The organism is Pelomicrobium sp. G1, assembly GCF_051905455.1.
In the GTDB taxonomy this organism is placed as follows: Bacteria; Pseudomonadota; Gammaproteobacteria; order Burkholderiales; family UBA6910; genus Pelomicrobium.
Map to the genome: position 1 here is coordinate 111,113 of NZ_JBQACR010000002.1, position 53,490 is coordinate 164,602.

Annotated in this window: 67 protein-coding genes and 2 pseudogenes (2 of these 69 only partly in view); 58 read left to right on the plus strand and 11 right to left on the minus strand. The window is 63.1% G+C overall.

Annotated elements, in window-relative coordinates; all coding sequences use genetic code 11:
- A protein-coding gene (locus ACTFO6_RS02610; protein ID WP_439932891.1) for an undecaprenyl-diphosphate phosphatase crosses the window boundary here: on the minus strand, positions 1-337 show its 5' portion. 491 nt of this gene lie to the left of the window's left edge; the window shows 337 of its 828 coding nt (coding positions 1-337); it begins with the start codon at positions 335-337; the stop codon falls past the left edge of the window.
- 76 nt (positions 338-413) lie between these two features.
- On the opposite strand from ACTFO6_RS02610, the gene ACTFO6_RS02615 reads away from it, so the two are divergent.
- The 3 genes from ACTFO6_RS02615 to ACTFO6_RS02625 all read left to right on the plus strand — a co-directional run bounded on the left by ACTFO6_RS02615 (position 414) and on the right by ACTFO6_RS02625 (position 2,256).
- On the plus strand, positions 414-743 hold the full coding sequence (locus ACTFO6_RS02615) for an AbrB/MazE/SpoVT family DNA-binding domain-containing protein (protein ID WP_439932892.1): 330 nt from the start codon (positions 414-416) through the stop codon (positions 741-743).
- On the plus strand, positions 743-1,165 hold the full coding sequence (locus tag ACTFO6_RS02620; RefSeq protein WP_439932893.1) for a type II toxin-antitoxin system VapC family toxin: 423 nt from the start codon (positions 743-745) through the stop codon (positions 1,163-1,165). Before ACTFO6_RS02615 ends, ACTFO6_RS02620 begins: the two co-directional genes overlap by 1 nt.
- A gap of 293 nt (positions 1,166-1,458) precedes the next feature.
- Positions 1,459-2,256, plus strand: a complete 798-nt coding sequence (locus ACTFO6_RS02625; RefSeq protein WP_439932894.1) for a hypothetical protein — start codon at positions 1,459-1,461, stop codon at positions 2,254-2,256.
- On the opposite strand, the gene thiC is transcribed toward ACTFO6_RS02625, so the two are convergent.
- Positions 2,186-4,081 carry a phosphomethylpyrimidine synthase ThiC gene (gene thiC, locus ACTFO6_RS02630; RefSeq protein ID WP_439932895.1) on the minus strand — a complete coding sequence of 632 codons (1,896 nt, stop codon included), beginning with the start codon at positions 4,079-4,081 and terminating at the stop codon, positions 2,186-2,188. The two genes, ACTFO6_RS02625 and thiC, sit on opposite strands and share 71 nt — an antisense overlap.
- Before the next feature lie 335 nt (positions 4,082-4,416).
- On the opposite strand from thiC, the gene ACTFO6_RS02635 reads away from it, so the two are divergent.
- The 6 genes from ACTFO6_RS02635 to ACTFO6_RS02660 all read left to right on the plus strand — a co-directional run bounded on the left by ACTFO6_RS02635 (position 4,417) and on the right by ACTFO6_RS02660 (position 10,574).
- Positions 4,417-5,064, plus strand: coding sequence for a TetR/AcrR family transcriptional regulator (locus tag ACTFO6_RS02635; RefSeq protein WP_439932896.1), 648 nt, complete (start codon positions 4,417-4,419; stop codon positions 5,062-5,064).
- Positions 5,061-6,014 (plus strand): HlyD family secretion protein, encoded by a 954-nt coding sequence (locus ACTFO6_RS02640; RefSeq protein WP_439932897.1) that lies wholly within the window; start codon positions 5,061-5,063, stop codon positions 6,012-6,014. Before ACTFO6_RS02635 ends, ACTFO6_RS02640 begins: the two co-directional genes overlap by 4 nt.
- Before the next feature lie 321 nt (positions 6,015-6,335).
- A complete protein-coding gene (locus tag ACTFO6_RS02645; RefSeq protein ID WP_439932898.1) occupies positions 6,336-7,265 on the plus strand; it encodes an ABC transporter ATP-binding protein in 930 nt (309 codons plus the stop codon).
- Positions 7,262-8,401, plus strand: coding sequence for an ABC transporter permease (locus ACTFO6_RS02650; RefSeq protein WP_439932899.1), 1,140 nt, complete (start codon positions 7,262-7,264; stop codon positions 8,399-8,401). Before ACTFO6_RS02645 ends, ACTFO6_RS02650 begins: the two co-directional genes overlap by 4 nt.
- Positions 8,402-8,530: 129 nt before the next feature.
- Positions 8,531-9,184, plus strand: coding sequence for a protein-L-isoaspartate O-methyltransferase family protein (locus ACTFO6_RS02655; RefSeq protein WP_439932900.1), 654 nt, complete (start codon positions 8,531-8,533; stop codon positions 9,182-9,184).
- Positions 9,185-9,266: 82 nt separating this feature from the next.
- Positions 9,267-10,574, plus strand: coding sequence for a TolC family outer membrane protein (locus tag ACTFO6_RS02660; RefSeq protein ID WP_439932901.1), 1,308 nt, complete (start codon positions 9,267-9,269; stop codon positions 10,572-10,574).
- Here ACTFO6_RS02660 and waaA read toward each other — a convergent pair.
- From waaA to waaC, 3 genes are all read right to left on the minus strand, one after another.
- The gene (waaA, locus tag ACTFO6_RS02665) at positions 10,552-11,814 is read right to left on the minus strand and encodes a lipid IV(A) 3-deoxy-D-manno-octulosonic acid transferase (protein WP_439932902.1); all 1,263 of its coding nucleotides are present in this window, start codon (positions 11,812-11,814) and stop codon (positions 10,552-10,554) included. The two genes, ACTFO6_RS02660 and waaA, sit on opposite strands and share 23 nt — an antisense overlap.
- 112 nt (positions 11,815-11,926) lie before the next feature.
- The gene (locus tag ACTFO6_RS02670) at positions 11,927-12,079 is read right to left on the minus strand and encodes a hypothetical protein (protein ID WP_205617066.1); all 153 of its coding nucleotides are present in this window, start codon (positions 12,077-12,079) and stop codon (positions 11,927-11,929) included.
- A 114-nt stretch (positions 12,080-12,193) separates the two neighbouring features.
- Complete coding sequence (waaC, locus tag ACTFO6_RS02675) at positions 12,194-13,147, minus strand: lipopolysaccharide heptosyltransferase I (protein WP_439932903.1); 954 nt, start codon at positions 13,145-13,147, stop codon at positions 12,194-12,196.
- A gap of 100 nt (positions 13,148-13,247) precedes the next feature.
- Here waaC and ACTFO6_RS02680 point away from each other — a divergent pair, with 100 nt between their 5' ends.
- The 4 genes from ACTFO6_RS02680 to rfbB are packed head-to-tail and all read left to right on the plus strand — an operon-like array spanning position 13,248 to position 15,262.
- Positions 13,248-13,631, plus strand: coding sequence for a HEPN domain-containing protein (locus tag ACTFO6_RS02680; RefSeq protein WP_439933091.1), 384 nt, complete (start codon positions 13,248-13,250; stop codon positions 13,629-13,631).
- On the plus strand, positions 13,615-13,959 hold the full coding sequence (locus ACTFO6_RS02685; protein ID WP_439932904.1) for a nucleotidyltransferase domain-containing protein: 345 nt from the start codon (positions 13,615-13,617) through the stop codon (positions 13,957-13,959). Before ACTFO6_RS02680 ends, ACTFO6_RS02685 begins: the two co-directional genes overlap by 17 nt.
- 5 nt (positions 13,960-13,964) lie before the next feature.
- A complete protein-coding gene (locus ACTFO6_RS02690) occupies positions 13,965-14,210 on the plus strand; it encodes a nucleotidyltransferase domain-containing protein (RefSeq protein ID WP_439932905.1) in 246 nt (81 codons plus the stop codon).
- The gene (gene rfbB / locus ACTFO6_RS02695; RefSeq protein WP_439932906.1) at positions 14,207-15,262 is read left to right on the plus strand and encodes a dTDP-glucose 4,6-dehydratase; all 1,056 of its coding nucleotides are present in this window, start codon (positions 14,207-14,209) and stop codon (positions 15,260-15,262) included. The genes ACTFO6_RS02690 and rfbB overlap by 4 nt, the downstream gene beginning before the upstream one ends.
- A 32-nt stretch (positions 15,263-15,294) precedes the next feature.
- Here rfbB and ACTFO6_RS02700 read toward each other — a convergent pair whose 3' ends face one another.
- Positions 15,295-15,969 carry a protein-L-isoaspartate(D-aspartate) O-methyltransferase gene (locus ACTFO6_RS02700; RefSeq protein ID WP_439932907.1) on the minus strand — a complete coding sequence of 225 codons (675 nt, stop codon included), beginning with the start codon at positions 15,967-15,969 and terminating at the stop codon, positions 15,295-15,297.
- A gap of 748 nt (positions 15,970-16,717) precedes the next feature.
- Between ACTFO6_RS02700 and rfbA the strand changes: the two genes are divergently transcribed.
- The 5 genes from rfbA to hepT all read left to right on the plus strand — a co-directional run bounded on the left by rfbA (position 16,718) and on the right by hepT (position 19,750).
- Positions 16,718-17,593: a glucose-1-phosphate thymidylyltransferase RfbA gene (gene rfbA / locus ACTFO6_RS02705; protein WP_439932908.1), complete on the plus strand. Its 876-nt coding sequence runs from the start codon at positions 16,718-16,720 to the stop codon at positions 17,591-17,593.
- Positions 17,594-17,977: 384 nt separating this feature from the next.
- A complete protein-coding gene (locus ACTFO6_RS02710) occupies positions 17,978-18,193 on the plus strand; it encodes a DUF433 domain-containing protein (protein ID WP_439932909.1) in 216 nt (71 codons plus the stop codon).
- On the plus strand, positions 18,194-18,577 hold the full coding sequence (locus tag ACTFO6_RS02715) for a DUF5615 family PIN-like protein (protein WP_439932910.1): 384 nt from the start codon (positions 18,194-18,196) through the stop codon (positions 18,575-18,577).
- 335 nt (positions 18,578-18,912) lie between these two features.
- The gene (gene mntA / locus ACTFO6_RS02720) at positions 18,913-19,323 is read left to right on the plus strand and encodes a type VII toxin-antitoxin system MntA family adenylyltransferase antitoxin (protein ID WP_439932911.1); all 411 of its coding nucleotides are present in this window, start codon (positions 18,913-18,915) and stop codon (positions 19,321-19,323) included.
- Complete coding sequence (gene hepT / locus ACTFO6_RS02725) at positions 19,310-19,750, plus strand: type VII toxin-antitoxin system HepT family RNase toxin (protein ID WP_439932912.1); 441 nt, start codon at positions 19,310-19,312, stop codon at positions 19,748-19,750. Before mntA ends, hepT begins: the two co-directional genes overlap by 14 nt.
- 92 nt (positions 19,751-19,842) lie before the next feature.
- Here hepT and ACTFO6_RS02730 read toward each other — a convergent pair whose 3' ends face one another.
- Positions 19,843-20,130: a hypothetical protein gene (locus ACTFO6_RS02730; RefSeq protein WP_439933104.1), complete on the minus strand. Its 288-nt coding sequence runs from the start codon at positions 20,128-20,130 to the stop codon at positions 19,843-19,845.
- On the opposite strand from ACTFO6_RS02730, the gene ACTFO6_RS02735 reads away from it, so the two are divergent.
- Both ACTFO6_RS02735 and rfbC read left to right on the plus strand, forming a co-directional pair.
- Complete coding sequence (locus ACTFO6_RS02735; protein WP_439932913.1) at positions 20,107-20,250, plus strand: HepT-like ribonuclease domain-containing protein; 144 nt, start codon at positions 20,107-20,109, stop codon at positions 20,248-20,250. The two genes, ACTFO6_RS02730 and ACTFO6_RS02735, sit on opposite strands and share 24 nt — an antisense overlap.
- A gap of 168 nt (positions 20,251-20,418) precedes the next feature.
- On the plus strand, positions 20,419-20,967 hold the full coding sequence (gene rfbC, locus ACTFO6_RS02740) for a dTDP-4-dehydrorhamnose 3,5-epimerase (RefSeq protein WP_439932914.1): 549 nt from the start codon (positions 20,419-20,421) through the stop codon (positions 20,965-20,967).
- Positions 20,968-21,027: 60 nt separating this feature from the next.
- Here the strand turns inward: rfbC and ACTFO6_RS02745 are convergent.
- Positions 21,028-22,208 (minus strand): IS3 family transposase gene (locus tag ACTFO6_RS02745; RefSeq protein ID WP_439932915.1). Its coding sequence is split into 2 segments (ribosomal slippage): positions 21,028-21,956 and positions 21,956-22,208, totalling 1,182 coding nucleotides; the frame shifts between segments, so codons are not numbered across the junction.
- Between the two features lie 72 nt (positions 22,209-22,280).
- On the opposite strand from ACTFO6_RS02745, the gene ACTFO6_RS02750 reads away from it, so the two are divergent.
- The 27 genes and pseudogenes from ACTFO6_RS02750 to ACTFO6_RS02880 all read left to right on the plus strand — a co-directional run bounded on the left by ACTFO6_RS02750 (position 22,281) and on the right by ACTFO6_RS02880 (position 43,083).
- Positions 22,281-22,439 carry a hypothetical protein gene (locus ACTFO6_RS02750; RefSeq protein ID WP_439932916.1) on the plus strand — a complete coding sequence of 53 codons (159 nt, stop codon included), beginning with the start codon at positions 22,281-22,283 and terminating at the stop codon, positions 22,437-22,439.
- A 406-nt stretch (positions 22,440-22,845) separates the two neighbouring features.
- Positions 22,846-23,061: a type II toxin-antitoxin system MqsA family antitoxin gene (locus tag ACTFO6_RS02755; RefSeq protein WP_439932917.1), complete on the plus strand. Its 216-nt coding sequence runs from the start codon at positions 22,846-22,848 to the stop codon at positions 23,059-23,061.
- Positions 23,062-23,245: 184 nt separating this feature from the next.
- Positions 23,246-23,743 (plus strand): nucleotidyltransferase domain-containing protein, encoded by a 498-nt coding sequence (locus ACTFO6_RS02760; protein ID WP_439932918.1) that lies wholly within the window; start codon positions 23,246-23,248, stop codon positions 23,741-23,743.
- The gene (locus ACTFO6_RS02765; RefSeq protein WP_439932919.1) at positions 23,740-24,168 is read left to right on the plus strand and encodes a HEPN domain-containing protein; all 429 of its coding nucleotides are present in this window, start codon (positions 23,740-23,742) and stop codon (positions 24,166-24,168) included. The genes ACTFO6_RS02760 and ACTFO6_RS02765 overlap by 4 nt, the downstream gene beginning before the upstream one ends.
- A 573-nt stretch (positions 24,169-24,741) precedes the next feature.
- The gene (locus ACTFO6_RS02770; protein ID WP_439932920.1) at positions 24,742-25,749 is read left to right on the plus strand and encodes an NAD-dependent epimerase; all 1,008 of its coding nucleotides are present in this window, start codon (positions 24,742-24,744) and stop codon (positions 25,747-25,749) included.
- Between the two features lie 291 nt (positions 25,750-26,040).
- Positions 26,041-26,868: an ABC transporter permease gene (locus ACTFO6_RS02775; protein WP_439932921.1), complete on the plus strand. Its 828-nt coding sequence runs from the start codon at positions 26,041-26,043 to the stop codon at positions 26,866-26,868.
- A 482-nt stretch (positions 26,869-27,350) separates the two neighbouring features.
- The gene (locus tag ACTFO6_RS02780; RefSeq protein WP_439932922.1) at positions 27,351-28,079 is read left to right on the plus strand and encodes an ABC transporter ATP-binding protein; all 729 of its coding nucleotides are present in this window, start codon (positions 27,351-27,353) and stop codon (positions 28,077-28,079) included.
- Positions 28,080-29,492, plus strand: coding sequence for a glycosyltransferase family 61 protein (locus ACTFO6_RS02785; RefSeq protein ID WP_439932923.1), 1,413 nt, complete (start codon positions 28,080-28,082; stop codon positions 29,490-29,492).
- On the plus strand, positions 29,489-30,241 hold the full coding sequence (locus tag ACTFO6_RS02790) for an SAM-dependent methyltransferase (protein ID WP_439932924.1): 753 nt from the start codon (positions 29,489-29,491) through the stop codon (positions 30,239-30,241). The genes ACTFO6_RS02785 and ACTFO6_RS02790 overlap by 4 nt, the downstream gene beginning before the upstream one ends.
- Complete coding sequence (locus tag ACTFO6_RS02795; RefSeq protein ID WP_439932925.1) at positions 30,238-30,921, plus strand: acetyltransferase; 684 nt, start codon at positions 30,238-30,240, stop codon at positions 30,919-30,921. The genes ACTFO6_RS02790 and ACTFO6_RS02795 overlap by 4 nt, the downstream gene beginning before the upstream one ends.
- A 5-nt stretch (positions 30,922-30,926) precedes the next feature.
- Positions 30,927-31,853: a hypothetical protein gene (locus ACTFO6_RS02800; protein WP_439932926.1), complete on the plus strand. Its 927-nt coding sequence runs from the start codon at positions 30,927-30,929 to the stop codon at positions 31,851-31,853.
- Positions 31,850-32,803 carry a GNAT family N-acetyltransferase gene (locus tag ACTFO6_RS02805; RefSeq protein WP_439932927.1) on the plus strand — a complete coding sequence of 318 codons (954 nt, stop codon included), beginning with the start codon at positions 31,850-31,852 and terminating at the stop codon, positions 32,801-32,803. Before ACTFO6_RS02800 ends, ACTFO6_RS02805 begins: the two co-directional genes overlap by 4 nt.
- A 9-nt stretch (positions 32,804-32,812) precedes the next feature.
- On the plus strand, positions 32,813-33,229 hold the full coding sequence (locus ACTFO6_RS02810; protein ID WP_439932928.1) for a sugar 3,4-ketoisomerase: 417 nt from the start codon (positions 32,813-32,815) through the stop codon (positions 33,227-33,229).
- On the plus strand, positions 33,226-34,344 hold the full coding sequence (locus ACTFO6_RS02815; RefSeq protein WP_439932929.1) for a DegT/DnrJ/EryC1/StrS family aminotransferase: 1,119 nt from the start codon (positions 33,226-33,228) through the stop codon (positions 34,342-34,344). Before ACTFO6_RS02810 ends, ACTFO6_RS02815 begins: the two co-directional genes overlap by 4 nt.
- A gap of 46 nt (positions 34,345-34,390) precedes the next feature.
- A complete protein-coding gene (locus tag ACTFO6_RS02820; RefSeq protein WP_439932930.1) occupies positions 34,391-35,857 on the plus strand; it encodes a hypothetical protein in 1,467 nt (488 codons plus the stop codon).
- A gap of 106 nt (positions 35,858-35,963) precedes the next feature.
- Positions 35,964-36,704, plus strand: a complete 741-nt coding sequence (locus ACTFO6_RS02825; RefSeq protein ID WP_439932931.1) for a glycosyltransferase family 2 protein — start codon at positions 35,964-35,966, stop codon at positions 36,702-36,704.
- Positions 36,698-36,901 (plus strand): annotated as a pseudogene (locus ACTFO6_RS02830) (phosphoribosyltransferase family protein); the annotation flags it as partial. The gene ACTFO6_RS02825 and the pseudogene ACTFO6_RS02830, both read left to right, overlap by 7 nt.
- A gap of 189 nt (positions 36,902-37,090) precedes the next feature.
- A complete protein-coding gene (locus tag ACTFO6_RS02835; RefSeq protein ID WP_439932932.1) occupies positions 37,091-37,264 on the plus strand; it encodes a hypothetical protein in 174 nt (57 codons plus the stop codon).
- 230 nt (positions 37,265-37,494) lie between these two features.
- The gene (locus ACTFO6_RS02840; RefSeq protein ID WP_439932933.1) at positions 37,495-37,740 is read left to right on the plus strand and encodes a CopG family transcriptional regulator; all 246 of its coding nucleotides are present in this window, start codon (positions 37,495-37,497) and stop codon (positions 37,738-37,740) included.
- A 21-nt stretch (positions 37,741-37,761) separates the two neighbouring features.
- On the plus strand, positions 37,762-38,181 hold the full coding sequence (locus ACTFO6_RS02845; RefSeq protein WP_439933092.1) for a TA system VapC family ribonuclease toxin: 420 nt from the start codon (positions 37,762-37,764) through the stop codon (positions 38,179-38,181).
- Between the two features lie 435 nt (positions 38,182-38,616).
- Positions 38,617-38,865 (plus strand): type II toxin-antitoxin system Phd/YefM family antitoxin, encoded by a 249-nt coding sequence (locus ACTFO6_RS02850; RefSeq protein WP_439932934.1) that lies wholly within the window; start codon positions 38,617-38,619, stop codon positions 38,863-38,865.
- Positions 38,865-39,285, plus strand: a pseudogene (locus ACTFO6_RS02855) (type II toxin-antitoxin system VapC family toxin). Before ACTFO6_RS02850 ends, ACTFO6_RS02855 begins: the two are co-directional and overlap by 1 nt.
- A 168-nt stretch (positions 39,286-39,453) precedes the next feature.
- Positions 39,454-40,512 carry a UDP-glucose 4-epimerase family protein gene (locus tag ACTFO6_RS02860; RefSeq protein WP_439932935.1) on the plus strand — a complete coding sequence of 353 codons (1,059 nt, stop codon included), beginning with the start codon at positions 39,454-39,456 and terminating at the stop codon, positions 40,510-40,512.
- A gap of 42 nt (positions 40,513-40,554) precedes the next feature.
- Complete coding sequence (locus tag ACTFO6_RS02865) at positions 40,555-41,019, plus strand: hypothetical protein (RefSeq protein WP_439933093.1); 465 nt, start codon at positions 40,555-40,557, stop codon at positions 41,017-41,019.
- Positions 41,020-41,417: 398 nt separating this feature from the next.
- Positions 41,418-41,660 (plus strand): type II toxin-antitoxin system Phd/YefM family antitoxin, encoded by a 243-nt coding sequence (locus ACTFO6_RS02870; RefSeq protein ID WP_439932936.1) that lies wholly within the window; start codon positions 41,418-41,420, stop codon positions 41,658-41,660.
- Positions 41,657-42,106 carry a PIN domain-containing protein gene (locus ACTFO6_RS02875; protein WP_439932937.1) on the plus strand — a complete coding sequence of 150 codons (450 nt, stop codon included), beginning with the start codon at positions 41,657-41,659 and terminating at the stop codon, positions 42,104-42,106. The genes ACTFO6_RS02870 and ACTFO6_RS02875 overlap by 4 nt, the downstream gene beginning before the upstream one ends.
- Positions 42,107-42,114: 8 nt before the next feature.
- Positions 42,115-43,083, plus strand: a complete 969-nt coding sequence (locus tag ACTFO6_RS02880) for an MraY family glycosyltransferase (protein ID WP_439932938.1) — start codon at positions 42,115-42,117, stop codon at positions 43,081-43,083.
- 63 nt (positions 43,084-43,146) lie between these two features.
- Here the strand turns inward: ACTFO6_RS02880 and ACTFO6_RS02885 are convergent, their stop codons facing one another.
- Together ACTFO6_RS02885 and ACTFO6_RS02890 are read right to left on the minus strand one after the other, a co-directional pair.
- On the minus strand, positions 43,147-43,617 hold the full coding sequence (locus ACTFO6_RS02885) for a type II toxin-antitoxin system VapC family toxin (RefSeq protein ID WP_439932939.1): 471 nt from the start codon (positions 43,615-43,617) through the stop codon (positions 43,147-43,149).
- Positions 43,618-43,622: 5 nt separating this feature from the next.
- Positions 43,623-43,853, minus strand: a complete 231-nt coding sequence (locus ACTFO6_RS02890) for a FitA-like ribbon-helix-helix domain-containing protein (RefSeq protein WP_439932940.1) — start codon at positions 43,851-43,853, stop codon at positions 43,623-43,625.
- Positions 43,854-44,217: 364 nt separating this feature from the next.
- On the opposite strand from ACTFO6_RS02890, the gene ACTFO6_RS02895 reads away from it, so the two are divergent.
- The 11 genes from ACTFO6_RS02895 (at position 44,218) to ACTFO6_RS02945 (ending at position 52,552) form a co-directional block, all read left to right on the plus strand.
- Positions 44,218-46,110 carry a polysaccharide biosynthesis protein gene (locus ACTFO6_RS02895; RefSeq protein ID WP_439932941.1) on the plus strand — a complete coding sequence of 631 codons (1,893 nt, stop codon included), beginning with the start codon at positions 44,218-44,220 and terminating at the stop codon, positions 46,108-46,110.
- Positions 46,111-46,225: 115 nt separating this feature from the next.
- Positions 46,226-46,459, plus strand: a complete 234-nt coding sequence (locus tag ACTFO6_RS02900; RefSeq protein ID WP_439932942.1) for a type II toxin-antitoxin system Phd/YefM family antitoxin — start codon at positions 46,226-46,228, stop codon at positions 46,457-46,459.
- Positions 46,456-46,851, plus strand: a complete 396-nt coding sequence (locus ACTFO6_RS02905) for a type II toxin-antitoxin system VapC family toxin (RefSeq protein WP_439932943.1) — start codon at positions 46,456-46,458, stop codon at positions 46,849-46,851. Before ACTFO6_RS02900 ends, ACTFO6_RS02905 begins: the two co-directional genes overlap by 4 nt.
- A 72-nt stretch (positions 46,852-46,923) precedes the next feature.
- Positions 46,924-48,186, plus strand: a complete 1,263-nt coding sequence (locus tag ACTFO6_RS02910; RefSeq protein WP_439932944.1) for an O-antigen ligase family protein — start codon at positions 46,924-46,926, stop codon at positions 48,184-48,186.
- Between the two features lie 88 nt (positions 48,187-48,274).
- Positions 48,275-48,574 (plus strand): type II toxin-antitoxin system Phd/YefM family antitoxin, encoded by a 300-nt coding sequence (locus ACTFO6_RS02915; RefSeq protein WP_439932945.1) that lies wholly within the window; start codon positions 48,275-48,277, stop codon positions 48,572-48,574.
- On the plus strand, positions 48,571-48,993 hold the full coding sequence (locus ACTFO6_RS02920) for a type II toxin-antitoxin system VapC family toxin (protein WP_147798495.1): 423 nt from the start codon (positions 48,571-48,573) through the stop codon (positions 48,991-48,993). The genes ACTFO6_RS02915 and ACTFO6_RS02920 overlap by 4 nt, the downstream gene beginning before the upstream one ends.
- 42 nt (positions 48,994-49,035) lie before the next feature.
- Positions 49,036-49,788, plus strand: a complete 753-nt coding sequence (locus tag ACTFO6_RS02925) for a glycosyltransferase family 2 protein (RefSeq protein WP_439932946.1) — start codon at positions 49,036-49,038, stop codon at positions 49,786-49,788.
- Positions 49,785-50,606 (plus strand): glycosyltransferase family 2 protein, encoded by an 822-nt coding sequence (locus ACTFO6_RS02930; RefSeq protein WP_439932947.1) that lies wholly within the window; start codon positions 49,785-49,787, stop codon positions 50,604-50,606. The genes ACTFO6_RS02925 and ACTFO6_RS02930 overlap by 4 nt, the downstream gene beginning before the upstream one ends.
- 143 nt (positions 50,607-50,749) lie before the next feature.
- Positions 50,750-51,847, plus strand: coding sequence for a glycosyltransferase family 9 protein (locus tag ACTFO6_RS02935; RefSeq protein WP_439932948.1), 1,098 nt, complete (start codon positions 50,750-50,752; stop codon positions 51,845-51,847).
- 32 nt (positions 51,848-51,879) lie between these two features.
- The gene (locus ACTFO6_RS02940) at positions 51,880-52,110 is read left to right on the plus strand and encodes a DUF6364 family protein (RefSeq protein WP_147798491.1); all 231 of its coding nucleotides are present in this window, start codon (positions 51,880-51,882) and stop codon (positions 52,108-52,110) included.
- On the plus strand, positions 52,097-52,552 hold the full coding sequence (locus ACTFO6_RS02945; protein ID WP_439932949.1) for a PIN domain-containing protein: 456 nt from the start codon (positions 52,097-52,099) through the stop codon (positions 52,550-52,552). Before ACTFO6_RS02940 ends, ACTFO6_RS02945 begins: the two co-directional genes overlap by 14 nt.
- A 101-nt stretch (positions 52,553-52,653) precedes the next feature.
- Here the strand turns inward: ACTFO6_RS02945 and msbA are convergent, their stop codons facing one another.
- Positions 52,654-53,490: the 3' end of a lipid A export permease/ATP-binding protein MsbA gene (gene msbA, locus ACTFO6_RS02950; RefSeq protein WP_439932950.1), read on the minus strand. The gene runs 930 nt beyond the window's last position; 837 of the gene's 1,767 nt are visible here — the last part of the coding sequence; its start codon lies beyond the right edge, outside the window; the stop codon is at positions 52,654-52,656.

The following is a 53,490-nucleotide window of genomic DNA, read 5'->3' on the forward strand; positions in this document are numbered from 1 at the left end:
GGGGCGAGAACAAATAGGTTTTGATGATCTTGTAGAACAGCACGCCCAGCACCAGAGCCGGGGCGAAGGCCACCAGCAGGTTCAGCGCGAAGCGCCGCGCGGCGGGATCCGAGCCGAGCCCGGCCGCCACTTTGCGGAAGCGGACCCGGTACTCCCAGCACACGGCGAGAATGGCGCCGAGCTGGATGAAGATGGCGAAGGTCTTGGCCCGCTCCCCGGCGAAGCCGAGCAGATCCTGGGCGACGATCAGATGCCCCGTGCTGGAGACGGGCAGGAACTCGGTCAGACCCTCGACGATGCCGAGGAGGATCGCGTGGATGAGCGGGGAAGTCTCCATGGCCGGGCGCGAAAAACCCGCATGTTAGCACGGCGGCCGGCCTGGCGGGCCGGACGGGCTCAAGGGGCTGGGGCCAATGACAGCTTCCCTTGAGCAGGCTGTGGTCGATGCGGTAAGATTCTTACCAGTATTAAGTCTTACCAAGACGGCTACGGAGGTCAACGTGCGCATTACCAGCAAGGGACAGGTTACGATCCCGCAAGCGATCCGCGAAAAGGCGGGGTTACTTCCCGCTACGGAGGTGGAGTTCGAATACGTACGGGGAAAAGTCATTCTCAAGCCGGCGGGAAAAAGAAAGAGCCGCGGGCAATCGGCCGTGGAGCGGTTGCGGGGGAGCGCGACCAATAGGGCCTGGAAGGGCAAAACCACCGATCAGATCATGGCCTTTCTTCGCGGGGACGAGTGATGCCCGCGGCGGCCTCCGGCAAGGTCTTGGTGGACAGTAACGTGCTGATCGACGTCGTCCAACAGGATCCAACCTGGTTCGACTGGTCGGCAAAGCGCTTGCGGGAGGTCGCGGACGCCGGCCGGGGCGTGATCAATCCCATCATTTATGCCGAGGTGTCTGTCGGCTTCGACACCATCGAGGAGTTCGAAAGCGCCATCGCGCTCTTTAACTTCGAACGCCAGCCTCTACCCTGGCCCGCGGCTTTCCTTGCCGGCAAGGCCTACGTCCTCTACCGGAAGCGGGGCGGCAGAAAAGGCACACCGCTTCCGGACTTTTATGTCGGCGCCCACGCGGCCCTCGGCGGATTGGCCTTGCTCACCCGCGACGCCAGGCGCTACCGCGAATATTTCCCCAGGCTCAAGCTGATCGCACCCCGCTAGCGGTGGGGCGCACTTTCGCGCACCGGAGCGGCGCCCGTCGATGCCTGGTGCGTCTCGGCTATGCGACCCGCGGTCTGCTCGATTTTGAGGCGGCCAGACCTCGCGTCCACCCTGGCCCCCGCCCCCTCAACAAGTGTCGGCGCAACTTACACGGGCCTGCCGAGGGTCTTTCACGACCCACCCTGTCGCTTCGACGCCCTGCCAGACAAAACAAGAACATGCCAGCACCATCGCCAGACTGGAACAATGTTTGCTGTTGACGCGCCGGGCAATCACCAGGAGTTGACATCGTCATGAAAGCGTTCAAAGGTCTTTTCATCCTGTGGGGCTGGGTCATGCTGTTTGCATCCGGCGCCGGTTCCGCCGCGCCTATCGTCTTGCTCGACCTGAACTTCGACGCTGTGCCCGGGCTGGCCAGCCGGACGTCGGTCGTCTCCGGGGAGGCGCTGCTCGCCTGGTTGCCGCCGGGCAGCGCCGCCGGCAGTCCGGAGGAGGGCAGTTGGGTCAACGTCCGCCGCCATGACAACGCCATCGACGGTACGTCCTCCGGCGAAAGCGCCGTTCATTTCGACAATTTTTACACTTCCGGCAACTTCCTGGTGATCGGAGACCAACGTGGCGACTTGCGCGGGAGCGAGGCGGGGACCAGCCAGCTCTTGGTCCCCTTCGGCGTCCCCGCCGGCAGCCGCGCCCTCGCCATTTCCTTCGACTGGGTGTTCGACACCACCGACGACGCCGGCGCCAATGCCGACGACTTCGAGGTGCATCTCCTCGCGGGCGGCGCCGAGCGCGAGCTTCTTTCCATCGGGCGGCCGGAGCACAATGGCGCGACCCGCGGCGTTTTTTCCCTCGTCTTCGGCGAGCTTTATCCGGGAGGGACGGCCAGCCTTCGGCTCCGGCTGACCGAGGGGAGCGGCCACGGCTCCTCCGCAGTGGGTCTGGACAACCTCCGGGTGGTGGCCACCGTCCCGGAAACGGGAACCCTCTCTCTCGTGGCCGCCGGGCTGATGGGCTTGTTCCTCAGGCTTTCCGATAGACCTCGCCGCCGGACTTCACGAACTCCTCGGCCTTCTCCTCCATCCCCTTCCTGAGCGCCTCCTCCTCCGAGAGGCCCACCTGGGCGGCGTAGTCGCGCACGTCCTGGGTGATCTTCATGGAGCAGAAGTGGGGGCCGCACATGGAGCAGAAGTGGGCGAGCTTCGCCCCCTCCTGGGGCAGGGTCTCGTCGTGGAATTCCCGGGCGGTGTCCGGATCCAGAGACAGGTTGAACTGATCCGCCCAGCGGAATTCGAAGCGCGCCTTGGATAGGGCGTTGTCGCGGATCTGGGCGCCGGGATGCCCCTTGGCCAAGTCCGCGGCGTGGGCGGCGATCTTGTAGGCGATGATGCCGTCCTTCACGTCCTTCTTGTTAGGCAGCCCCAGGTGCTCCTTGGGCGTGACGTAGCACAGCATCGCCGTGCCGTACCAGCCGATCATGGCGGCGCCGATCGCGCTCGTGATATGGTCGTAGCCCGGCGCGATGTCGGTGGTGAGGGGGCCCAGGGTGTAGAAGGGCGCTTCGTGGCAATGCTTAAGCTCCAGGTCCATGTTCTCCTTGATGAGCTGCATGGGCACGTGCCCCGGACCCTCGATCATCACCTGGCAGTCGTGCTTCCAGGCGATGCGGGTGAGCTCCCCCAAAGTCTTCAACTCGGCGATCTGGGCCTCGTCGTTGGCGTCGTAGATGGAGCCCGGCCGCAGCCCGTCCCCCAGGGAGAAGGCCACGTCGTAGGCCTTCATGATCTCGCAGATTTCCTCGAAATGGGTGTAGAGGAAGCTCTCCTGGTGATGGGCCAGGCACCACTTGGCCATGATGGAGCCCCCGCGGGAGACGATGCCGGTCAGGCGCCTGGCGGTGAGGGGAATGTAGGCGAGCCGCACCCCGGCGTGGATGGTGAAGTAGTCCACCCCTTGCTCCGCCTGCTCGATCAGGGTGTCGCGGAAGATCTCCCAGGTGAGCTCTTCCGCCTTCCCGTCCACCTTCTCCAGGGCCTGGTAGATGGGCACGGTGCCGATGGGCACGGGGGAGTTGCGGATGATCCATTCCCGCGTCTCGTGGATGTGCTTGCCGGTGGACAGGTCCATCACCGTGTCGGCGCCCCAGCGGATCGCCCAGGTCATCTTGTCCACCTCCTCGCCGATGGAGGAGGTGACCGCCGAGTTGCCGATGTTGGCGTTGATCTTCACCAGGAAGTTGCGGCCGATGATCATGGGCTCCGTTTCCGGGTGATTGACGTTGGCCGGAATGATGGCGCGACCGCGGGCCACCTCGTCCCGCACGAACTCCGGCGTGATCTCCGCGGGGATGGAGGCGCCGAAGGCCTGCCCGCGGTGCTGACGGACGAGCAGCTCCCGCTGCTCCTGGGTGAGGCTCGCGAGGAACTCCTCCCGCCGCAGGTTCTCCCGGATGGCGATGAACTCCATCTCCGGCGTGACGATGCCCCGGCGGGCGTAGTGCATCTGGGTCACGTTCATCCCCGTCTTCGCCCGGCGCGGCTTGCGCTTCAGGTTGAAGCGCAGCTCTGCGAGCTTCGGGTCCTCGAGCCGCGCCCGGCCGTACTGGGAGGTGGGCCCGGGGAGCTCCTCGGTGTCGCCCCGCTCCAGGATCCAGGGCAGCCGCAGGGCAGGGAGGCCATTGCGAATATCCACCGTGACCGCCGGATCGGTGTAAGGGCCGGAGGTGTCGTAGACGAAAATGGGTGGGTTCTTCTCCGCCCCGAAGGAGGCCGGCGTGTCGGACTGGGTGATCTCCCGCATGGGCACCCGGAGGTCGGGCCGAGAGCCCTGCACGTAGACCTTGCGGGAGTTGGGAAACGGCTGCACGGCCGCCTCGTCCACGCGGGCGGTGGCTGCCAGGAACTTGGGATTGGCGCTCATCTGGATTCGCTCCTCAAGTAGTGAAAACCGCTGGCCGGGAGCGAAGGAGAGGGACAGCTACGTTCCCTACGTCGGCATTACCCGGACAGGTTCGAAGGGTTTGTCTCACCCGGCATCGAGACCTTTCGGTGGGTGGCGCTGCTGCCGGATCTGCCCGCCGGTCCCTTGCCAGGACCCCTACGTAGTACAGCCCCAACGCTAGCCCAAAGCGCCGGTCGATTCAAGTGCACGGGTCAAGAGCCGCCAACGCGGCCCCTCGGGTCGCGTGCATCGCGTTGACCGCCGGGGGAAGGAAAGATATATTACCGACCGGTCAGTCATTAAATGAGCGGCCGATGGTCCATCCCGCCGCGGTGAACAAGCCCCGTTGGCAACGCCGCAAAGACGCGCGTCCCGACGAGATCCTGGCCGCCGCCCTGGAGCTTTTCACCCGCCATGGCTACGCCGCCACGCGCCTCGCGGACGTAGCCGCCCGGGCCGGCGTGAGCAAGGGGACCCTCTACCTCTATTTCCCCAACAAGGCCGAGCTGTTCAAGGCCCTGGTGCGCCGGGCCCTGCTGCCCAACTTGGCGGAAGCGGAGGCCCGAGCCGCCCGCTTCTCCGGCAGTAGCCGGGAACTCCTCGACCAGCTCATCGTCCAGTTTGTCCGGGCGGTGGTGGACTCCCCCCTTTCGGGCATCCCCAAGCTGGTGATATCGGAAGCGGGCAATTTCCCCGAGGTCTCTCGGTTCTACTTCGAGGAGGTCATCCAGCGGGCCCAGCGCCTGGTGGAGTCGATCCTCGCCCGGGGCATCCGGCGCGGGGAATTCCGGCGCATCGATACGGCGGCCGCCTGGCGGCTGGTCGTGGCGCCCCTCGTCCTGCAGATCCTGTGGAAGCACACCTTCCAGGCCTACGAGGCGGAACCCGTGCGCTTGGAGCGCTACGTGGCCGCCCACCTGGATCTGCTGTTCCACGGTCTCGCCCGGGAGCTCGCTCCATGACTTCCAGCCTTCGCCTGATGAGCGCCGCCGTCGCCGCCCTGCTCGCCGCCTGCGGGGGAGAGAAGCCCGCCGCCTACCAGGGCTATGTGGAGGGCGAGTACGTCTACGTCGCCTCCTCCCAGGCAGGGACGCTGGTGGAGCTTGCGGTGGACCGGGGCAGCCGGGTCGAGCGCAACGCCCGCCTCTTCGTGCTGGAGCAGGACGCCGAGCAGGCGGCCAGGCGGGAGGCGGCAGAGCGGCTCAAGCAAGCCCGGGCCCGGCTCGCCAACCTCACCAAGGGCCTGAGGCCGGAGGAGTTGGCGGCGATCGAAGCCCAGTACCAGCAGGCGCTCGCCGCCCTCGCCTTCTCCGAAGCCAATTTCCGCCGCCAGGAGAAGCTGATCCGCGACGGCTTCGTGAGCCCCAACACCCTGGACGCGGCCCGCTCCCAGTACGAGCGGGACCGAGCCCGGGCGGCGGAGCTGGAGGCCCAGCGGCGCATCGGGCGGCTACCCGCCCGGCCCGACGAGATCCGGGCCGCGGAAGCCGAAGTAAAGGCCGCCGAGGCGGCCCTGGCCCAGGTGGAGTGGCGCCTCGCCGAGAAGGCGGTGGTGGCGCCGGTCGGCGGCTACGTGGAAGACCGGGTGTTCCTTCCGGGGGAATGGGTGCCCGCCGGCAGCCCCGTGGTCTCCATCCTGCCCCCGGAGAACCTGAAGCTGCGCTTCTTCGTGCCGGAACCCGACCTGCCCAAGATCCGCCTGGGCCAACCGGTCTCGGCCCGCTGCGACGGCTGCTCGGCGGAGATCCCCGCCACGGTCGTTTTCGTCTCCTCCCAGCCGGAGTTCACCCCGCCGGTTATCTTCTCCCGGGAGCGGCGGGAAAAGCTGGTCTTTCGGGTGGAGGCGAAGGTGGCCCCCGAGCACGCGGCGGGGCTCCACCCCGGCCAGCCCGTGGACGTGGAGTTGCGGTGAAGCGGGCGCCTGCACGCCGCTCCCGAAGCGCCAAAACGCGGCAGGGGGGTGTCGAGCCGCGCGGACTGAGCGCGTGCCTTCGCGGTCGTGCCCGCCGCGGGAAAGTTTGGCGCGGCTGGGGAAGCCCTCTCCCCCGGTCCCTCCCCCCAGGGGGAGGGGAGCTTGCTGAAGGTGCTGGTGCTGGCGCTTGCGTCCCCTTCCCTCTCCCCCGGGGGGGAAGGAGCCAGGAGTGAGGGCCAGGTGCGTGGATCGCGCATGGAGAAGACGGCCGGGACGGCTTCTCCACGCGGGGTTTCATCTTGGAGCGAATCGCTGAGCCCTATGCATAACGGCTATGCCATCCACGTGACCGGCCTCACCAAGCGCTTCGGCGGCCGGGCGGTGGTGAAGGGGCTCTCGCTCCAGGTGAGGGAAGGGGAGATCTACGGCTTCCTGGGTCCCAACGGCAGCGGCAAGACCACCTCCATCCGCATGCTGTGCGGGCTCCTCACTCCGGACGAGGGTAGCGGCACCTGCCTGGGCTATGACGTGCTGCGCCAGACCGCCGAGATCAAGCGCCACGTGGGTTACATGACCCAGCGCTTCAGCCTCTACGAAGACCTCACCATCCGGGAAAACCTGGACTTCGTCGCCCGCATGTACGGGATGGCGAACCGCCGCGCCGCCGTGGACCGGGCCCTGGAGGACCTGGGGCTCGCGCAGCGCAGCCGCCAGCTCGCCGGCACCCTTTCGGGCGGATGGAAGCAGCGGCTGGCCCTGGCCGCCTGCATGCTCCACGCACCTCGGCTGCTGCTCCTCGACGAGCCCACGGCCGGCGTGGACCCCAAAGCGCGCCGGGACTTCTGGGAGCAGATCCACCGCCTGGCGGCCCATGGGATCACGGTGCTGGTCTCCACCCACTACATGGACGAAGCGGAGCGCTGTCACCGGCTCGCCTATCTGGCCTATGGGTCGCTGCTAGCCCAGGGCACGCCCTCGGAGTTGGTGGCCGCCTCCGGCCTGACCACCTGGTCGGCGGAAGGCGAGGACGTCTATGCCCTGGCGGAGCGGCTGCGGGGGCTGCCCGGGGTCGCCCAGGTGGTGCCCTTCGGCAACGCGCTGCACGTCTCCGGCACCGACGCTGAGGCGCTCGCGAGAAGCATCGCTCCGCTCCGGGACGATCCGCGCTACCGCTGGAGCTTGACCCAGCCGGGGCTGGAGGACGTGTTCATCCAGCTCATGGAAAGCGCCCGAGACAATTTTTCCCCATGAGCCTGGACGTCTTTTCCTGGTCCCGCTTCACCGCCATCGTGGTGAAGGAGTTCATCCAGATGCGCCGGGATCGGCTCACCTTTGCCATGATGGTGGGCATTCCCTTGATCCAGCTCGCGCTCTTCGGCTTCGCCATCAACACCGACCCCAAGCATCTGCCCACGGCGGTGCTCTCGGCCGACGACAGCCCCTTCGCCCGCGGTTTCCTGGCGAGCCTGGCCAACAGCGGCTACTTCGATCTGGTCCAGCGGGTGAGTAGCGAAGCCGAGGGGCGGCGGCTGCTGGAGACCGGCCGGGTCCAGTTCGTGGTCTCCATCCCCGTAGGCTTCTCCCGCCAGCTTCTGCGGGGCGAGCGGCCCGTCATTCTGGTGGAGGCGGATGCCACCGACCCGGCCGCCACCAGCAACGCCATCGCCGCCCTCTTCGAGCTCAATCGAAGCGCGCTTCAGCCCGACCTCCAGGGCAGCCTCGCTGGCTTGAGGGAGCGGCCGCCGCCCTTCGAGGTGCAGGTGCACCGACGCTACAACCCGGAGGGCGTCACCCAGCACAACATCGTCCCGGGGCTCATGGGGGTGATCCTCACCATGACCATGATCATGATGACGGGGCTCGCCGTCACCCGGGAACGGGAGCGGGGCACCATGGAAAACCTGCTGGCAACGCCAGTCAGACCCCTGGAGGTCACCGTGGGCAAGCTCGTCCCCTATATCCTCATCGCCTACGTGCAGGTAACGTTGATCCTGGCGGCGGCGCGGGTGGTGTTCGGCGTGCCCATCGAGGGGAGCCTGCCCCTGCTCCTCGCCTGCGTGCTGGTCTTCGTGCTGGCCAACCTGTCCGTGGGCATCACCTTCTCTACCCTGGCGCGCAACCAGATGCAGGCGATGCAGATGACCTTCTTCTTTTTCCTGCCCTCCATCCTCCTCTCCGGATTCATGTTCCCGTTCCGCGGCATGCCCGGCTGGGCTCAGGTCCTGGGGGAGGCGCTGCCCCTCACCCACTTCCTGCGGCTGGTGCGGGGCATCATGCTCAAGGGCAACGGCCTGGCGGAGACCGCGCCCCATCTCTGGCCCATGCTGCTGTTCATGGCGGTGGTGATGGCCATCGCCGTGGCCCGCTACCGGCGGACCCTGGACTGATGGCGGGCAAACGGGCCACGGCGCTGAAGCCCGCTGCTGGGGCGGCCCGGTGCGGTGCAGTATAATGGACGTCCTGTCCATGGCCCCGCGCCCTGCGGGGAAAAAAAGCCAAGCGAAGGGAGAACCCAGGTGAACGTGGAGCAAGCCCGCTACAACATGATCGAGCAGCAGATCCGGCCGTGGGAGGTGCTGGACCAGGAAGTGCTCGACTTGCTGTTCCAGGTGCGGCGGGAGGAATTCGTACCGCAACCCTACAAGGCCCTGGCCTTCGCTGACATGGAGATCCCCCTGGGGCACGGGGAAGTCATGCTTGCCCCCAAGCTGGAGGCCCGCATGCTCCAGGAGCTGGGGGTGAAGCCCGGGGACAAGGTCCTTGAGGTGGGCACCGGCAGCGGCTACATGACGGCGCTCCTCGCCCGCCGGGCGCGCCACGTGTACAGCGTGGAGCTCCATCCGGAGCTCAAGGCTTTCGGCGAAAAAAACCTCCAAGCCCACGACATCCGCAACGTGACGGTGGAGCTGGGCGACGCCTCCCGGGGCTGGTCGGTCTATGCGCCCTACGACGCGATCCTGCTGACCGGCTCCGTGCCGGTGCTGCCGGAAGCGTTCCAGCAGAGCCTCGCCATAGGTGGGCGGCTCCTGGCAGTGGTGGGGGAAGAACCTATCATGGAGGCGGTGCTCGTCACCCGCGTGTCCGAAGGGGCCTACCGCACCGATTCCTTGTTCGAGACCTGCATTCCGCCGCTCAGGAACGCCTGGCGGCCCTCGCGCTTTGTTTTTTGACCATGCCTTCGCCGGGCTGGCAGGCCTTCGTTTTTCTCTGGTGCCACCCGGCGTGCGGATCATGGAAGGGAGGAACTTTTTCATGCGACGCGTTCTTCCGGCGCTAGCGCTTCTCCTCCACGCCGGCGCCGCCCAGGCCGAAGACCTGCTCTCCATCTACCGGGAAGCAACGCTCAAGGATGCCCAGTACCAGTCGGCCCGGGCGGCGTTTCAGGCAGCCCAGGAGCTCCTGCCCCAGGGCCGGGCCGGGCTGCTCCCCTCGGCCACCCTCTCAGCCAGCCGCAATTACAACGACGTGGACTCCGGCACCCGAGGCACCCAGAGCTTCTATTCCCGCAACTGGTCCATCACCGCCACCCAGCCCCTCTACCGCAAGCAGAACCTGGTGGTCTACGAGCAGGCCAAAATCCAGGTGCGACAGGCCGAGGCCCAGTTCGGGCAGGCCACCCAGGACTTGATCCTGCGGGTGGCCCGTGCCTACTTCGACGTGCTGCTGGCCCAGGTCAACGTCGAGCTGGCGGAAGCCCAGAAGCGGGCCATCGCCCAGCAACTGGAACAGGCCAAGCGTAACTTCGAGGTGGGCACCGCCACCATCGTGGACACCTACGAAGCCCAGGCGCGCTTCGACCTCACCAGCGCCCAGGAGATCGGCGCCCGCAACGACCTGGAAATCAAGAAGCGGGCGTTGCAGCAGATCATCGGTCGCTATCCCGGGGAGCTCGCCCGGGTGAACACGGAAAAGCTCCAGCTCGCGCCGCCCGCGCCCGCCACCATGGAGGAATGGCTCGCCCTCGCTGAGACCAACAGCCTGGTGCTCAGGATCCAACAGGACGCCTATGAATTCGCCCAACAGGAAGTGGAACGGGCTCGGGCCGGCCATTACCCCACCCTCGACCTGGTAGCCAGCTACTCGGAAGCCCGCAACGCCAGCGTGGGCATCACTGGGGTCGGGCTCGACACCGATTCGGCGGTGGTCGGCGTGCAGCTCTCGGTGCCCCTGTTCCAGGGCTTCGCCACCCAGTCCCAGGTGCGGCAAGCCCTCTCCAACCAGGACAAGGCCCTGCAGGACTTGGACAACGTGCGCCGTACCATCGCCCAGAACGTGCGCCAGGCCTACCTCAACGTCACCAACGGCCTCGCCCGGGTGAAGGCCCTGGAACAGGCCCTGGTCTCCAGCCAGAGCCAGCTCGACTCCACCATCACCGGCCAGGAGGTGGGGGTGCGCACCTTCGTCGACGTGCTGGACGCCCAGCAGCAGCTCTACTCGGCCCGCCGGGACCACTTCCAGGCCCTTTACGATTACATCTTGAGCTCCCTGGAACTGCGCCGCGCGGCCGGCGTGCTCACCGACGAGGACATAGAGGCGGTCAACCGATACCTGCTGCGGTGATCCGGGCGAGGACCCGCTCCACCGCCCCCCGGTGGCGTTGGGCGAAGGCGAGGCCCGCCTCGGCCATGCGACGGCGCTGTGCGGCGTCCGCGAGCAGCGCCGCCACCGCGGCGGCCAGCGCCGCCTCGTCGGCCACCCGCAGCGCCGCCCCTTCCTCCACCGCCTGCCGGGCCGCTTCCTCGAAATTGAAGGTGTGGGGGCCAATCAGCACCGGGACCCCCACGGCGCAGGGCTCGATCAGGTTCTGTCCCCCCAGGGGCGCGAGGCTCCCGCCCACGAACGCCACGTCGCAGGCGGCGTAGTAGGCGAAAAGCTCCCCCATGGAATCCCCCAGCACTATCTGAGTCTCGGGAGCAATGGAGCGCGCTTCGCTGCGGCGTTGGAACTTGAGGCCCCGGCGGGCGATGAGGGCTGCTACCTCGTCGAAGCGCTGGGGGTGGCGAGGCACGATCACGGTCAGAAGCTCGGGAACGGTAAGGCGCGCCACAGCGTCCAGCACTCGCGGCTCCTCGCTTTCCCGCGTGCTGGCGGCGAGAAACACCGGCCGGCGGGGTCCGAACATGGCGCGCAGCGCCCGGCCCCGGGCGAGCTGCGCCGCCGGCGGCGTCAGGTCGAACTTGAGGTTGCCCGCCACTTCCACCCGGCGAGCCCCGAGCCGGGAAAGCCGCTCCGCGTCCGCCTCGGTCTGGGCCAGCACGCCGGTCAATCCCCCCAGCGCCTCGCCGACGAGGTCCGGGAACCGGGCGTAGCGGCGGTAGGAGCGCTCCGAGAGGCGCGCATTCACCAGATACAGGGGAACCCGAGCCTCCCGGCAGCCGGCGATCAGGTTAAACCACAGCTCCGTCTCCATGAGCACGCCCAGCGCGGGACGGAAGTGGGCGAGAAACCGGCGCACGGCGAAGGGATAGTCGTAGGGAAGGTAGGCCTGAAGGACGCGATCGCCGAAGACCTGCCGCCCGGTCTCGCGCCCCGTGGGCGTCATGTGGGTGAGGAGAATCTGGTGACCGGGATACCTCTCCAAAAGGCGCTCCACCAGGGGCGCCGCGGCGCGGGTTTCCCCCACCGACACGGCGTGGATCCAGATCACCGGGCGGCGAGGCACATCCCCGTAGCGGCCGAAGCGCTCGGCCACGTGGTCCAGGTACGCCGGCTGGCGCCGGGCGCGCCACGCGAGCCGCAAGGGAATAAGCGGCAAGGCGAGCCAGAGCAGGGTGGTGTAAGCCCGACGGCCGGCGCTCATGCGGCGCGTATCGATCGGAATGGGTTTTGAACCACGAGCCCGTCGAACTTCCGCCCGTGCTGCAGATCTTCGGTGAACAGATACATCAGAGCGTTCGTATCTAAGAAAGCCCTCACCGCTCATGCAACTCGTCCCGCGTCCATCTGCGGCCGCCGCGACGGGCACGGGATTCGCGAGCGAGCCGCAGCAGGTCGGACACGGCCTGCTGGCGGGCGGATTCCACCCCGGCGTAACCCTCGAGAAACTCGCGAATGAGCGCGTTCACCGAAGTGCCCTGCTCCAGGGCGCGAATCCGCGCTTTTTTTTAAGCAGGTCGTCGCTCAACGTAATGGTGAGATTGGCCATCGCAGGCTTCTTGTTGGATCCGTGTTACACGGAATCAGTGTATCAGGGCCCAGAGCGCATCCAACACTTCCGCCACCTGCGGCGGCCGCCCGGCCCCCCCCACGTTGAGGGCGCGGCTGCCCGCGTACACGCCCGTGAGTCCCGGGTCTGTCGCGCAATAAATGCCCACCACGGGCCGGTCCAGGGCCGCCGCCAGATGGGTGAGCCCGGTGTCCACGCCGATGACGACCCAGGCCCCCGTCAGCACCGCCGCCAATTCCTCCAGATCGAGCCGAGGCGCCGCCACTGCTCCGGGGATTGCGGCGGCGAGCCGTTCCGCCCGCGCCTTTTCCCAAGGGTTTCCGGCGGGAAGCACACTGGTCGCGCCCCGATCCGCGAGGTGCTTTCCCAACTCGACCCACCGGGCTTCGGGCCACAACTTGTCCTCCCGGCTGGTGGCGTGGAGCAGCACCACGTAGCGCCCGGCGTTCAGCCAGGGAAACCGCCGCGCCGGCGCCTGGATGCCGTAGTCGGCGGGCTCGGCGAGGGCGTAGCCGGCGCAGCGGGCCGCGAGCCGGCGGTTGCGCTCCACTGCGTGCAAGCGCCGCTCGACGCGGTGTGTCTCCTCGTAAAAGGCCGCGGCCAGGGGCTCGCGGGCGCTCGCCCGGTGGAAGCCGCAGCGCCGCCCCCGGGCGATGCGCGCGACCAATGCGCTTTTCAACAAGCCCTGGGTATCGATGATCCCGTCATAACGCTCTTCCCGCAGGGCGGCCCACAGCCGGAGAAGCGCCGACCAGGTGGCCGGCGCGAGGGGCCGGCGGCGCCAACGGCGCAGCGCCACGGGGATGACCCGCGAGACCGCAGGATGGAGCTGCGGGATGGCGGCGAAGCCTTCCTCCACCACCCAGTCGATGCGGCAGCCGGGGTATGCGCGGGCCAGATCGGTGGCGACCGGCAGGTTGTGGACCACGTCGCCCAGGGACGACGTCTTGACCAGGAGAAAACGCAAAGAACACCCCAACACGCCCAACCAAGCGGCGGTAGCCTACACGGAATCCCCGGAAAAACCTAGAATTGACCCTGATTCGACACTTTCCCTCGCGACCTTCATGAGCAACCGCGCCGCGGATTGGTTCAGGCAAGCGGAACGGGATCTGGAACAGGCGCTGGCCTCCCAGCGGGACGGGCGTCACGAATGGGCCTGTTTCGCGGCCCAGCAATCCGCCGAAAAGGCCGTCAAGGCCCTGCACCTTCGTTCGGGACAGGAAGCCTGGGGACACGCAGTGGCCCGCCTGCTGAGCGAGCTGCCCAGGCCAGCGCCCGCGGAATTGGTCGAAAAGGGAAAGGTCCTGGACAATTTCTATGTCGCCAGCGGCTGCGCCCATGGCCACCCCGAAGGGGCACCCTTCGAGCACTACGGCTCCATTCAAAGCGATCAGGCCATCGCCTATGCCCGTGAGATCCTTGAGTTCGTCCGTGCTCGCCTGGCCTGATCGGGCGATCGTCGACCATGCGGTCAGAGACTGGGCCGCAGAAGAAGCGAAGCGCCATCCCGGGGTTTTGCGCATCGGCTACTTCGGCTCCTACGCCCGGGGCGACTGGGGCGTGGGCAGCGACGTGGACCTGGGGGCTGTAGTGGAAGACTCGCCGCTCCCCTTCCATGAGCGCGCTGGCCGATGGAATATCCTCGACCTCCCGGTGCCGGCGGAGCTGCTCGTGTACACCCGGCCGGAATGGGAGCGCCTGATGGCATCGCAGTCCCGCTTCGCGCAGCAGCTCGTGCAGGAGACCGTGTGGGTTTTGTGCAAAGACGCCGGATGAGGTCCATGGATCGGGAGGCGTCCGAACGCATCGTTTCCGCCCTGCCTGCGGCCTGCCAGCCGGTGTATGGAGACCGCCTGCGCGCCTTGGCGCGCCACGGCTCGGTCGCTCGCGGCACCATGCGCCCCGATTCGGGCATAGACCTGTCGATCGTCGCAGAGCCGCTGCCGCCCGCTCGCCGTTTTCGCCTCGAAAAATTCGGCGTGGTCGAAAAGGGATGGTCCCGCTGGCTGGACGAGGCGCGGTCATGATCCTCGTCACCGGCGGCGCCGGCTTCATCGGCGCCAACTTCGTCCTTCAGTGGCTGCGCGAGGTGGGCGAGCCCGTGGTCAACCTGGACAAGCTCACCTACGCCGGCAACCTCGGCAACCTGGCTGAGGTGGTTGACGATCCCCGGCACATCTTCGTGCGGGGCGATATCGCCGATCACCGGCTCGTGCGCGAGCTGCTGGGCCAGTACCGGCCGCGCGCCGTGGTGCACTTCGCCGCCGAAAGCCACGTGGACCGCTCGATCCACGGGCCCGAGGACTTCATCCAGACCAACATCGTGGGCACCTTCCGCCTGCTGGACGAAGTGCGGGCCTACTGGGAGGGGCTCAAAGGCGCCGAGCGGGACCGCTTCCGCTTTCTGCACGTGTCCACCGACGAGGTGTACGGCTCCCTGGGACCGGCTGACCCCGCGTTCTCGGAGACGACCCCCTACGCCCCCAACAGCCCGTACTCCGCCTCCAAAGCCGCCTCCGACCACCTGGTGCGCGCCTACCACCACACCTACGGGCTGCCCACCCTCACCACCAACTGCTCCAACAACTACGGCCCTTACCAGTTCCCCGAAAAGCTGATCCCGCTCATGATCCTGAACGGGCTCACCGGGCAACCCCTCCCCGTCTACGGCGACGGGCTCAACGTGCGCGACTGGCTGTACGTGGAAGACCACTGCGCCGCGATCCGCCGGGTGCTGGAGGACGGCCGGGTGGGCGAGACCTACAACATCGGCGGCGAGTGCGAGAAGACCAACATCGACGTGGTGAAAACGATCTGCGCCATCCTCGACGAGCTGCACCCCTCGCGCCGACCCCATTCGGCCCTCATCAAGTACGTCAAGGACCGCCCGGGCCACGACCGGCGCTATGCCATGGACATCCGCAAGATCCGGGCTGAGCTGAACTGGGCACCCACAGAGACCTTCGAGTCCGGCCTCCGGAAAACCATCGACTGGTACATCGCCCACCGGGACTGGGTCGACGGGGTGACCACCGGGGCGTACCGAAGCTGGATCGACCGCAACTACGGCCGCCGCTGACGCGGAAGAAAGGGCGGTAGGCGCCGACCGCGTCAGAAGTCGGGCGCCCCTTCGAGCTGCCCGAAGCGGACCAGCAGAATCTCCTGGATCGTGACCTTGCCGGCGGCGCTTTTCTCGACCAGCATGAGCTGCTGGCTGTCGGGGAGCCCCGCGGGGATCACCATCCGGCCGCCGGGCTTGAGCTGGTTGATCAGGGGTGGCGGGATCAGCTCGGGCGCCGCGGTCACGATCACCTTGTCGAACGGCGCCTTCTCCGGCCAGCCGTAGTAGCCGTTGCCGACTTTGACCTCCACGTTGGCATATCCCGCGCGTTGCAACCGCTGCACGGCCTGGGTGGCGAGCTCTTCGATGATCTCCACGCTGTACACCTTGCGCGCCAGCTCGGCCAGCACCGCCGCCTGGTAGCCGAGCCCGGTGCCGACCTCGAGAACGGTGTCCCCCTCCTGGACCTCGAGCAGATCGGTCATCAGGGCGACGATGAAGGGCTGGGAGATCGTCTTGTCGAAGCCGATGGGCAGGGGGCGGTCGATATAGGCATAGGGCTGAAGCTCGAGCGGGACGAACTCGTGCCGCGGCACTTTGCCCATGACCTCCATGACGCGCCCGTCAAGGAAGTCCTTGCCGATCCGCTCCTTGGCGAAAAAGGTATGGGCGGCGATATCCACCAGCATCTGCTGGCGCAGGGCCGCAAAATCCTCAGCGCTCATGGGTCGACATCGAAACGTTAGAAAATCGGCTGGGCGAAAGATTCCGTCCTGCCTCCAAGGTTAGGCCATTCGCCAGTTTCAGGAAATCCTTCATCACCGCCGCCAGCCGGCGCCTTGGCGAGGCGTCGGGCAGCGGCGAGACAAGTCCCTTTCCGTGGCAGATGGGCGCAAGCAACAGACGCGCCGGACGCGACCGGGACCCCATCCTCATGATTGCAAATGGTGACTTGACGCCCGCGCTCGTCTAGCCCGGATATTTCACGAGGGACTCGGGAGGATGGCGCGGGGCCGGGCAAGAGAGGTTGCGCGCAGCCGACGAAGCCCGTGGTAGAGCCCAGGGGCGAGGAGCACGAGCGAAAGATGGCCGCCCTGCTCCCCGCCGGAACCCGAGCAGCCCGCCGGGACAAATCGGACTTGAAGCCTCAATCACCAAAACATTGCTCCTTTAGCTACTTGGCTTAATCTTGGGGGCGTCTTCGTGAAATATCCGGGCAAGCGTCCTCCAAATGCCTGACGGGCGCTCGGCCCTCTCCTCCCCCGCTGGGGGAGGAGGAAGAGGAGGGGAATGCCCCCTCCCCAAGGGAGAGGAGGACGTACAATGAGCGCTCCCCACGGGCTCCCTCCCCCCGGGGGGAGGGGCCGGGGGAGTGGGCCCCTCAGGCTCCGCATACGCGACCTCGAGGGGAGCCTGATCCACTCGATACTCAAAAGAGCCCGATACCAGAAGCACTCGAACGGACGATCGATCATGAAGGGAATTATCCTTGCCGGCGGCTCCGGCACGCGCCTCTACCCGGTGACCCACGTGGTCTCCAAGCAGTTGCTCCCGATCTACGACAAGCCCATGGTCTACTACCCGCTCAGCACCCTCATGCTGGCGGGCATCCGGGACATCCTGGTGATCTCTACCCCCCAGGACACGCCGCGCTTTCGCGACCTGCTGGGCTCCGGCGCCCAGTGGGGCATGAGCTTCTCCTATGCGGTGCAGCCCGCGCCGGAGGGGCTCGCCCAGGCGTTCGTCATCGGGCGCGATTTCGTGGGACGGGATGCCTGCGCCCTGGTGCTTGGCGACAACATCTTTTACGGCCACGACCTGGCCGCGCTGGTGCAGAAAGCCGCCCGCAAAAGGAGCGGCGCCACGGTCTTCGCCTACCCGGTCCAGGACCCGGAGCGCTACGGCGTGGTGGAGTTCGACGACAACGGACGGGTCCTGAGCCTGGAAGAGAAACCCAAGCAGCCCCGCTCCCGCTACGCGGTGACCGGACTGTACTTCTACGACAACCAGGTATTGGACATCGCCGCCTCCCTCAAGCCCTCGGCCCGCGGCGAGCTGGAGATCACCGACGTCAACAAGCGGTATCTGGAGCAGGGACAATTGGAGGTGATGGTCATGGGCCGGGGCTACGCCTGGCTCGACACCGGCACCCACGAATCCATGCTGGAAGCCGCCCACTTCATCGAGACCATCGAGCGCCGCCAGGGCCTCAAGATCGCCTGCCCCGAGGAAATCGCCTACCGCCTGGGCTACATCAACGCGGGGCAGCTCGAGGCGCTCGCAAAGCCTTTGGCCAAGAACGGCTACGGCCAGTATCTGCTACGCATCCTCAACGAAAGGGTCTTCTGAGTCTTCCGACAAGGTCCGCTCGCAGGTGCCCTCTTCCCTTTGCGGGGGTGCACCCCGGGCCGTGCACGGGCAGCGGTGGGGATGGGCTCCCTCTCCTTCAAGGGGAGGGCTGTGGCGGGAATGGGTCCCGAAGTCCCGCGCCTCCAGCCCGTAGGGTGCGCCTTGGCGCACCGCTTCGGCGCTTCGGGACCTGCCGCCGGTGCGTTTCGTGTCGCTCAACGCACCCCACATGCCCGTACGGTACACTCCCGCGCACCGCCCCCTCGGCGTCTGCAAGTCCTCGCGCATTCCTTCAATGCGCCGCCCTACCCCACGGACGGCATCCCGCGTTTCCTGAAAATGCCTTGCGTGGCATAATCTTAGCGTTCAGTACGAGGGCCACCGATGTTCGACCGCATCACCTTCGACCCCAACATCATGGGCGGCCGCGCCTGCATTCGCGGCATGCGCATCCCCGTGTCGGTCATCGTGCGCGCAATCGCCCATGGAGCGACGTTCGAAGAGATCCTGGAGGGTTATCCGGATCTCGCTCGCGAGGACATCCAGCAAGCCATCGAGTACGCCGCGTGGCTCACGGAAGAACAAGTCCACGTTCCTTGAATGCCATCGCTGCGGTTTCTCGTTGACGCTTGTGTAGACGTGAGACTCGCGCGCTGGCTGCGCGAGCAAGGGTCTGACGCCACCCATTTGCGTGACGAGGGCCTGCAAAGGCTGTCAGACGAAGAAATATTTGCAAAAGCCATCGCGGAAGGGAGGGTCGTCGTCACCCATGACTTGGATTTTGGCGAAATCGGCGCCCTGACCCACGGAAAAATAGCCAGCGTCATCGTTTTCAGGTTGCATAACCCCCGGCTGCCGCAGCTCATCGAACGGCTGTCGTCCGTGCTCTCGGACTCCACGGAGGCGCTAGGACAAGGTGCCGTTGTCATTGTTGAAGACGCCCGACACCGCATTCGCCCGCTACCCATTGGGGCAAAGCTGTAACGAGCATTTCAGCGCAGTTCCCGTAGGGTGCGCTTGAGCGCACCGTCCGTGAAGTTTCGATACTTCGATGGAGGGTGGCGTTTCGCTCCCGCTCAACGCACCCCACATGCCCGTACGGTACACTCCCGCGCACCGCCCCCTCGGCGCCTGCAAGTCCTCGCGCATTCCTTCAATGCGCCGCCCTACCCCACGGACGGCATCCCGCGTTTCCTGAAAATGCCTTGCGTGGCATAATCTTAGCGTTCAGTACGAGGGCCACCGATGTTCGACCGACTTGCCATCCCCCCGACACCACGTGCGACGATGCCTGAGCCATCCATGCGCGAGACCGGCCAATGCCCGTATACGACCTGGAACGGCTAGCGGATGTTGCGAAGCGCTACGGGCTGCGCTTGGTCGTGCTTTACGGCTCGCACGCGAAGCACCACGCGGGACCCGAGAGCGACCTGGACATCGCGGTTCTCGGTTGCCGGGCGGAAGAATTCCTGGACTGTTACACCGATCTGGCGGAGGTATTCCAGCGCTACTCCCTGGACCTGGTCCGCCTGGAGGATGCCGACCCGTTGTTGCGGCAAGAGATCATGCACCAGGGGATCTTGCTCAGGGGCGATCCGGATTCGTTCTACGAGTACCGCGCCTACGCCTATCGCGATTTCATAGATTCGTCGGATCTGTTCGCGTTGGAGGATCTGCTTTTCCGCAAAAAGATGGCTCGAATGAAAGAGAAGCTCTATGGTTCGGCGTGAGTTCGTCCTCCGCAAGCTTCAACTGATCGCCGAGGACCTGGAGCGGCTGGTCAAGTTCAAGGACGAAACGTTGACGTCGCTCACGGGCGATGCCATCAAGCTGGCGGCTGTCGAGCGGCTTCTCGAGCGGATCATCATGCGTGCCATCGATATCAACGAGCATCTCATCAGCGAGCTCGGGACCGGCGAGGGCCGGTCGACCCGTCTTACCTACCGCGATACGTTTCTGCTCCTCGCCGGCTTGGACGTCTATCCGCAGGAATTCGCAGATCGGATCGCACGCAGCGCCGGGCTCCGCAACATCCTGGTGCACGACTACAATGACGCGGACCGGAAAATCGTCCACGCCTCGATCAAGTCGTGCCTTCAGGATTACCATCGGTATGCCGAATACGTGCGCAGTTTCCTGGATCGTCTCCCAGGCTGAACGCTTTGTGCCGCGCAAGACCCGGTATCCCTTACGGCAGGGCGCGCATCAGCGCGTCGCTAAACAGGGAGCTTCGAGCGCGCGGTCCTGCGCTACTTGGACATCGCACCGGTCATACGAGCCGCGACGAAAGAGGCGTTCGCACCGTGACCCTGAACGCCGATCTTGTCCGCCCGCGCAGCGGCGAGATTGAAGAATCGGTCAAGCGCCTTGAACGCATCAAGACGAGCACGCGCGAGCAATTTCTCCTGGACTAGGACGCGCTGTACATCGCCTGTTACCGATTGCTCGTGGCCATAGAGGCCGCCCCATAGCGCTTTGCTATCGCATTTCTTCGAGAAACCTGCATAGAATATGTGGAACGCTTTCGACAGCTTCACGAGGCCGGCATCATTGCGGCACAGCTCGCGGAGCGGCTAAAGCGCATGGCTAGCTTCAGGAAGCTACTGGTGCATATGTACCGGAAAGTTGACTACAACTGCGTTTGCCATGTGCTGTAGGAAAATCTGGCCGATTTGCGCGCGTTTTGTGCGGCGGCCGTTCGTCTCGTTTGACAGCGTTGCGCGAAGCGAATCGAGAGCAAACGCAAGGCCAAAGCTGGCGCGCTTGCCAAAAAAAACGGCAACGGCCTTCTCCGCCCGCTGTTTCCTGAATAAGCGGGCGTCCCGATGAAAATCCTCCCCACCGAAATCCCCGAGGTCCTCCTCATCGAGCCCAAAGTATTCGAGGACGAGCGCGGCTTTTTCTTCGAGAGCTTCAACCAGCGCGCTTTCCGCGAGGCGACCGGCCTCAACCCCGCTTTCGTGCAGGACAACCACTCCCGTTCATTCAAAAACGTCCTGCGCGGGCTGCACTACCAACTCCCGCCCAAAGCCCAGGGAAAGCTGGTGCGCGTGGTGGCCGGGGAAGTCTTCGACGTGGCGGTGGACTTAAGGCGCCGCTCCCCCACCTTCGGCCGCTGGGTGGGCACCCGCCTCTCGGGAGAAAACAAGCGCATGCTGTGGATCCCCGAGGGCTTCGCCCATGGCTTCCTGGTGCTCTCCGAATACGCCGATTTTCTCTACAAAACCACCGACTACTATTCCCCCGAGCACGAGCGCACCCTCGCCTGGAACGATCCCGCGATCGCCATCCGCTGGCCCCTTGAGGACAGGCCCATTCTGTCCGTGAAAGACCGCACCGGCCAGCCTCTGAAAGAGGCAACGCTTTTTGATTGATGGAGCGGAGGAAGAGGCTATTGAGCTTCCCTCGGTTTTTCGTCTTCCAAAGGGCGGGGTTCATGCTACCAATTTTTCCTGATGCTGCTGGCTGATCCAATGCTCCAGGAATTGCACGGGCGAGCGGTAGCCGAGGGTCGAATGCAGCCGCTTCCGGTTGTAGAACACCTCGATGTACTCGAAGCTGGCTGCCTGCATGTCGGCATGGCTGGCGTAGCGAACGCCATGCACCCGCTCGTTCTTGAAGCTGTTGAACCAACTCTCGGTCGGGGCGTTGTCCCAGCAGTTGCCCTTGCGGCTCATCGAGCAGGTCATCCCGTATTCCTGGAGCTTGTCCTGGAAGGCGTGGCTGGCGTACTGACTGCCGCGGTCCGAGTGGTGCAGCAGGCCCGGCGCCGGCCGTCTGCGGAACCAGGCCATGGTCAAGGCGTCGGTGGCAATGTCCGCCGTCATGTGCGGTTTCAGGGACCAGCCGACGATTTCCCGATTGAACAAGTCCATGACGATAGCAAGGTACAGCCAGCCCTCGTCGGTCCACAGGTACGTGATGTCCGACGTCCACACCTGATTCGGCGCCGTCGGCATGAAGTTGCGTTCGAGCCGGTTTTCCGCCACCGGCAAGCCGTGCTTGGAGTCCGTCGTCACCTTGTAGCGCCGCTTGTGGCGTGCCCTGATGCCGTGCTCTCGCATCAGCCGTTCCACCCGCTCTTTGCTGGCCGGGAAGCCGCGTGCCCGCAGTTCCCGCACCATGCGCGGGCTGCCATAAGCGCCTTTGAGTTCGGCATGGATGGCGCGGATCAGTGCCACCATCTGGGGGTCCGACAACCGTCGGCGCTCCGGCGTGCCGCCCCGCTTCCAGGCCCGGTAGCCGCTCACGCTCACCTCCAAGGCAGCGCACAGGTCCACCAGGGCGAACTGCTGCCGATGCGCATCGATCCAGGCGTACTTCACAGCGCATCCTTCGCGAAGTACGCCGCCGCTTTTTTTATGATTTCCAGCTCCCGCTTGAGCCGGAGGTTCTCGGCCCGCAGCCTCGAGAGCTCCATCTCCTCCGGCGTTACCGCCTTGCCGCTGGCCCCGGCGAGCTTACCCGCTGCCGCCGCCTTGACCCAGTTGCGCAAGGTCTGCTCGACCAGCCCCAGTTCCTTGGCCACGGCCGAAAGCGGCTGCCCGCCCTGCACCCGCTTGACCGCCAACTCCTTGAACTCCAGCGTGTATGCCTGCTTCGGGATCTTCTTCATTCTTCCGTCTTCCTCCAGAGTAACGTCATCTTACGTCACCCTTGGAAGACGAAATTCCGGGGGAACCTCAAAGTGTGCAAAATCTGGGGCAATGGTGAAGATATGAAGAAAGAGAACATTACGCCTCGGTTGGACCGCGACCTCATCCGCAAAGCCAAAGCGGTCGACGCGATGAGGAAGACGTCGGTCAGCCCACTGTTAAGCGAAAAGCTCGAGGAGATCGTCCGCTAGGACGAGGAATCCAAACGGGCAAAGCGGACTGCCTTTGCCGATCTCGATCAGGGTTTCCACTTCGGCGGCAGGCAAAGCGCGACGCGCGAGGAATTGCACGAACGATAAAGTATTCCTAAATACTACGAACGTTTTGATCTGGACATACGACCTGGTGCTGGCGCAAAACACAGTGCGGCCGCAGAGCGGCAGGGTGCGCTTTAGCGCACCGCCCTATATTCTCGATTGTTCGACCGAGCTTGTCGGTTTGAGCGAGCCCTTTCCCTTGGGGAAGGGAAACGCGGGCGGTGCGGCAGAGGCCTGCTTCCCGTAGCTCTTCGTCAAGCAGCTATCTAAACCTCGATAGCAAGAAGCAAGAAAAAGCATGGAATGTGTAAAAATATTCCAGACAGGACAAGGAGGTATAATGAAATGCGCTATTTGTAAGCATGGGGAAACAGCGCCGGGATCGGTCACCGTAACTCTACAGCGTGGAGACACAATTGTAATAATGCGAGACGTGCCCGCCGCGGTGTGCCGGAACTGTGGCGATTATTACCTTGACGATGCGGTCGCAGCCAAGGTTTATCGAGAGGCCGTGGCGCGCCGCACTGAGGTCGAGATACTTCGCTACGCGGCATAGAATTAGGCCGGTTCTTAAGGGTTACATAACCGGGATCTGGGAATGCTCTCCCCAGCGGAAGGCGCCAAGGGCAAAGCGGGCATCCCGCGGATCCCCCTCTCCCGTCGAGAGAGGGCTTGGATGGAAGACTGGCGAGAGCACCCTCTTGTCGCAAAGTGACGCAAAGCTCAGAAAGTGATCCGCCGTGATCGGGTACCGCGAAGCATTTGAACGAATCATCGCCGCGCTCCCTGCCGCTTGCGAAGCAGTCTACGGTAGCCGGCTGGTGAGCCTCGCCGTCTACGGCTCGGTCGCGCGCGGCACCATGCGTCCGGATTCCGACATCGACCTGTTGATCGTCGCCAAGCCTTTGCCCCCGGGACGCATGGAGCAGGTAGCGGAGTTCGAGGCGGCGGAACGCCTGCTGGCTCCCGCGCTCGCACAAGCGCGCGGGCGGGGCGTCCATACCTTCTTCTCGCCGGTATTCAAGACCCCCGAGGAGCTGCGCCAGGGCAGCTTTCTTTTTCTGGACATGACCGACCAGGCGCGCATCCTCGTCGACCGCGGCGGCGTGCTGCGCGCCTATCTTGACGACCTCGCCGCCCGCCTCAAGACCATGGGCGCACGACGGGTCTACAAAGGCGGCGGCTACTATTGGGTGCTCAAGCCGGACTACAAACCCGGGGACCGCATCGAGCTATGACGACCGACGAGCTGGCGGCCGCTTATTTCGAGAAAGCGCGCAAACGCATCCGGGTACTCGAGGTGCTCCTGGAGCAGGAGGCGTACTCCGACGTCGTGCGGGAGGCGCAAGAACTCGTGGAGCTGGCGCTCAAGGGCATGTTGCGCTGGGTGGGCATCGACCCGCCGAAATGGCACGATGTGGGACCCATTCTGTTGGAAAACCAAGACTTTTTCGCTCCCGAGTTCCGCCCGCGCCTCCCCCGGCTCGCGGAGATCTCGCTTGCGCTGCGCAAGGAACGGGAGCTTGCGTTCTATGGCGATCGGGATTTTATACCGACGCGAGTCTACAGCGCCATCCATGGGCAACAGGCATTGTCGGACGCCCGATTCGTGGTGGAGTGCATCGGACTATTCGAATCGCTGCACCGCCCGCAGTCCTCGTAGGGTGCGCTTCAGCGCACCGCCTGAGGCGGCTCCTTGTACCGCTAACGGTGCGTTTCGCTGGTGCTCAACGCACCCTACAAGCTGCTCTGCGCCCACAGGCACCCATCCCCCTCCCGGCCTCCCCCTTGAAGGGGGTGGAGCACAGAGGGTCGTGGGAGTGTCGGGGTGGGGATAGGGCTCCCTCCCCTTCAAGGGGAGGGTTAGGGAGGGGATGGGTCTCCTCCCCTTCAAGGGGACGGAGCGGGGGTTTCGCGGAGCACAGCTCTCTCGCCCGTGGAGCCGGCCCGGCCTGCCTGCCGGGCCCGTGGACGGGTCGGGGTGGGGATGGGGCTCCCTCCCCTTCAAGGGGAGGGTCGGGGTGGGGATGGGTTTGAAGGTTTGACGCTCCGCCTGCCTATACGCTTCACCCCACCCCTCCTCGCCTGGTCGCCCTGTGCTGCAAGCGTGCCAGGAGGCACATCGACCCGGACGTTGGGGTAAAATCCCGCCTCTGTCATCCAGGGAGGCCTGCTTGGCGAAGCCTGGGGCCCGGTAATTTCAGGCCGGCGCCCCGCGGATAGCCGATTCTCCAATATGCACATCCTGATTACGGGCGCCGCGGGATTCATCGGCGCGGCGGTCGCGAAACGACTGCTCGACCGCGGCGACTCGGTCTACGGCATCGACAACCTCAACGCCTACTACGATGTGTCCTTGAAGGAAGCCCGCCTCGCGCGCCTGCGCCCGTACGAGAACTTCGTCTTCCAGAAGCTCGACGTGGCGGACCGGGCGAGCATGGCGGAACTCTTTGCCACCCATCGTTTCGACGGAGCCCTTCACTTGGCCGCCCAGGCGGGTGTTCGCTACTCGGTCGAGCACCCCTATGCCTACGTCGATGCCAACCTCGTCGGCTTCGCCAACGTGCTCGAGGGCTGCCGCCACGGCGGGGTGGGGCACCTCGTCTTCGCCTCCTCCAGCTCGGTGTACGGCGCCAATACCAAGCTCCCGTTCTCCGAACGCGACAACGTCGATCACCCGGTGTCCTTGTATGCAGCGACCAAGAAAGCGAACGAGCTGATGGCCCACAGCTACGCCCACCTGTATGGCCTTAAGTGCACCGGGCTTCGCTTTTTTACAGTCTATGGACCCTGGGGCCGCCCGGACATGGCGCTTTTCAAGTTCACTTCCAAAATTCTGCGTGGCGAACCGATCCAGGTCTTCAACCACGGCCGCATGCGGCGGGACTTTACCTACATCGACGACATCGTGGAAGGCGTCGTCGCCATCATCGATCGGCCGCCTTCGGGCGATCCCACGTGGAGGGGCGATGCGCCCAATCCGGCGAGGAGCTACGCCCCTTACCGGATCTACAACATCGGCAACAGCAAGCCGGTCGACCTCATGCGATACATTGAGGTCCTGGAATCGTGCCTCGGGAAAAAAGCCGAGATAGAGTTCATGCCGATGCAACCGGGGGACGTGCCCGCGACGTTTGCCGACACCACCGCCCTCCATGAAGCGGTCGGGTTCAAGCCGGGCACGGAGATCGAGGTTGGCGTCGCCCGGTTTGTGGACTGGTACCAAAGCTATTACAGGGCGTAGCGTGCCAAGAAAACCCATCCTGCTTGGCTCTGCATCCCCGCGCGACAAGAACACTCACCGGCCGGTTTCCGCCTGTGCTGCCGCTACACCTCGTCCACAGAGTGGATATAGGATCGGAGAAATGTGAAGGGTATTTTGAGACGTGGATATCACACTAAAACCTGTTTTGAAATTACCTTAGCAGGATGACAATCCTAGCGAGTTCTCTGAGACAGAAAAAGTTCGCCGCATGGTATTCCCAGTGCACGAGAAGCCGACGTAGCCATTGTAGCCATGCAAAAAAGAGCCCTCATGCTCGATTTTCAGAGCGACCTCAAGCGGTGTGAAATGCCTGCTACAAAGTTTTTGAGATTTTGGCACGAACTATACGATGCTCGATTTATTCTGCGCGAACTAGTTCGACAGCAGCTTATCCTTCGGTATCGGCGAACCGTTTTCGGCTATTTCTGGACGTTATTTAACCCCCTGCTAATGATGTCGGTGACAGCCGTGGTGTTTTCCACCATCTTCAAGATGGATCTGAAGACCTATGCAATCTTCTTATTCGCCGGGATGATCCCATTCACCTATTTTAGCAGTACGGTCACCCAGAGCGGGCAGGCTCTTATCGGGAATGAGGGACTGATTAAGAAGATTTATATCCCAAGGCTGCTCTTCCCTTTAAGTATTGCAATTGCCCTGTTGATTGACAGCACCTTGACCGCGATTGCGCTGTTAATAATCATATTCGTCATCGGCGGTACGCCGACCACTGCACTACTTTTCATTCCGTTGGCGTATTTGTTGTTATTTTTTTTCACCTTCGGTGTAGCGCAGATCATGACAATCTGCACGGTATATTTCCGCGACCTCCAACACGTGGTCGGAGTCTTGATGCAGGCGCTTCTTTTTTTGACTCCAGTTTTCTACAAGCCGGAAGCGTTGACGGGAAAAGTGACATGGATCATCGCACTCAATCCTCTCACGCAATTCGTCGAGTTGTTCCGGCGCCCGATCTACGGTGGCGAGCTCCCGCCGGTAGAAACGATCTCAGCGGCGGTGATCCTTTCTGCCGCGTCGGTAGCTATCGGCCTGTGGTTTTTCCACAAGCACGAGAACACGGTCATATTTAGGCTCTAGAAGCCGTCTCAAAAATACCGAGCAACTATCTGTTCACAATTAAGACGTTTCGTTAACCTTAGCGCATCCTCATAGCTGCGTCAGGAGACATGAGCAAAGGGAGCGAACCGATGGATAAGCAATAGGCGGTGATCGAGCCGCTGTTTCCGGAGCTTAAGCCACGAGAAGACGCTCGAGGCAGGCGGATGAAAGACGCGCGAGCCGTCTTCGACGGAATGCTGTGGATCCTGCCCGCGGGCTCGCGAAGCATCGAGGTGATTACCCTGCATCTTAGCGATCGCAAGCGCAATCGCAGGGTGAACAGCTCTTGCACCGCTACAAGTGTTCTTGGAAGGTTGGGCGCTTGTTCGCCTGGCTCGGCAATTTCCGTCGTGTAGTCCATCGCTGGGAATACTGCGTCGCCAACTTCGCCGGCTTTGTCCGTTTCGACTTCATCGTCATCCTGCTGCGAAACTATTTTTAGGATGGGTTCTAGATAGAGTATGGCGAAAGTTATCGTAGACGATCTGTCGCTCAGGTTTCGTGTGTATCACGAATGGGCAACCTCGGCAAAGGAATATTTTGCGAACCTGTTCCGACGGCGCAAACGCCAAGCATATTCTGATTTTTGGGCGTTGCGAGAAGTCTCTTTTGCTGTCAAGGATGGAGAGCGCGTGGGAATCGTCGGACGTAATGGGGCAGGGAAGAGCACGCTGCTCAAGACAATATGCCGAATCTACGAACCTACCGCCGGAAAAGTGACGGTGAATGGGCGAATTGCGCCACTGCTAGAGATAGGTGCCGGCTTTCATCCTGAGTTTACCGGGCGCGAAAACATTTATTTTAACGGCACCATCCTCGGCTACAGTAAGGAGCAAGTCCGCGCGATCGAAGAAGAAGTTATTAGTTTTGCTGAGCTAGAGGAATTCATAGACACGCCAGTGAAATACTATTCAACGGGCATGTATATGCGGCTTGCGTTTTCGCTCGCTACGGCCGTGCATCCGGATATCCTGGTGCTCGATGAGCTGTTTGCCGGCGGGGATGCAGAGTTCGTAAAGCGAGGCAAGGAGCGGATGTACCGAATGATTGATCGTGCAAGCGTGATGATTCTTGTCTCGCACGACGAAAGCTTGCTCCGCTCCCTGTGCAGCCGCTTTATCTGGCTTGATCACGGGCGGATCGTCGCGGACGGTAATGTGAGCGTGCTCGATCGCTATATGAATGCCTGAATGGATACGGGACTACACTGGGCACGGCGGCTTTACCGGCGGCATCTTGCGCGCTATGGCTGGGCGCGGAGGCTGAAAGGGATCGTCGTTAAGGCCTGGGTTAAGGCCTGGTTCTGGTATTTGCATGTCCGCCATGTGATGACATGGCGGGTTCGGTATAAAGCACACCTTGTAAAGCTCGCCCTGGCACAGCGCGCCTTCATTCGTTCTCAGACCTTCGCAAGAATTACCAACCGTCCGTTATCTGGAAGTACGGTATTTTTCTCGCTGCAACCTCTCGCATTATATCGGCAATCTGCCTACTCGAGGGTTTTTACCTTGGCACCAGCTGAATCCGTGGAGCTACGAATGCCTTACGTGTATCCAGCATCGTACCGGGATCGCTTTCACCGCCAATCCTGGCGGACAGCGATTCCGGCAGTCGAGGCGGTGGAAATTTCAGGGGCTGAAGTTATGGGGCGATGCGAGTTCGTGTTCACGCCGCAGGGTGCCATTCATCATGATTTGTATGATTTTCGGGTGCACCTCGCTGGAGAAGAGATGCACGGCCTGGTGAGTATCGAGACCAAGAATGGGCTATTGGTGCGCTATGTCAAAGGCTGCGCAAACGCCGAGGTTGAGGGAGCGATTCCCCTACTCGGTTGGCCAGCCGCGAACTATGTGCATTGGCTGACCGAATATCTGCCTAAGCTCGCGCTCGTGGACGAGATCCCCGAGCTGGCTGATCTTCCCTTGGTTGTCGACGCCAATCTGCACCCTAACATCCTCGAATCCCTGCGTCTCTGCAACGTTCATAATCGCATGTTAATCACCCTTTCGCCTGGCGAGGTCTTGCGGCTGAAACGCGCGATTTTCATAACGCCGACGGCGTATGTGCCTTTTGATCACCGGTCCGCTGCCGAGGTGGAGCGAACCGGCATAACCCCTGACCGAGCAGTCTTTGTTCCGCGCGCAGTTCATGCATTACGCACCAAACTATTATCGGCCCTAACGGAAAGAACTGATGCGGGCGCACGCAGACTGTTCCTTCGGCGAAACTCGCATTTCCGACAAATGAAAAACGCTGAAGAAGTTGAAAGTCTGTTGCGCGCGCGCGGCTTCTGGGTCGTCGAGCCAGAACGCTTATCGTTCGCGGAGCAAGTGAAGCTTGTAGCCACAGCGGAGATAATCGTAGCCCAGGCGGGTGCTGCGCTCGGCAATATGCTTTTCGCACCTCAGGGATGCCATATCGTCATCTTGTCCACTTGGTCGCCATACAGCAACTATTACTATTTCTCCAATCTGGCTTCCATCCTGCAACAACATTGCTTTTACGTCTTGTGTGATGTTGACGGGCAGGAGGAAGGAATACATCCTGCGCACCGCAGCTCAGTTGTGGATATACAGCTTCTGGAGGGGGTGATCCGTCAATGACGCGCAAAGTTTCGTTTAACGATTTGACATATGATAAGTTTCGCGAATTGGCGAGACGACAAGACCTCAGCCGCCACGAAAAGGTCGGATTCCCAGATGAGTATCGTGAAGGCAAGGAAGAATGCATTTTCGCCGACGTGCGACGCAAACTGAAAGCCTTGAGCGATAATCAGAAAACCATCCTTGAGATCGGGCCAGGGTGCAGCAAGCTGCCATTGATGTTGATCGCATTGTGCGAGGAACGCAGTCACCAGCTGCACTTCGTTGACAGCCAGGAAATGCTTGACCAATTGCCGAACAGGGCTTGCATACACAAGTGGCCAGGTCGCTATCCAGGGGAGGTCGGACCTTTATTTGCACAGTTCGAGGGTAAAGTTGATGCGGTTATCGCATATAGCGTGATCCAGTATGTATTCCTCGAAGGCAACTTGTGGGATTTTCTCGATCGCAGCTTGGCGCTGCTCGCAGAGGGCGGGGAGCTTCTATTGGGTGACATTCCCAATATCACAATGAGAAAGCGTTTCTTTTCCAGTACCGCCGGTGTTGAGTGTCACCGGCGCTTCACCGGACGAAGCGAGCCACCCGAGGTGCCCTTCAACAGGCTAGAACCCGGCCAGATGGACGACTCGGTCGTGTTTGCCATGCTAGCCCGCGCACGCGCGCAAGGCTTCCATGCATGGGTACTGCCCCAGGCTGACGATCTTCCCATGGCCAATCGTCGTGAAGACATTTTGATACGGAGGCCATGATGAGCATGAAACCACGCAAACTCGTCATCGTGGGCGATTCAGCGTTCGCTGAAATTGCCAGGGAATACTTCGACGTTGATACGGATTACGAGGTGGTATCTTTCACCGTGGAGTCCGGACATTTAAAGCGAAACACGTTTCAGGGTTTGCCTGTTGTATCCTTCGAACAGGTGGAACGCCTATACCCGCCCAGTGATCATGACATCTTTGTCGCGATCACTTACACCCAGCTCAACCGTCTACGAACACGCCTTGCGCGCGCTGCAAAAGACAAGGGTTACCGCCTCGCCACCTACATCAGTCCGCGGGCCTTCGTCTGGCGCAATGTCGAGGTGGGAGAACATTGTTTTATATTCGAAGATAACACGGTGCAACCATTTGTCAGGATCGGGAATAATGTGGTGCTTTGGAGCGGCAATCACATCGGGCATCATTCTGTGATCAAAGATAATTGCTTCATCGCCTCCCATGTAGTGATTTCCGGTTTCTGCGAAATCGGGGAAAACAGTTTCCTCGGTGTGAACAGTACGGTCGCTAACAATCTCACGCTCGGCCGCGACAATTGGATAGGACCGGGTATCACCATCAGCCGATCCACGGAGCCCGGTGCGTTGTTCGGCGCGCCTGAATGCCTTCCGTCCAAGGTTTCTTCCTTGCGGTTTTTTAAGATCAAGGAGTGACAGCTGTGCAATGGCGCAAGCTGGGTCTCGTCTACCGGCCCGATGGCAGCCAGCCTTGGGCGAAATCGCATGCCATGGTTCCAACTCCCGTGCGCCTCAGTAAATCGGTGGTGCGGGTGTTTATCACGCTCTGCGATGAACGAGGTATTGGACGCCCTGGGTACGTCGACGTTTCGGCGGAGAATCCGACCCGAGTCATCGACGTCGCTCGTACACCGCTTCTCGACATTGGTGAGCCCGGCACTTTCGACGAAAACGGCGTGCTTGTGTGTTCCGTCGTCAGCGAGGGGGGCGGGCGATGGAAAATGTACTATGTCGGTTTCGAGCTCGGCACTAAAATTCGTTATCGACTGCTCACCGGGCTCGCCCAGAGCACCGATAATGGACAAACCTTCCAGCGTGTCAGCCGAGTCCCCGCGCTGGAGCGCAGCGACAGCGAGCTGTACTTTCGAGGTGGACCCTGCTGCCTGCTTGAAGATGGCCGTTATCGCCTCTGGTACGTAGCGGGTAGCCAGTGGGTTGACATTGGCGGCAAACCGATGCCCGTCTATGACATTCGCTACGCGGAGTCCAGAGATGGCATCCATTGGCCAGCGGAGGGGTCAGTGCAAATTGCGGTCACCCAACCGGATGAACATGGTTTCGGCCGGCCTTATGTCATCCCAAAACATGGTGGCGGGTATCGCATGTTTTATTCGGTGCGACGCAAGTCGTTGCGTGCTTACCGGCTCGGCTACGCAGAATCCGCCGATGGAAGGACATGGCGACGCATGGACGACCGACTCAATCTGGATGTCACATCCGGAAGTTTCGATTCGGAGGCGATCATGTACGCCGCGCCCATCGAGATCGATGGCAGATTATACGTTTTTTACAACGGCAACGATTTCGGACGGGATGGCTTTGCGGTCGCCGTCCTTGAGCAGGAATGAGCCTTCTGCTGCGTCTTTACCAATCCTCTGATGAGGCCGCGTGGGATGCTTTTTGCGCCCTAGCCCACCAGGCGACCTTTCTTCATACGCGCCGTTTTCTTTCCTACCATGGAAACCGTTTCCAGGATCTTTCCCTCATCCTCGAGGACTGTGGGCGGTGGGTCGGATTGTTTCCAGCGGCGCTTCATCCCGAGGACGCCCGTTGCGTGGTGAGCCACCCCGGAATTACCTATGGTGGACTCTTGCACGCAGGCTCGCTGCGAGGCGAGCGAGCTATTGAGGCCTTTGCCGCGATTCGGGACTATTTTGCCGCGCATGGCTATTCCAGGCTCGTGTACAAGGCTGTGCCAACGTTCTATCACACTACTCCAGCCCAGGATGACCTCTATGCCCTGTTCAGACTTGGGGCTACCCGTGTTCGGTGCGACTTGAGCTGCGCCATCGATCTTGCTCGTCGCCTTCCACCCAGTGAACGGCGAAGGCGGGGACAAAGGAAAGCATTACGCAGCGGCGTTGAGATCCGCGAGGGCTCGGGATTTCTACCAGCGTTGTGGGAAGTGGTGATGGATAACCTGCAGCGCAAGCACCGTGTCTCCCCGGTGCACACCGTAGCTGAAATCACACTGCTAGCGGAGCGTTTCCCCGATAACATCCGCTGCGTTGTAGCGCTTTGCGCCGGGGAGCTCGTCGCAGGTACCGTGATTTTTTCCACGATGTTGGCGGATCATGCTCAATACATCGCCTCCAGCGAAAGAGGATACGAAGTCGCCGCGCTCGATGCCGTGTTCGAGCATTGCATCGCCAATGCGATCAACAACGGCAAGCGCTGGTTCGACTTCGGGATCAGCACCGAAAACAGCGGCCTCGTCCTGAATGAGGGACTTTACCGCTTCAAGTCGGAATTTGGTGGCGGGGGCGTCATCCATGAGTTTTTCGAATTGGCATGGTAGGGCACTATTGTGTCGATCAAGGACTGCCGAATCATCGAGCTGCCAAAGATCCAGGATAACCGTGGAAATTTAACGTTCATCGAAGGCGGCCGTCATGTCCCCTTCGAGATTAAACGCGTCTACTACTTGTATGACGTTCCTGGCGGTGCAAGCCGAGCTGGTCATGGACACAGGAAACTGCGCCAATTGATGATCGCGATGTCTGGCAGTTTCGACGTGACCCTAGACGACGGAAGAGAAAGGAAATTGTTTCATCTGAACCGCTCTTACTATGGACTTTACATCCCGCCGATGCTCTGGCGCGATCTTGATAACTTCTCTTCTGGTGCGGTTTGTATGGTGCTCGCTTCGGATTATTACGACGAGGGCGATTACTTCCGGGACTATGATGAATTTCTGCGCGCTGTCCGCGAAGCAGCCTCATGAGGATACCCTTTCTAGACTTGAAAGCGATTCACCAATCCGTAAGGCCAGAGCTCGAGGCTGCCTTCCGGCGCGTAGTCGACTCAGGCTGGTTCGTCCTCGGGCCCGAGCTCGAAGCCTTTGAGGCCGAATTCGCAGCGTACTGCAGAGTAAGGTATTGCATCGGCGTTGGTAATGGCCTAGAGGCTCTGTACCTGATCTTGCGCGCCCATGGTATCGGCCCGGGCGATGAGGTGATTGTGCCCGCGAACACTTTCATCGCGACCTGGCTCGCTGTCTCACAATGCGGTGCAACACCTGTCCCTGTCGAACCTGATCCGTCGACCTACAATATCGATGCAGCGCGAATCGATGCGGCAATCACACAACGGACGCGCGCCATCATGCCGGTGCATCTCTATGGTCAGCCCGCAGACATGGATGCGATTATCGCTATTGCTGCGAAGCACGGACTCGCCGTCATTGAGGATGCAGCGCAAGCGCAAGGCGCACGCTACAAGGGCCGTCCTACGGGATCGCTCGGTCATGCCGCAGGGACTAGCTTTTACCCCGGGAAAAATATAGGTGCGCTCGGTGATGGCGGTGCCGTGCTAACTAATGACGCGGAAATCGCAGAAAAGATTCGGCGGCTTCGTAATTACGGTTCTGAGATCAAATACAAGCACGAAATGATCGGTCACAACTCACGCTTGGACGAGCTTCAGGCGGCACTGTTGCGGGTGAAATTGAAAATGCTAGATCAATGGAACCAGCAGCGAAAAGAGATTGCTAAAATTTATTTTTCCCGGCTGGCAGAGCTTTCTATCGACCTTCCCCACGTTCCCAACTGGGCAGATCCAGTTTGGCACCTCTTCGTGATTCGGTCACAGCGACGGCATGCACTCCAATCCTTCCTGGAAGCGCACGGTGTGGGGACGATGATCCACTATCCAACTCCGCCCTACCGACAGCCATGCTACGCCGAGCGAGCATGGGGCGAATTCCGCATTACAGACACGCTTTCATCAGAAATTTTGAGCCTACCGCTTTATCCAGGCATGAGTGAGGAACAAGTGTCTTACGTTGTCGAGACCATCGAAGCATTTGTCAATTCGGCATCTCGTGTTGGATCCGTGTGAGTGTTTTCCGGCAGGATTAGCTCTGTAGTATCTCCTGGGGAGCTTGATGCTGAATGGTGGGAATCTTCTGATAAGCCTTGTCGGTAGGCGGCTTGATAAAATCCGTAGCCAGATCGAGGCTGGCGCCTTGAACTCGGCGCTTGCGGCTATTCAAGATACAGTCGACCGGGTATTTTGTGAACCGTCGGCCGTCGCTAAAGTATTCGGTGCACCAGAATTGGATAGGCTTTGTCAGGCTATTGGGAGGGTAAACCTTAATCGCCTCGGTCTAGGGCAAAGAAATCAGGAAACACGCAATGCAGATGGTCCCGTCGCTTATCTCGCAAGCAGGTTGCAAGCATCGGGCGGCCATACAGCTGCTTTAGTCGATATCATCCGGCTATCTGGTGACCGACAATCAGTTGTTATAGTCTCGGGGACATGCGGCAGGACAGACACGCACGCGTTGAGAAACCGTTTCTCCGATTTACCGATGGTGTCGCTCGAGTTGGCTCCTCGGGGCAGCCATCTTTCCAAGCTCGACTGGATCCAGCGGCGATTGCTCGAGATTCGCCCGCGGACTGTCTGGCTTTTTAATCATCACCAGGACAGCGTCGCCATTGCGGCTGTGCAGCCGAATGAGGGGTACCGCGTATGTTTCTATCATCATGCCGACCACCACCTGTGCCTGGGCCTGCACCTCTCTTATGCCGAGCATTACGATCCGCATCCAATGGGTTTCCACAACTGCCGCAACAGCCTAGGAATTAGCAATAATCGTTATCTTCCACTTGTCGTCAGCGATCAGGGCGACAGACCTCCTGGTCTTGCTTTTCTGGAGAGCGGCCATTTGGTGACTTGTACCGCCGCAAGCTCCAACAAAGTAGAGGTGCCCTATTTTGTTCGATATGTGGATATGGTCCCAGAAATTCTTAGCATCACTCGGGGGCGTCACATACACATTGGCAGGTTAACGCCACTCGCGCGCCGACGAATTAGCAAGGGGCTCCGACATCACAATGTACCTAAGGAGTCGTTCGTCTATATACCTTACGTTCCTAGCGTTTGGCGTGCCCTGCATGAGTATCGGGTCGATCTTTATCTGGCCTCGTTTCCTTACGGCGGTGGTCGTACGCTCCTGGAGGCGATGGGTGCTGGCATTCCGGTAGTTGTCCACAAGCATTGTAGAAGCCGAATGCTTGGCGGATTTGATATGGCGTATGATGGGGCATTCACCTGGCAGACGCGGGAAGAGCTACAGCGTATCCTGGCGTCTTTGGACCGCGATACGCTAGCGCGCCATAGTCGATGGGCACGAGCCCAGTATGAGAAACATCACCGCGACGAGATATTGGTAACAGCGCTGACAGACCATAACAGGTTGGAGGCCCCGCAATTATCAAGGGACTACCAACCAAAGCGGATGAGTCAAGCCCTCGAGAGAGCAGATCCAGCAACATTGCGGCGGTTCGTCTATTGCGTGCTATGTTACGCGTATCGCCGTTGGCAGGCGTGGCAAGGGCGTTGGATTTGATGCCGAGCTAGGCTGGTATAAAAAGATTTGACACATGCGGTCATGTGCTTGGATTCCGCAGTGTGTTTCCGCGTAAAGCGGCACCCTCAGTAATACGGTAGCGGCTTTGATCACAGTCTCCATCGTCAGCCATGGCCATGGCCGAATGGTCGATGCGCTGCTGCGCGACTTGGCTGATTGCCCGCAGGTGAGCCGGGTTATCTTAACGGTTAACGTGTCAGAAGATGAACCTATACCGCCCGGGCCTTTGAGCGGACGGATTACGGTATTACGCAATCTTATACCGAAAGGATTTGGAGCTAACCACAACACCGCGTTTGCGCACTGCGACACGCCATATTACTGCGTTCTGAATCCAGATATACGGTTGGATGGCAATCCTTTTCCAGCACTGCTCGACTGTCTGGAGGCAGACGTCGCCTTGTGTGCCCCGGCGGTTGTGAGGCCGACCGGGGAAGTCGAGGATAGCGCACGGCGGTTTCCTGGTTTTTTGAACTTGTTAGCCAAACTATTAGGCTTAGCCGATGGTCGCTATCATTACGAAAAAAATGGAGAGCTATTCCACCCCGAGTGGGTCGCTGGGATGTTCATGTTGTTTGTTTCGGCGGACTACGCAGCGCTGGGCGGGTTTGACGAGGATTACTTCCTTTATTACGAGGACGTGGATCTTTGTGTTCGCCTATGGCGCTCAGGACGAAAGATTGTGCTTTGCCCTCGGGCACAAGTGATACACGCAGCGCAGCGGGCTAGCCACCACGACTTGCGCCATTTGGCTTGGCACTTAGCTAGCATGCTGCGCTATTTTATCCGGCACTGGGGAAGGTTACCGTCGGTTGGGACCAATTAAGGGAAAAGGTTCTTCTGGTCGACGACCTGATCGCCACCGGCGGCACGGCGGAGGCGTCCGTCGCCCTGATCGAGCAGTTGGGCGGGGAGGTCGTGGAGTGCTGCTTCGTGATCGAGCTGCCCGACATCGGCGGCCGCAAGCGGCTGGAGGCCAAGGGGTACAAGGTGTTCGCGTTGTGCGGGTTCGAGGGGGAATGATTATCGCCATTGCACGGTGGCGACGCTATCTGACCTGACCCTTTCCCCTGTCCCCTCTCCCGGCGTGTACACATTGGGGAAAGGGGAGAGGGCTGGTCCGCGTCCTCCACCGCTCGATGCAGCCCACGGAGAAGCTCAGTTGAGCCGCCCGGATCGCCGCGATGTAGCCACCGGGCGCGATAATCACGATTGTCTGTGGAACGCGTGGGGCTGCCCAAGCGCGATGGCGCGCGCCTCGCCTATGACGAATACCGCCGCTGGCCGGAGGAAGCCCGCTACGAGCTCATCGACGGGGTGGCCTACGCCATGGCGCCGACCCTCTCGCGCCGGCATCAAGAAGTGTTGGGAGAACTTTTCCACTAGGTGGCCAACCCCCTCGAAGACCACCCCTGCCGGACCTTGGCAAGCAAGTCCAAAGCGGTAGCAAGCGTTCACTCCGAGAAAGCTGGCCATGGTTCAAAGTCTTTTCATCCACTCGGCTGGCTCTTCGCTATGACCCATCCCTCTGGCCTGAGCCGAATGACTGGGGTTCGTTGACACCTATACGATGCGATCTCATGATGATGAGATCACACATCATCCGAAGGTAACCGATGCGAACGACGCTCGATCTCGACCCCGACGTGCTGGCGGCGGCGAAGGAATTGGCGAGGCGGCGCAAGCTTTCCACCGGCCGGGTGATCTCGGAACTGGTGCGCGAGGCCTTGAGCGGACCTCGTCAGGAAGTCAGCGCTTCCCCGACTGAGCAAAGCAGGAGTGGATTTCGGCCTTTTCGGGCAGAAGGCCGGGTGGTGACGGACGAATCGGTGGAGCGCCTGCGCGACGCGGAAGGGATTTGATTGCGTGGATTGCGTGCCCTGTTGGATGTCCATGTGCTCATCGCCTTGCTGGACGCCGCCCACGTGCACCATCGCGCGGCCTCGGCTTGGTTGGAGCGCAACATTCAGCACGGCTGGGCGTCTTGCCCTCTGACGCTGAATGGGTGCATTCGCATCATGGTCCAACCGGCCTATCCGGGCAGATTTACTGCCGCCGAGGTCGAGGCTCGACTCGCGGAAGCCATGGCGGGGCCCCATCACGCTTTTTGGCCAGCCGACGTGAATCCCATGAACGAGGAGTCGATCGATTGGAGGCGAGTTCTTGGCCATCGGCAAGTGACGGACGCATACCTGCTCGCGCTCGCCGTCCGCCACGGCGGGCGGCTAGTCACGTTGGATGCCCGGATCTCCCCTGAGACAGTCACCGGCGCAAGCGATCGGCATTTGGTCGTGGTGAGCTAAGCCTGGGTATTTTGCGAAGACGCCCCTATATCCTTTTGGTATCGAAGACCCATCCCCACCCCGACCCTCCCCTTGAAGGGGAGGGAGCCCCATCCCCACCCCGACCCGTCCACGGCCCGGCAGGCAGGCCGGGTCGGCTCCGCGGGCGAGAGAGCTGTTGCTCCGCGAACCCCCCGCTCCGCCCCTTTGAAGGGGAGGGAGCGATGCGGCAGAGAGCGGCATTTTCAGTCAATGGAAGACCGTCGAGTCACCAGAACCTTCCAGAGAATCGCACCGCCGGGCGATCCGGCTGCTGCGTCTTCCCAGGTCCCCGTGGAACATCCGTAAGGATCCCAGAGAGAAAAACCAACGAAACAGCGCCTTGCATCCCCCTGCGGTTGCGAGGCTTTTGCCATACAATCTGACCGTCCAATTGGTCACTTCTAGCCGCTCCGTATGGAAAAAATTCTGGTGAGTCTGGCCGAAGCCAAGGCCCGCTTGAGCGAATTGAGCGAGTTGGCCGCTGGCGGGGAAGAGGTGGTGATCACCAAACGAGGCAAGCCCATGGTCCGGCTGTCCAAGGTCGAACCGCCGTGCAAGCCGGTGGATCGTCAGCGCCTTCGGCGGCTGACGGCCCAAATGCCTGTGCAAACCGAGAAAGCCGGCGATTTCATCCGCCGCTTGCGCGATGAAGCGCGCTACTGATGCTGTATGTGGACACGAGTGTGCTCGTGGCCGCGTTGACGCACGAGCGCCGAACCGACGAGATGCAGGAATGACTCGCGGCTCAGCCCGCAGGGGAGCCGGCCATCAGCGAGTGGGTCATTACCGAGTTTTCCGCAGCCCTTTCGCTGAAAGTGCGCACTGGGCAGTTGGCGCCCAGCCATCGTGCCGATGCGCCGGCGATATTCGCCGAGCTGGTGGAGGGATCCTTTTCCGTGCTGCCCATCTCCCGCCTGGATTTCCGAACCGCGGCCCGTTTCGCGGATCAACATCTCACTGGCTTGTGCTCGGGCGATGCCTTGCACTTCGCCATCTCAGCCAATCACGGTGCGAAAGCGCGCGCTCGATCGTGCCCTGGTCCAGGCGGCCGGAGCGTTGGGCGTGAGCGCTGCGTTGCTCTGAGCGCTGTTCGGTGCGTTTCGCCTGCCTGTCGTGACCCGGGCGGCGCAGGCAGGGTGCGCTCAACGCACCTTGCCAAAAAAAAGCTTGAGTTAAGCCACAGATGGTCACGGATTTTTATGGATAAAGTGTGGTGCTTTCCATTTCCATTCCATCTGTTCGTGGACATCCGTGTTAATCCGTAGCCAGCAAGGAGACAAGGGGGCGCGCTTGCCGGAGAACTCGAAACCAGCGACGGTTCTCCTCACCGGCGCGACCGGCTTTGTCGGCCAGGCCCTGATTCCGGTGCTCTCTGGGGCGGGATTTGGGATCAGGGCCGCGGTGCGAGGGTCTTTTCCTCCCTCCGGCCGCTTTCCCTGGGAGGAGGGGAGCAGCACAAGAGCCCCAGAGCGGCGGTCGGTCGAACTGATCCGGATCGATGACATCGGGCCGGCGACCCGATGGAACGAGGCGCTCGCTGGCATGGACGCCGTCGTGCATCTCGCCGCGCGGGTGCACGTGATGGCTGAAGCGATGCCCGACGGCCTTGCCGCATACCGCCGGGTGAACGTGGAAGGCACCGAGGGCCTGGCCCTCGCCGCCGCGGCGGCGGGCGTGCGCCGCTTCGTTTTTCTAAGCACCATCAAGGTGAACGGGGAAGCGACGCGGACGCGGCCGTTCACCGAATCCGATCCCCCGGCGCCCCAGGACGCTTACGCCCGCTCCAAGGGGGAGGCGGAACAGGCGCTGCGCCGGATCGGCGCGCAGACGGGGATGGAGGTGGTGATCCTGCGCCCGCCGCTCGTCTACGGCCCCGGCGTGAAGGGGAATTTCCTGAGCTTGTTGAAGATCGTCGCCCGCGGCGTTCCGCTGCCCTTGGGAAGCGTCAAGAACCGCCGCAGCCTGATTTACGTGGGCAACCTGGCGGACGCCATCGTGAAGTGCCTGGAGCATCCGGCCGCCGCGGGGGAGACGTTTCTCGTGCGGGATGCAGAAGACCTGTCCACCCCTGAGCTGGTGCACCGCCTGGCCCGCGCCTTGGGAGTGCAGCCGAGGCTCGTGCCCGTGCCGCCGTCGTGGCTTTCCCTCGGAGGACGGTTGCTCGGCCGCGGACATGCGGTGGACCGGCTGATCGGGTCCCTCTCGGTGGACGACTCCAAGATCCGGCGCATGCTGGGATGGGCGCCGCCGCACAGCCTGGAGGAAGGGCTCGAAGCCACGGCCCGGTGGTTTCTAGACAGCTTTCGGTGAGCGGGGTAGTGAAAGTCCATCGAGCGCGAGGGGCCGCAGGAAATCACCGTCTACGGCCGACCGGTGGCCGTGGTGCTCTCCGAGGCCGACTATGAACGCTTGAACAGCGCTTCCCAGTCCTTGGTGGATTCATGCCTCGCTCGCCGCTCCATGGCCTGGACGACGTCGAGTTCGAGCGCAACCGTAGCCTCACGCGGACAGCGCCGTTTTGCCATTCAGTCAGCACTAAAGTTCTCTCAGCGCCCGGACGCCGCAAGCCCAATGCAAAAGTACCGTTTGTTTCGGCCGTCGGCCGGCATCCCCGTTGTTCCTGAGCGTCCTGTCTTTGGGAGCGGTCCGCAAAGGCATCGAATCGCTCCCCGCCGGCTTTCGCCGGCCAAGGCTCTGGACCGGCCGGAAAGCGAGCTTCCAGCCTTCTTTGCTAGCCGCATCCTCACCGGTGATCTACCAGCAGCCTGTCGGTGGGGCCGCTTGCTCGCCCAAATGGGGCGTGTCGGCTGTCGATAGCTTGTTGCGGCGCGTCCGTCTTGCGCCACAGACTGCGATTGATGAGGCATCGCGCACGCGATCTCGACTATCCAGTCCTCGAGGCGATTGATCCTTGGCAATCGTCCACGAGCGCCGAGTGAGTCTCAGGCGAAGAGCGAGGCACCCAGTTGCTCCCAGGGGTGCGCTGCAGCGCAGCTTGAGGCGAGAGCGATTTTGAAATAAGCCCGGCTTCTCTTGACAGGCGCCTGCCGGGCGACCTATGCCGGCCGGGGAGCTAGGGCCGGGTCCAGTCGGGCGCCTTTAAGCGGTGCGGAGCGCAACGCGCCGGTCAGCTCGGACCGGACGCGGTCTCGGGCGTTGACGGCAAGAGGCCGCCCAACCATAATGTAGTGTTGATTACTACATCATTATCCAACATGAAGACCGTCACTGCTGCCGAGGCCAATCGTCGTTTCTCTGAGCTGCTGCGGGCCGTGGCCGCCGGCGAGACCGTAGAGGTGGTTTCGCGAGGCAGGCCCGTCGCTAGGATTTCGTCGGTCGATGCAAATCGCGCCACCCGGGAAGCTGCACGCATTGCTCTGTTGCGCCGCCTGCGGGCGCGGCGGTCAACCGGCGCCCGGAACTGGCGTCGTGACGAACTCTATGAGAACGACCGATGAGAATCGGCCTGGATACCAACGTACTTGCTTATGCGGAAGGGATCGGGAATGCCTCGGCTCATCGGCGAAGTTTGGAACTGATCGAGCGCCTGCCGCTCGCCGCCGTCCTGATTCCGGCCCAATGCCTGGGTGAGCTTTATCGAGTGCTCACCGGTAAGGCACATAGGACGGCGTCGGTGGCGCGAGCAGCGATTCTGAATTGGGCGGATACGTTTGAGGTCGCGGATTCCACTTGGACGGCGTTCCAGTCCGCGTTTGACCTGAGCGTCAGCCAGCATTTTCAATTTTGGGACGCCCTGATCCTTTCCGTCTGCGCGGAACGCCGCTGCAGGTTACTGCTAAGCGAAGATATGCAGCACGGCTTCACCTGGCAGGGGCTGACCGTGGTCAACCCCTACCGCTTTCCCGATGACCCGCTCTTAGCCCGGGCGACCCAGGCAGTCTAGGTTAAGTTTTGTCGCTCGCCTATCTCGCCCCGCTGCTCGCGCTCGCTCTCTCCTTCGGTACGCTCGCCTGGCTCTTGGGGGGCAGCCACCGCCTCCTGGTGCTCGATCTTCCCAACGAGCGCTCGCTCCATGCGGCGCCCGTGCCCCGCACGGGCGGGCTCGGCCTGCTCGCCGGGATCGTGGTCGGCTGGCTCATCGCGGCGCCGCCCGGCGCGTGGTTGATACTCGCCGGCGCCCTCGTGCTGGCGGGGGTGTCGTTCTTCGACGATCTGCGCGGGCTCCCGGTCCTCGTGCGGCTCTCGGTTCAACTGGCCGTCTCGGGCGCCCTGGTCGCGTGGCATTGGGATGCCTTCCCCGGAGCGGCGTGGGCCGTCGCCGCGGTGCTGGCGATCGCCTGGATGTGCAACCTGTACAACTTCATGGACGGGGCCGATGGCCTCGCCGGCGGCATGGCGGTGGCCGGCTTCGGCGCCTACGCCATCGCCGCGGGGCTCGGCGGCGCGCTGGAGCTTGCCGCCCTGTGCGCCGCCATCACTGCCTCGGCCCTGGCTTTCCTCGCCTTCAACTTCCCGCCCGCGCGCATCTTCATGGGGGACGTGGGCTCGGTGCCCCTGGGCTTTCTCGCCGCCGCCCTGGGCCTGCTGGGCTGGCAGCAGGGGCTATGGCCGGCCTGGTTTCCGGTGCTGGCGTTTTCCCCCTTCGTCGTCGACGCCACGGTGACCCTAGCGCGGCGGGCGCTGCGGGGCGAACGGGTGTGGCAGGCCCACAAGGAGCACTACTATCAGCGAGTGGTGCAGCTCGGCGCGGGGCATCGGGGCACCGCGTTGGGCGAGTACGCCCTGATGCTGGCGGCCGGAGCCTCGGCCCTGGGGCTCATGGCGGCGCCGGCGCCGGTTCAGTGGGCGGGCCTCGGCGTCTGGGTGATCCTCTACGCCGCCGTGATGCTCTGGATCGATCGCCTGTGGCGCAGCCGGTAAGGTCTGCTTCTGGCGTCGCTCGGGCATTCCCATGCCATCCGCTTCGGTGCGTTTCGGCTCCGCTCAACGCACCCTACAACTGTGTGTGGCGCGGTCGAGAGAAACCGCGTTTATCCACCTCGAGTTTCGAGCGCGGCGGGGGGTTTTCGCGAGCCTGCGACGGCGAGCGGCCCGGGCCAATTCGACGGCCCGCGCGTCGTCGGTTACCAGCGTCGCCGAGACCGAGTCGGCGAGCGCGAGGTAAAAACAATCGTAGGCGGGGTGATCGAATTGCCTGGCAAGCTCCAGGGCGCGCGGAGCGAGTGGCGCGGTCTCGACCAGCTTTTCGAACGACAAGGGGAGAGCTTGCACCAGGGCTTCCGCCTGCGCCCACGAGATTTCACCGCGCTGGGCCTTCTTCCACGCCGTGTTGCAGACTTCCGGAACGATGAGATCAGGTGCGATGATGGGCTCAGCCGAAGCGAGCACCGTTCGGGCGGCCATTGAATGCGCTTCCTCGACGAACCATTTGACGGCGACGCTCGCGTCGACCACTCAAGTCATCGATCCCGGTCCTCGCGCACCAGCGCCGTGGAGTCGGTCTGGGCTTTGCGCGGCGTCATGGCGCGGATCCGGTCGGCAAGCGCCAGGCGCTCCTGGGGCCGGGAGCGCGCCGCTTCGGCCAGAATCTCGCGCAATTCCTGCTCCAGCGAATTCCCATGCAGGGCCGCCTTGACCTTCAGCGCCGCGATGGTTTTATCGTCGAGGTTTCTTACGATCACCTGTCCCATGTTGCCCTCATCGTGTGCAATCATTATTGGTAGCATAGCTCATGGTCTGGCGCAATTCCCGGCAGCCCAGGCATTTCGATGCCGCTTCGTTTCGGTGCGCCTCGCTTCGCTCAATGCACCCACAGCCTTGGCGCTTGGGTTCCCCTCTCCCCGCGGGGAGGGGGACAGGGGAGAAGGTCGAAGAGCGATCGAATCTTCCGAATTCGGGGAAGAAGGAAGGGGGTAGGACACGATCGCGGTCGATGGTTCGTCAACCCTTTACCGCAGACGCCATAGTGGTACGCTATGGCGCCGTGATGGCCTGGAACGATTTGCTGTGGCCCGGCTGGAAGAAGCGGTCGCTACGACGCTGCCCCGTTAACCGATGATCAACAACCCAAAGACCGCTCTTGCGATTGCCCACGACGTGGTGGCCTGCGGCGCGGCCTGGGTGCTGGCGTACCTGCTCAGGCTCAACCTGGACCACACCGACCCCCTCTTCGCCGGCGCCTGGAAGACCCTGCCTTGGGTGATCCCGACCCAGGCGGCCGTGTTCCTGGCCTTCGGCCTCTACCGCGGGATCTGGCGCTACGCCAGCCTACCGGATCTCAAGCGCATCGTGCTGGCGGCCTTCGTCGCCACTATGGCGACCGCGCTGGTGCTCAAGCTCCTTCAGGTCCCCGTGGTCGTTCCCCGCTCGGTCTTCATCCTCGATCCGATCCTGCTCGTCATGCTGATGGGGGGAAGCCGGCTCGCCTACCGGACGTGGAAGGAGCGGCGGCTCTTGAGCCTGAACGCTCTCGAGGCCCAGCCAGTGCTGGTGCTGGGTGCCGGCGACGCGGGCGCGAGCCTGGCGAAAGCGCTGGCGAGAAGCGCCGAATGGCGGGTGGTGGGATTCCTGGACGACGATTCGGGCAAACACGGGCGGCAGGTACACGGGCTGCCCGTGCTCGGACCCATCGAATCGCTCGCACGCTACGCCGCCCGCTACGACGTCAAGCACGCGATCGTGGCGCTGCCTTCCGCCTCCCATGCGGTCCGGCGCCGGGCGGTCGAGGTGGCCACCCGCGCGGGCCTGCGTGCGCTGACGGTGCCTTCTTTCGACGACCTGGTGAGCGGGCGCGTCAGCGTCTCCTCGATCCGGCAGGTGGAATTGGACGACCTGCTGGGGCGGGACCCGGTCATGCTGGATGCGGCCGGGCTGCGCGAGTGGCTGAGCGGGCGGACCGTGCTGGTGACCGGCGCGGGGGGCTCCATCGGCGCCGAATTGTGCCGCCAGATCGCCCGTTTCGCTCCGGCCAAGCTGGTCATGCTGGAGCTCAATGAGTTCGCCCTCTACCGGATGGAGCAGGAGTTCGCCGAGCGATTCAAGGACGTGCCCACCGCGTGCCTGATCGGCGACGTGAAAAACCGCCAGCGCATGGAGCAGGTCCTCGACGAGTACCGCCCGGACGTGGTGTTCCACGCCGCAGCGTACAAGCACGTGCCTCTCATGGAGGAGGAAAACGCCTGGGAGGCGGTGCAGAACAACGTCCTCGGCGCCCTGGTGACGGCCGAGACGTGCCGGGACCGGGGAGTCGGCAAGTTCGTCTTCGTCTCCACCGACAAGGCCGTGAACCCGGTCAACGTGATGGGGGCGACCAAGCGCCTCGCCGAGATGGTGTGCCAGGCGCTGCAGAGGCCCTCGCCCCTGACGCCGGTCCCCCCGGGGGAGGGGAAGAAAGGCACGACCCAGTTCGTCATGGTGCGCTTCGGCAACGTGCTGGGCAGCGCGGGGAGCGTGATCCCCAAGTTCAAGGAGCAGATCGCCCGGGGCGGACCGGTGACGGTCACCCACCCGGAGATCACCCGCTACTTCATGTCGATTCCGGAGGCGTGCCAGCTCGTGCTGCAGGCGGGGCTCATGGGAAAGGGCGGGGAAATCTTCGTACTGGACATGGGCGAGCCGGTCAAGATCGTGGACCTCGCCCGGGACCTCATCCGCCTCTCCGGCTTCGCCGAGGACGAAATCAAGATCGAGTTCACGGGCCTGCGCCCCGGGGAGAAGCTGTACGAAGAACCCCTGGCGAGGGAGGAGACCACCTTGCCGACGCCCCACCCGAAGCTGCACATCGCCCGGGCCCGCAGCGTGGATCCGGGCTGGCTCGACGAGCTGCGGGTGTGGCTCATGATTCCTCCCGTGAGCCCGGAAAAACTGCGCTCGGAGCTCGCCCGCTGGGTGCCGGAGTACCGGCCCAACTGCGAGGAGGACGCCGGTGTGGAGCGCGCCCGCGCGTGAAAGCGCCACGCCGCAGCGGGCGTCCCCAAGCGCACCTCGAAACAAGCGGGTCGGGATCGCCTTGATGGGACGAATGTGACCATGGTAATATGACCATGGTCAGATTGAATGCTTCATGGGAAAAGTCGTCTCGAAGTCCAAGTTCAAGCCCAGGGCCCTTGAGCTGTTTCGCGAGGTTCAGGAAACGGGGGAGGAACTCATCATCACCGATCACGGTCGTCCCGTCCTGAAAGTCGTGCCATACACGCCCAAGTCAGACGAGGGGCTCCTGCCGTTGCGCAATTCCGTCCTTAAGTACGAGCAACCCACTGAGCCGGTGGGCCTGGAAGACTGGGAATCGCTCGGGTGATTCTCCTGGACACCCACGCCTGGGTATGGTGGGTGTCGGACCCTCGAGCACTTTCCAGGCAGGCCCGAATGCGGATCGACGAGGCGATAGAACGTTCGGGCGTTTACGTGTCGTGCATAAGCGCCTGGGAGGTCGCGATGCTCGTCTCACGGGATCGCCTCAAACTCACCATGGCCGTGGAAGAATGGATCGGCAGATGCGAGGCGTTGCCGCAACTGAAATTCGTCCCGGTCAGCAACGCGATCGCCGTGCGCTCGGTTCAACTGCCCGGTAGTTTTCACGCGGATCTGGCCGACCGCATTATCGTGGCCACCGCGCTCACCCTGGGCGCAACGGTCATTACGAAGGACGCTAGAATCCGTCGATATCCTCATGTCCGGTCCACGTGGTAGGCGCAGGGCGTTGGCACTGAATCCCAGGTCGGACCGCAGCGTTACCGAGGGGTTTTCCGGGGTGGGCGCTCCATGACATCGGCAGAGCTGCCACCTGGGCGTATCCGCTGGCAAGACCGCGCCGAGACCGCCGCCCGATGGACGGCACTGGCGCTGGGCCTTTCGATCCCCATTTCCACTGCGCTCGACAACATTCTCCTGCCGCTGGTGATGCTCTTCTGGCTGGCGAGCGGCCGGTTTGCCGAGAAGTGGGCCCTCGTCCGGGGGAACCCAGTCGCGCTGCTGGCGATTCTGCTGTTCGCGTGGCTGGCGCTCGGCATGAGCTACGCCACCGTGCCGTTCGGAGAGCGCCTCGGGATGCTCAATAAGTATCGGGAGCTGCTGCTCATCCCGGTGCTGGTCCCCTTGTTCCGAACGCCACGGGAGCGGGAACTGGCATTGGCTTTCTTCGCCGCCGCCATGGGCATCACGCTGCTCGCGTCCTATGGGATAGCGTTGGAAGCGCTTCCGTCGCTCATCTTGGCCGAAAGCATGCCCGGGAATCCGCTCGTCTTCAAGCGCCAGATCACGCACAACTTCTTCATGGCCTTCGCCGCGTTTCTTTTCGCCGTATGGGCGCTCGAGGCCAGGACGCCGGGCAAGCGCGTGATCTTCTGGGCTGCCGCGCTGCTCGCGGCGGCCAACGTGCTGTTCATGGTCCAGGGGCGCACCGGTTACGTGGTCATGGCCGCGCTCATCGCGCTGCTGTTCTTCGAGCGGCTGCGGCTCAAGGGCGTGATCGCCGCGGCGGTCCTGGTCGGCGTGCTCTTCACCGGCGCCTACGGGGTGTCCCAGAACTTCAAGAGCCGCATCGACCTGGCGGTGCAGGAGGCCATGGCCTGGCGGCCTGACGAGGCGCAGTCGAGCTCCATCGGCTGGCGGCTGGAATACTTGACGAACTCGGTGGCCGTCTTCGTCCGGCATCCGATACTGGGCGTGGGCACCGGTGGCTTCCACCAAGCTTACGCCGAGCAGGTGGCCGGCACCGAGAAGGAACGCACGCACAATCCGCACAACGAGTATCTGATGATCGCGGTGCAGGTGGGCCTGCCCGGCCTCGCGCTGCTTCTGCTGCTCTTCGGCACGCAACTCCACCTGGCCGCCTGGCTCCCCTGCGCGACCGACCGGATCCTGGCGCGGGGCGTCGCCCTCGCCATGGCCATCGGTTGCCTCTTCAATTCGTTCTTGCTGGATCACGCCGAGGGACTGTTCTACGCCTGGGCGAGCGGGATTCTGTTCAGCGCCTTGGGACGGCGCCCGCCGGGCGGTGCAGCGAACGCCGCTCAACAGCCCTGAAGGTGCGTTTCGGCTCCGCTCAACGCACCCTACCGCCTGCTCACGGTTCTGGCTTGACGGGCCCAATCGACAACGCCAGAATGGCCATATGAAAACCACCTCCGTCACGGAAGCCAAGAACCGGCTCAGCGCATTGTTGGAACTCGTAAAACACGGCGAGACGGTCCTGATCATGGACCGCGGCCGCCCAGTGGCGCGCCTGGAGCCCATCAGAGGATCCACAGCCGGTCACGAAGAGGCATGGATCGCCGAGCTGGAACGCGTCGGGATCGTGAGCCGCCCCAAGGCGCCGGTGAGCCGAGAACTTCTCAAGGCGCCGCCGCCTCCTTTGCCCAAGGGACTCAGCGCCCTGCAAGCCTTGCTTGACGAACGCGAACAAAACCCGTGAAGTTCTGGGACAGTTCTGCGGTCATGCCGTTGTTGGTCAAGGAGCGCGCCACGGATTTTGTGACCTCGCTTCTGGAGCGCGATCCTTTGATGGCCGTGTGGTGGGGAACGGAGGTGGAATGCGTCTCCGCCTTGGCGCGGCTGGAACGATCTGGCGTGCCGATCGAGCCGTTGTCCCAGAGTTTCGAGCGCTTGCGGCATCTTGCCTCCGCGTGGATAGAAGTGCGGCCGAGCGAGCTTCTGAGGGAGACGGCGAAACGTCTGTTGCGCGTTCATCCGTTGCGCCCGGCGGATTCGTTGCAATTGGCGGCGGCCGTGACCGTCCTGCGCAGCCGCTCGTCCAACGGTGATTTCGTTTGCCTGGACGCCCGCCTTTGCGCCGCCGCCCACCGGGAGGGCCTGAACATTCTCTCGGTTTGACTCCGGCGCGCCGAACCGATCGTTTCTCTTGCTCCGGCTACATTGACCCTCTCCGTCATCGTCATCACCAAGAACGCCCAGGAGACCTTCGAGCGCTGCCTCGCGTCGGTCGCCTGGGCCGATGAGATCGTGGTGCTGGACTCGGGCAGCCGCGACGCCACGGTGGAGATCGCCCGGCGCTTCACCGACAAGGTCGAGGTCTCTCCCGACTGGCCCGGCTTCGGGCCTCAGAAGAACCGGGCTCTGGCGCGGGCCACCGGCGACTGGGTGTTGTCCCTCGATGCGGACGAGTGGGTGCCGGAAGACCTACGGCAGGAGATCGAGCGAGCCCTTCAGGCTCCCGGCGACCGGGTCGCCTTCCGGATACCGCGGCTGTCCAGCTTCTGCGGCCGCTACATGCGCCATTCGGGCTGGTGGCCGGACTACGTGACGCGGCTTTTCAAGCGCGGAAGCGCCCGTTTCAGCGAGGACCTGGTCCACGAGCGGCTGCTCTGCGACGGCCCGGTGGGCACCTTGAAGCAGCCCCTGCGGCACGAGGCCATCCAAAACCTGGAGGAGATGCTGGAGAAGATGAACGCCTATTCCACCGCAGGAGCGCTCATGGCGCACCAGCGGGGCCGACGGGCGGGCCTGGCCACGGCCGTCGGGCATGGCCTCTGGACCTTCATCCGCACTTACTTTCTTCGGGCAGGCTTTCTGGACGGGAAGGAAGGCTTCATGCTGGCCGTGTGCAACGCGGAAGGCGCGTACTACCGGTATGTCAAGCTCATGTTGCGTACGGACGAGCCGCGATGATGTCCATCGCCGTGATCGTGACCACCTACAACCGGCCCGACGCTCTGGCGGCGGTCTTGGAAGGCTATGCGGCCCAGACCGATCAGGGGTTCGAGATGATCGTGGCCGACGACGGCTCGACCGAGGAAACGCGGCGGTTGGTGGAGGCCTACCGCGCCCGGGCCCCTTTCCCGGTCACCCACGTGTGGCAGGAGGACCGGGGCTTCCGGGCCGCAGCCATCCGCAACCGGGCGTTGGCGGCCACGGAGGCGGTGTACGTGATTTTCACCGATGGCGACTGCATACCGCTGCCGTCCTTCGTGGCACACCACCGGTCGCTCGCCGAGCGCGGCTGGTTCGCCGCGGGAAACCGCGTGTTGCTGTCCGAGGGTTTCACTGCGCGCGTGCTGCGGGAGCGGTTGCCGGTGCACACGTGGCGCTTCGGCCGGTGGTTGCAGGCGTGGCGGCGGGGCGACATCAACCGCCTGGCGCCCCTGATGCCGCTTCCCCTGGGCGGCGCCTGGCGCAAGGGCGCGCCGCGCCGCTGGAAGGGCATCAAAACCTGCAACCTCGCTGCCTGGCGCGATGACCTGCTGCGGGTCAATGGCCTCGACGAGTCCTACTGCGGGTGGGGGCTCGAGGACTCGGACCTGGTGGTGCGGTTGATCCGCTCTGGCATCCGTCATAAAAGCGCCCGCTTCGCCGCGCCGGTGCTGCATCTTTGGCATCGGGAAAATCCGCGGCACACGCTGGAGGAAAACCAGCGTCGGCTGGCGGAAGTGCTGCGTTCGGACCGCGTCGCTGCGGCGGTGGGAATCCACCAGTATTTGCAACCATGATGGCTTTAACGGCCGCGCCATCGGGCCCTCTCGCGTCGCCCCCCTTCCTCAGCGAACAGAGGCGTTTCTTCACCGCCGTGCTCAAGGAGGCGGCAGGGCGGACGCCGGGGTGGCCGCGGGACGCTATCCTCGGTTAGGCCTTCGTGCAGGCGCCGCGCCACGCCCTCGTCGTCGTCACCCGCCGCATCGGCGACGTGCTTCTAGCCACTCCCCTCATCCGTTCCCTGAAGCGCGCCTGGCCCGAGGCGCGGGTCGACGCCCTGGTGTTCCGGGGCACGGAGGGCGTGCTGGCCGCGAACCCCGACCTCCATCGGGTGCTCGCCATCGCCGAACGCCCCGGGGCGGCGGAGCACGCAAAGCTCTATGCCGGGCTCCTGCGGCGCTACGACATCGCCTTATCGGCCCTTACCGGCGACCGGCCGACCTTGTATGCTTTCGCGGCGGGGCGCTGGCGGGCAGGGCTGCTCAATCCCCGCCCCAAGGAGGCGTGGAAACGACGGCTGCTTCACCGCTGGGTGGCCTTCGACGACCTGGATACCCACACGGTGCGGATGAACCTCCAGCTCGCGGCGCTGCTGGAGATCGCCCCGGTCGCGGAGGTGGTGATCGGCTGGACCGCCCGGGACGAGGCGCTCGTGCAGGAGCTGATTCCAGGCGCCGGTTCGGGTCATTACGCGGTCCTGCATCCCTATCCCAAGTTCAACTACAAGAAGTGGCACGCCGCCGGGTGGGCGGAGCTGGCGGCCTGGCTCGACCGGCAGGGGCTGCGTGTCGTGCTGACCGGCAGCGCGGGCGCCGAGGAACAGGCGTACGTCGCGGCCATCGCCGAGAGGCTGCCTGGGGGAACGCTCAACCTGGCGGGGCGCTTGAGCCTCGCCAGGTTGGGGCCCTTGCTCGCCGCCGCCGCCGTCTACGTGGGGCCCGACACCGCCATCACCCACATGGCGGCCGCCGTAGGGGTGCCCACCGTGGCCTTGTTCGGCCCTTCGAACCCGGTCAAGTGGGGGCCGTGGCCCAAGGGTCATCCGGCCGATCGAAACCCGTGGCGGCGGGTCGGAAGCCAGCGGGCGGGAAACGTCTTCCTCCTGCAAGGAATCAAGCACTGCGTGCCCTGCATGCTGGAGGGCTGCGACCGCCACGTGGAAAGCTTCAGCGATTGCCTCCAGGAGCTGCCCGCAAGCCGGGTGATCGAGGCGGTGGAGGCGCTGCTCGCGGAGCGCTCGACGCCTGCCGGGTTTTGACACGATTTCAGTGTAACACTATACTCGTGCACATGAAAAACGTGACCATCACGCTGGACGAAGAAGTGGCCCAGTGGGCTCGGATCTGGGCGGCAAAGCATCACACAAGCGTCTCTCGCCTGGTTGGTGAGATGTTACGCAGGCGGATGCTCGAGGAAGAAGGTTACGAAGCCGCCATGAAACAGTATCTCACCGCCAAACCCGTTCTACTGAAGCGGCAAGGGAAATATCCGTCGAGAGACGAACTGCATGAGCGGCGTTAGTTGTTTTGTCGATACCAACGTCTTAGTGTACTTTCGTGACGCTTCGGAGCCCAAAAAACAAGCCAAAGCTGCCGCGTGGCTCGCAGCGTTGTGGCGAACCAAAGCAGGAAGAATCAGCACTCAGGTTCTAAGCGAATTCTATGTCACGGTCACTCAGCGCCTTAACCCCGGAATGAAGAAAGCGGTGGCAAGGGCCGACGTGCGTAATCTGGCCGTCTGGCATCCGATCCCTGTGGACACCTCTGTCATTGAAGGCGCGTGGACAATCCAGGACCGTCATAAACTCTCGTGGTGGGACGCCTTGATCGTGGCCGCCGCCCAGAAGGCGAATTGTGCGTACCTTTTGAGCGAGGACTTCCAAGACGCTCAAACGTTCGCCGGCGTACGAGTTGTCAATCCCTTCGCACACGAACCAGGGACGGTACTCGACCGCCTTCGGTAAATAAAGTGGTAGATCTCTGATCACCACCGAAAGCCCGGGCGAACCCGGAGAGTGCGTTGAGCTGCGGGCGAAACGCACCGCCGACGGCGCAAGTGACCGCCTCAGGCGCTCGAAGGCTCCAACATTTCGCCGAATTGGATGCGGTAGAGCCGCGCGTATAACCCGCCTGCTGCGAGCAGCGTTTCGTGGGTGCCTGTCTCCGCGATCCGCCCCTGGTCCAGCACCACGATGCGATGGGCCCTCTCGATAGTGGAGAGACGATGGGCGATGACGAAGGTGGTACGGTCCCGCATCAGCGCCTCCAGGGCCGCCTGGACGTGCCGCTCCGACTCGCTGTCGAGGGCGGAGGTAGCCTCGTCCAGGATCAGGATCGGGGCGTTCTTGAGGATCGCCCGGGCGATGGCCAGCCGCTGGCGCTGGCCGCCGGAGAGCTTGACCCCGTTCTCGCCCACCAGGGTCTCCAGCCCGTCGGGGAGCTGGCGGATGAAGTCCATGGCGTGGGCCGCCTCGGCCGCGGCGATGATCTCTTCCCGCGACGCCCGGCTGTTGGCCCCGTAGGCGATGTTGGCGGCGATGGTATCGTTGAACAGCAGCACCTCCTGGGAGACGAGGGCGATGTTGGCCCGCAGGCTCGCGAGCTTGAGCCGCTCGATATCCTGCCCGTCCACCAGGATGCGCCCCCGTTGGGGATGGTAGAAGCGCGGGATAAGATTGACCAGGGTGGTTTTGCCGCTGCCGGACGGGCCCACCAAGGCCACCGTCTCGCCCGGCAGCACCTTGAGGGAAAAGCTTTCCAGCGCGGGCCTCGCCGCCCCTTCGTAGGTGAAGGTGACGCGCTGGAACTCCACCTCGCCGCGGGCGCGCTCCAGCACGATGGTCCCCCTGTCGGGCTCGGGCGGCTGGTCCAGCACGGAAAACACGCTCTGGGCCGCCGCCAG

Coding starts and splice junctions, on each gene's coding strand:
- ACTFO6_RS02615 (WP_439932892.1), top strand. CDS start 414: ATGACAGCTTCCCTTGAGCAGGCTGTGGTCGATGCGGTAAGATTCTTA.
- ACTFO6_RS02620 (WP_439932893.1), top strand. CDS start 743: ATGCCCGCGGCGGCCTCCGGCAAGGTCTTGGTGGACAGTAACGTGCTG.
- ACTFO6_RS02625 (WP_439932894.1), top strand. CDS start 1,459: ATGAAAGCGTTCAAAGGTCTTTTCATCCTGTGGGGCTGGGTCATGCTG.
- thiC (WP_439932895.1), bottom strand. CDS start 4,081: ATGAGCGCCAATCCCAAGTTCCTGGCAGCCACCGCCCGCGTGGACGAG.
- ACTFO6_RS02635 (WP_439932896.1), top strand. CDS start 4,417: ATGGTCCATCCCGCCGCGGTGAACAAGCCCCGTTGGCAACGCCGCAAA.
- ACTFO6_RS02640 (WP_439932897.1), top strand. CDS start 5,061: ATGACTTCCAGCCTTCGCCTGATGAGCGCCGCCGTCGCCGCCCTGCTC.
- ACTFO6_RS02645 (WP_439932898.1), top strand. CDS start 6,336: ATGCATAACGGCTATGCCATCCACGTGACCGGCCTCACCAAGCGCTTC.
- ACTFO6_RS02650 (WP_439932899.1), top strand. CDS start 7,262: ATGAGCCTGGACGTCTTTTCCTGGTCCCGCTTCACCGCCATCGTGGTG.
- ACTFO6_RS02660 (WP_439932901.1), top strand. CDS start 9,267: ATGCGACGCGTTCTTCCGGCGCTAGCGCTTCTCCTCCACGCCGGCGCC.
- waaA (WP_439932902.1), bottom strand. CDS start 11,814: ATGAGCGCCGGCCGTCGGGCTTACACCACCCTGCTCTGGCTCGCCTTG.
- ACTFO6_RS02680 (WP_439933091.1), top strand. CDS start 13,248: ATGAGCAACCGCGCCGCGGATTGGTTCAGGCAAGCGGAACGGGATCTG.
- ACTFO6_RS02690 (WP_439932905.1), top strand. CDS start 13,965: ATGGATCGGGAGGCGTCCGAACGCATCGTTTCCGCCCTGCCTGCGGCC.
- rfbB (WP_439932906.1), top strand. CDS start 14,207: ATGATCCTCGTCACCGGCGGCGCCGGCTTCATCGGCGCCAACTTCGTC.
- ACTFO6_RS02700 (WP_439932907.1), bottom strand. CDS start 15,969: ATGAGCGCTGAGGATTTTGCGGCCCTGCGCCAGCAGATGCTGGTGGAT.
- rfbA (WP_439932908.1), top strand. CDS start 16,718: ATGAAGGGAATTATCCTTGCCGGCGGCTCCGGCACGCGCCTCTACCCG.
- ACTFO6_RS02710 (WP_439932909.1), top strand. CDS start 17,978: ATGTTCGACCGCATCACCTTCGACCCCAACATCATGGGCGGCCGCGCC.
- ACTFO6_RS02715 (WP_439932910.1), top strand. CDS start 18,194: ATGCCATCGCTGCGGTTTCTCGTTGACGCTTGTGTAGACGTGAGACTC.
- mntA (WP_439932911.1), top strand. CDS start 18,913: ATGCCCGTATACGACCTGGAACGGCTAGCGGATGTTGCGAAGCGCTAC.
- hepT (WP_439932912.1), top strand. CDS start 19,310: ATGGTTCGGCGTGAGTTCGTCCTCCGCAAGCTTCAACTGATCGCCGAG.
- rfbC (WP_439932914.1), top strand. CDS start 20,419: ATGAAAATCCTCCCCACCGAAATCCCCGAGGTCCTCCTCATCGAGCCC.
- ACTFO6_RS02755 (WP_439932917.1), top strand. CDS start 22,846: ATGAAATGCGCTATTTGTAAGCATGGGGAAACAGCGCCGGGATCGGTC.
- ACTFO6_RS02765 (WP_439932919.1), top strand. CDS start 23,740: ATGACGACCGACGAGCTGGCGGCCGCTTATTTCGAGAAAGCGCGCAAA.
- ACTFO6_RS02770 (WP_439932920.1), top strand. CDS start 24,742: ATGCACATCCTGATTACGGGCGCCGCGGGATTCATCGGCGCGGCGGTC.
- ACTFO6_RS02775 (WP_439932921.1), top strand. CDS start 26,041: ATGCTCGATTTTCAGAGCGACCTCAAGCGGTGTGAAATGCCTGCTACA.
- ACTFO6_RS02780 (WP_439932922.1), top strand. CDS start 27,351: ATGGCGAAAGTTATCGTAGACGATCTGTCGCTCAGGTTTCGTGTGTAT.
- ACTFO6_RS02785 (WP_439932923.1), top strand. CDS start 28,080: ATGGATACGGGACTACACTGGGCACGGCGGCTTTACCGGCGGCATCTT.
- ACTFO6_RS02790 (WP_439932924.1), top strand. CDS start 29,489: ATGACGCGCAAAGTTTCGTTTAACGATTTGACATATGATAAGTTTCGC.
- ACTFO6_RS02795 (WP_439932925.1), top strand. CDS start 30,238: ATGATGAGCATGAAACCACGCAAACTCGTCATCGTGGGCGATTCAGCG.
- ACTFO6_RS02805 (WP_439932927.1), top strand. CDS start 31,850: ATGAGCCTTCTGCTGCGTCTTTACCAATCCTCTGATGAGGCCGCGTGG.
- ACTFO6_RS02815 (WP_439932929.1), top strand. CDS start 33,226: ATGAGGATACCCTTTCTAGACTTGAAAGCGATTCACCAATCCGTAAGG.
- ACTFO6_RS02820 (WP_439932930.1), top strand. CDS start 34,391: ATGCTGAATGGTGGGAATCTTCTGATAAGCCTTGTCGGTAGGCGGCTT.
- ACTFO6_RS02840 (WP_439932933.1), top strand. CDS start 37,495: ATGCGAACGACGCTCGATCTCGACCCCGACGTGCTGGCGGCGGCGAAG.
- ACTFO6_RS02850 (WP_439932934.1), top strand. CDS start 38,617: ATGGAAAAAATTCTGGTGAGTCTGGCCGAAGCCAAGGCCCGCTTGAGC.
- ACTFO6_RS02870 (WP_439932936.1), top strand. CDS start 41,418: ATGAAGACCGTCACTGCTGCCGAGGCCAATCGTCGTTTCTCTGAGCTG.
- ACTFO6_RS02875 (WP_439932937.1), top strand. CDS start 41,657: ATGAGAATCGGCCTGGATACCAACGTACTTGCTTATGCGGAAGGGATC.
- ACTFO6_RS02890 (WP_439932940.1), bottom strand. CDS start 43,853: ATGGGACAGGTGATCGTAAGAAACCTCGACGATAAAACCATCGCGGCG.
- ACTFO6_RS02895 (WP_439932941.1), top strand. CDS start 44,218: ATGATCAACAACCCAAAGACCGCTCTTGCGATTGCCCACGACGTGGTG.
- ACTFO6_RS02900 (WP_439932942.1), top strand. CDS start 46,226: ATGGGAAAAGTCGTCTCGAAGTCCAAGTTCAAGCCCAGGGCCCTTGAG.
- ACTFO6_RS02910 (WP_439932944.1), top strand. CDS start 46,924: ATGACATCGGCAGAGCTGCCACCTGGGCGTATCCGCTGGCAAGACCGC.
- ACTFO6_RS02915 (WP_439932945.1), top strand. CDS start 48,275: ATGAAAACCACCTCCGTCACGGAAGCCAAGAACCGGCTCAGCGCATTG.
- ACTFO6_RS02930 (WP_439932947.1), top strand. CDS start 49,785: ATGATGTCCATCGCCGTGATCGTGACCACCTACAACCGGCCCGACGCT.
- ACTFO6_RS02940 (WP_147798491.1), top strand. CDS start 51,880: ATGAAAAACGTGACCATCACGCTGGACGAAGAAGTGGCCCAGTGGGCT.
- ACTFO6_RS02945 (WP_439932949.1), top strand. CDS start 52,097: ATGAGCGGCGTTAGTTGTTTTGTCGATACCAACGTCTTAGTGTACTTT.